This is a genomic window from Robiginitalea aurantiaca, assembly GCF_030380815.1.
GTDB lineage: Bacteria > Bacteroidota > Bacteroidia > Flavobacteriales > Flavobacteriaceae > Robiginitalea > Robiginitalea aurantiaca.
Genome location: NZ_JAUDUY010000003.1, coordinates 346,029 through 403,699 on the forward strand (window position 1 = coordinate 346,029; position 57,671 = coordinate 403,699).

At 48.3% G+C, this 57,671-nt stretch carries 40 protein-coding genes (2 of these 40 cut by a window edge); 13 read left to right on the forward strand and 27 right to left on the reverse strand.

What is annotated here, in order from left to right:
• A protein-coding gene (locus QU605_RS07990) for a metallophosphoesterase (RefSeq protein WP_289724761.1) crosses the window boundary here: on the forward strand, positions 1-3,009 show its 3' portion. The gene continues 756 nt to the left of window position 1, outside the view; only the last 3,009 of its 3,765 coding nucleotides appear in the window; its start codon lies beyond the left edge, outside the window; its stop codon occupies positions 3,007-3,009.
• Here QU605_RS07990 and QU605_RS07995 read toward each other — a convergent pair.
• The gene (locus QU605_RS07995) at positions 2,958-3,857 is read right to left on the reverse strand and encodes a hypothetical protein (protein WP_289724762.1); all 900 of its coding nucleotides are present in this window, start codon (positions 3,855-3,857) and stop codon (positions 2,958-2,960) included. The two genes, QU605_RS07990 and QU605_RS07995, sit on opposite strands and share 52 nt — an antisense overlap.
• Before the next feature lie 162 nt (positions 3,858-4,019).
• On the opposite strand from QU605_RS07995, the gene QU605_RS08000 reads away from it, so the two are divergent.
• Entirely contained in the window at positions 4,020-5,672 is a 1,653-nt protein-coding gene (locus QU605_RS08000; RefSeq protein ID WP_289724763.1) for a solute:sodium symporter family transporter, read from the forward strand.
• A 102-nt stretch (positions 5,673-5,774) separates the two neighbouring features.
• Here the strand turns inward: QU605_RS08000 and xylA are convergent, their stop codons facing one another.
• From xylA to QU605_RS08045, 9 genes are all read right to left on the reverse strand, one after another.
• Positions 5,775-7,100: a xylose isomerase gene (gene xylA / locus QU605_RS08005; protein WP_289724764.1), complete on the reverse strand. Its 1,326-nt coding sequence runs from the start codon at positions 7,098-7,100 to the stop codon at positions 5,775-5,777.
• A 2-nt stretch (positions 7,101-7,102) separates the two neighbouring features.
• Complete coding sequence (locus QU605_RS08010) at positions 7,103-8,584, reverse strand: xylulokinase (protein ID WP_289724765.1); 1,482 nt, start codon at positions 8,582-8,584, stop codon at positions 7,103-7,105.
• Between the two features lie 121 nt (positions 8,585-8,705).
• The gene (locus tag QU605_RS08015) at positions 8,706-9,611 is read right to left on the reverse strand and encodes a GyrI-like domain-containing protein (RefSeq protein ID WP_289724766.1); all 906 of its coding nucleotides are present in this window, start codon (positions 9,609-9,611) and stop codon (positions 8,706-8,708) included.
• Positions 9,612-9,648: 37 nt separating this feature from the next.
• Complete coding sequence (locus tag QU605_RS08020; protein ID WP_289724767.1) at positions 9,649-11,019, reverse strand: vanadium-dependent haloperoxidase; 1,371 nt, start codon at positions 11,017-11,019, stop codon at positions 9,649-9,651.
• A 5-nt stretch (positions 11,020-11,024) separates the two neighbouring features.
• Complete coding sequence (locus QU605_RS08025; protein ID WP_289724768.1) at positions 11,025-14,270, reverse strand: VCBS repeat-containing protein; 3,246 nt, start codon at positions 14,268-14,270, stop codon at positions 11,025-11,027.
• Entirely contained in the window at positions 14,263-17,622 is a 3,360-nt protein-coding gene (locus tag QU605_RS08030) for a VCBS repeat-containing protein (RefSeq protein ID WP_289724769.1), read from the reverse strand. Before QU605_RS08030 ends, QU605_RS08025 begins: the two co-directional genes overlap by 8 nt.
• Positions 17,615-20,836: a VCBS repeat-containing protein gene (locus QU605_RS08035; RefSeq protein ID WP_289724770.1), complete on the reverse strand. Its 3,222-nt coding sequence runs from the start codon at positions 20,834-20,836 to the stop codon at positions 17,615-17,617. Before QU605_RS08035 ends, QU605_RS08030 begins: the two co-directional genes overlap by 8 nt.
• A 256-nt stretch (positions 20,837-21,092) precedes the next feature.
• Positions 21,093-22,739: a RagB/SusD family nutrient uptake outer membrane protein gene (locus tag QU605_RS08040; protein WP_289724771.1), complete on the reverse strand. Its 1,647-nt coding sequence runs from the start codon at positions 22,737-22,739 to the stop codon at positions 21,093-21,095.
• Positions 22,740-22,758: 19 nt separating this feature from the next.
• Positions 22,759-25,884, reverse strand: coding sequence for a SusC/RagA family TonB-linked outer membrane protein (locus QU605_RS08045; protein WP_289724772.1), 3,126 nt, complete (start codon positions 25,882-25,884; stop codon positions 22,759-22,761).
• 352 nt (positions 25,885-26,236) lie between these two features.
• Between QU605_RS08045 and QU605_RS08050 the strand changes: the two genes are divergently transcribed.
• From QU605_RS08050 to QU605_RS08070, 5 genes are all read left to right on the forward strand, one after another.
• The gene (locus QU605_RS08050; protein WP_289724966.1) at positions 26,237-27,259 is read left to right on the forward strand and encodes a LacI family DNA-binding transcriptional regulator; all 1,023 of its coding nucleotides are present in this window, start codon (positions 26,237-26,239) and stop codon (positions 27,257-27,259) included.
• 164 nt (positions 27,260-27,423) lie between these two features.
• Complete coding sequence (gene pgmB / locus QU605_RS08055; RefSeq protein WP_289724773.1) at positions 27,424-28,092, forward strand: beta-phosphoglucomutase; 669 nt, start codon at positions 27,424-27,426, stop codon at positions 28,090-28,092.
• An 8-nt stretch (positions 28,093-28,100) separates the two neighbouring features.
• Entirely contained in the window at positions 28,101-30,419 is a 2,319-nt protein-coding gene (locus QU605_RS08060) for a glycoside hydrolase family 65 protein (RefSeq protein ID WP_289724774.1), read from the forward strand.
• Complete coding sequence (locus QU605_RS08065) at positions 30,400-32,313, forward strand: glycoside hydrolase family 13 protein (protein ID WP_289724775.1); 1,914 nt, start codon at positions 30,400-30,402, stop codon at positions 32,311-32,313. The genes QU605_RS08060 and QU605_RS08065 overlap by 20 nt, the downstream gene beginning before the upstream one ends.
• 9 nt (positions 32,314-32,322) lie before the next feature.
• A complete protein-coding gene (locus tag QU605_RS08070) occupies positions 32,323-34,197 on the forward strand; it encodes an alpha-amylase family protein (protein WP_289724776.1) in 1,875 nt (624 codons plus the stop codon).
• Between the two features lie 51 nt (positions 34,198-34,248).
• Here QU605_RS08070 and QU605_RS08075 read toward each other — a convergent pair whose 3' ends face one another.
• On the reverse strand, positions 34,249-34,680 hold the full coding sequence (locus tag QU605_RS08075; RefSeq protein WP_289724777.1) for a hypothetical protein: 432 nt from the start codon (positions 34,678-34,680) through the stop codon (positions 34,249-34,251).
• 130 nt (positions 34,681-34,810) lie between these two features.
• Between QU605_RS08075 and QU605_RS08080 the strand changes: the two genes are divergently transcribed.
• Complete coding sequence (locus tag QU605_RS08080; protein WP_289724778.1) at positions 34,811-35,557, forward strand: glycerophosphodiester phosphodiesterase; 747 nt, start codon at positions 34,811-34,813, stop codon at positions 35,555-35,557.
• 58 nt (positions 35,558-35,615) lie between these two features.
• Here QU605_RS08080 and QU605_RS08085 read toward each other — a convergent pair whose 3' ends face one another.
• Genes QU605_RS08085 through QU605_RS08095 form a run of 3 tightly spaced genes read right to left on the reverse strand, consistent with a single transcriptional unit; the run spans position 35,616 to position 38,339 of the window.
• Positions 35,616-36,344 (reverse strand): MIP/aquaporin family protein, encoded by a 729-nt coding sequence (locus QU605_RS08085; protein WP_289724779.1) that lies wholly within the window; start codon positions 36,342-36,344, stop codon positions 35,616-35,618.
• Complete coding sequence (glpK, locus tag QU605_RS08090) at positions 36,341-37,849, reverse strand: glycerol kinase GlpK (RefSeq protein ID WP_289724780.1); 1,509 nt, start codon at positions 37,847-37,849, stop codon at positions 36,341-36,343. The genes QU605_RS08085 and glpK overlap by 4 nt, the downstream gene beginning before the upstream one ends.
• A gap of 7 nt (positions 37,850-37,856) precedes the next feature.
• Entirely contained in the window at positions 37,857-38,339 is a 483-nt protein-coding gene (locus QU605_RS08095) for a TspO/MBR family protein (RefSeq protein ID WP_289724781.1), read from the reverse strand.
• 76 nt (positions 38,340-38,415) lie between these two features.
• Between QU605_RS08095 and QU605_RS08100 the strand changes: the two genes are divergently transcribed.
• The 5 genes from QU605_RS08100 to QU605_RS08120 all read left to right on the forward strand — a co-directional run bounded on the left by QU605_RS08100 (position 38,416) and on the right by QU605_RS08120 (position 43,594).
• On the forward strand, positions 38,416-39,498 hold the full coding sequence (locus tag QU605_RS08100; RefSeq protein WP_289724782.1) for a diphosphomevalonate decarboxylase: 1,083 nt from the start codon (positions 38,416-38,418) through the stop codon (positions 39,496-39,498).
• 63 nt (positions 39,499-39,561) lie between these two features.
• On the forward strand, positions 39,562-40,500 hold the full coding sequence (locus QU605_RS08105) for a mevalonate kinase family protein (protein WP_289724783.1): 939 nt from the start codon (positions 39,562-39,564) through the stop codon (positions 40,498-40,500).
• A gap of 11 nt (positions 40,501-40,511) precedes the next feature.
• A complete protein-coding gene (locus tag QU605_RS08110) occupies positions 40,512-41,417 on the forward strand; it encodes a geranylgeranylglycerol-phosphate geranylgeranyltransferase (RefSeq protein WP_289724784.1) in 906 nt (301 codons plus the stop codon).
• Entirely contained in the window at positions 41,414-42,376 is a 963-nt protein-coding gene (locus QU605_RS08115) for a carbon-nitrogen hydrolase family protein (RefSeq protein ID WP_289724785.1), read from the forward strand. The genes QU605_RS08110 and QU605_RS08115 overlap by 4 nt, the downstream gene beginning before the upstream one ends.
• 21 nt (positions 42,377-42,397) lie before the next feature.
• Positions 42,398-43,594 carry a pseudouridine synthase gene (locus tag QU605_RS08120; protein WP_289724786.1) on the forward strand — a complete coding sequence of 399 codons (1,197 nt, stop codon included), beginning with the start codon at positions 42,398-42,400 and terminating at the stop codon, positions 43,592-43,594.
• Between the two features lie 5 nt (positions 43,595-43,599).
• Here the strand turns inward: QU605_RS08120 and argH are convergent, their stop codons facing one another.
• From argH to QU605_RS08185, 13 genes are all read right to left on the reverse strand, one after another.
• Positions 43,600-44,886 (reverse strand): argininosuccinate lyase, encoded by a 1,287-nt coding sequence (argH, locus tag QU605_RS08125; RefSeq protein ID WP_289724787.1) that lies wholly within the window; start codon positions 44,884-44,886, stop codon positions 43,600-43,602.
• 226 nt (positions 44,887-45,112) lie between these two features.
• Entirely contained in the window at positions 45,113-46,195 is a 1,083-nt protein-coding gene (locus tag QU605_RS08130) for a M20 family metallo-hydrolase (RefSeq protein ID WP_289724788.1), read from the reverse strand.
• Positions 46,192-46,971, reverse strand: a complete 780-nt coding sequence (argB, locus tag QU605_RS08135) for an acetylglutamate kinase (protein ID WP_289724789.1) — start codon at positions 46,969-46,971, stop codon at positions 46,192-46,194. Before argB ends, QU605_RS08130 begins: the two co-directional genes overlap by 4 nt.
• 13 nt (positions 46,972-46,984) lie before the next feature.
• Positions 46,985-47,923, reverse strand: coding sequence for a Rossmann-fold NAD(P)-binding domain-containing protein (locus QU605_RS08140; RefSeq protein ID WP_289724790.1), 939 nt, complete (start codon positions 47,921-47,923; stop codon positions 46,985-46,987).
• Positions 47,920-49,047: an aspartate aminotransferase family protein gene (locus QU605_RS08145; RefSeq protein WP_289724791.1), complete on the reverse strand. Its 1,128-nt coding sequence runs from the start codon at positions 49,045-49,047 to the stop codon at positions 47,920-47,922. Before QU605_RS08145 ends, QU605_RS08140 begins: the two co-directional genes overlap by 4 nt.
• Positions 49,048-49,050: 3 nt before the next feature.
• Complete coding sequence (gene proC / locus QU605_RS08150) at positions 49,051-49,845, reverse strand: pyrroline-5-carboxylate reductase (protein ID WP_289724792.1); 795 nt, start codon at positions 49,843-49,845, stop codon at positions 49,051-49,053.
• A gap of 18 nt (positions 49,846-49,863) precedes the next feature.
• On the reverse strand, positions 49,864-50,838 hold the full coding sequence (gene argC, locus QU605_RS08155) for an N-acetyl-gamma-glutamyl-phosphate reductase (RefSeq protein WP_289724793.1): 975 nt from the start codon (positions 50,836-50,838) through the stop codon (positions 49,864-49,866).
• The gene (locus tag QU605_RS08160; protein ID WP_289724794.1) at positions 50,835-52,022 is read right to left on the reverse strand and encodes an argininosuccinate synthase; all 1,188 of its coding nucleotides are present in this window, start codon (positions 52,020-52,022) and stop codon (positions 50,835-50,837) included. Before QU605_RS08160 ends, argC begins: the two co-directional genes overlap by 4 nt.
• On the reverse strand, positions 52,019-52,636 hold the full coding sequence (locus QU605_RS08165) for a GNAT family N-acetyltransferase (RefSeq protein WP_289724795.1): 618 nt from the start codon (positions 52,634-52,636) through the stop codon (positions 52,019-52,021). The genes QU605_RS08160 and QU605_RS08165 overlap by 4 nt, the downstream gene beginning before the upstream one ends.
• A gap of 192 nt (positions 52,637-52,828) precedes the next feature.
• Positions 52,829-54,211 (reverse strand): MptA/MptB family glycosyltransferase, encoded by a 1,383-nt coding sequence (locus QU605_RS08170; protein WP_289724796.1) that lies wholly within the window; start codon positions 54,209-54,211, stop codon positions 52,829-52,831.
• 229 nt (positions 54,212-54,440) lie between these two features.
• On the reverse strand, positions 54,441-55,925 hold the full coding sequence (locus tag QU605_RS08175; RefSeq protein WP_289724797.1) for a cellulose synthase family protein: 1,485 nt from the start codon (positions 55,923-55,925) through the stop codon (positions 54,441-54,443).
• A gap of 3 nt (positions 55,926-55,928) precedes the next feature.
• Positions 55,929-56,618 carry a glycosyltransferase family 2 protein gene (locus tag QU605_RS08180; RefSeq protein WP_289724798.1) on the reverse strand — a complete coding sequence of 230 codons (690 nt, stop codon included), beginning with the start codon at positions 56,616-56,618 and terminating at the stop codon, positions 55,929-55,931.
• 35 nt (positions 56,619-56,653) lie between these two features.
• Positions 56,654-57,671, reverse strand: the 3' portion of a protein-coding gene (locus QU605_RS08185) for a 4Fe-4S binding protein (protein WP_289724799.1). Its footprint extends 578 nt past the window's final position; the window shows 1,018 of its 1,596 coding nt (coding positions 579-1,596); the start codon falls outside the window, past its right edge; its stop codon occupies positions 56,654-56,656.

Genomic DNA, 57,671 nt, shown 5'->3' on the forward strand with positions numbered 1-57,671 from the left:
GGGGGGTACTTCAGTGGGCGCCAGCAGTTTTATCCCACGGGTAATGTAGGGCCATTGCCAGGGCTGGGATCCTTACTAAACCTGTTCCGTAAAACGAGCGGTGCCTCTACAGAAGACCTCTACAACCCCAGGTACCAGGAGATGCGTAAACGCCTGGTCACCCTGGCCTCTTATGGGGAGCGGGTGCTGGTTGCCTCGGGCCACGAGCATACGCTGCAGTATAACGTAGAGCAGGACTTACCTCAGATTGTAAGTGGTGCGGGGGCAAAAACTGGCTCCACAAAGCTTTTGGGGGGAAGCCAGTTTTCAACCGGTATGGGAGGATATGCCATCCTGTCCATATACGGCGATGGCAGTTCGAGAGTCAGTTATTTCGGAGTGGATTCGGAAGGAGTGGAATCTCATCTTTTTACAAGTGGGGTGTTCGATAAACCGGATATGGAACGCAGGGGGGATTTTCCAGAAGTTCAGGACGAATTGGTGAAAGCATCCGTATATCGCCCTGATGAGGTTGAGAAAAGCAGGTTTTACAGAGGTCTTTGGGGAGAACGTTACAGGGCCTATTACGGGATGGAAATCGAGGCCAGAACGGTCGACCTCGACACGCTTTACGGCGGATTGGTGCCTGTTCGCAGGGGGGGAGGCCAGCAATCCAAATCCCTGAGGCTTAGACATCATAGCGGAAGGGAATACGTGATGCGGGCCATAAGGAAGCAGGCCGAGCAAAATCTTCAGGCAATAGCCTTCCAGGAGCAGTATATTATTGGGGATTTTGAAGGAACGGCCCCGGTAAGTTTTCTCCAGGACATGTATACGGGAAGCCATCCCTTTGCACCTTTTGCAATTGGGCTGCTTTCGGACTCCGTACAGGTGTATCATACAAATCCCAAGTTGTATTATGTGCCCAAACAAGAGGCTTTGGGAAAATACAATGAAGATTATGGGAATGAGCTTTACATGATTGAAGAACACGTCTCTAAAAAAGTATCGGAACTCGAGGTTTTTGGAGATCCCAGGAAGATCCTGAGTACCAGTGAGCTTTTGAGTCGTTTGAGAAAGGATGAAAAATTCCAAATCGATACTACCTGGTATATTCGATCCCGGCTTTTTGATATGCTAATTGGCGATTGGGATCGGCATCAGGATCAGTGGCGCTGGGGCGAATTTCGCGAACCGATAACCAGTCATATCATTTACAGGCCTATTCCAAGGGATCGGGATCAGGTTTTTTCCATTATGGGGGATGGATCCCTGGGGTGGTTGCTTACACGCACGGTCCCGGCCGTGAAGAAAATGGAGGGTTTCGGGCCGGAAATGCGAAACCCCGCGAACTTCAACACAAATGCTTTTACCCTAGACCGGACCTTGCTGGGCGAAACAGATCTGCGCACGTGGTTGGAGCAGGCGAGATACATACAGGATCGCATCTCTGTGGAGGTGATCGATCGATCGTTTGAGGGTTTCCCCAAAGAAGTTCGGGACGCAACCCTGGAGGGAATAAAGTCGGATTTGCTGGATAGGGGCAGGCGCCTCACGGAGTATGCAACCCAATATTACAACGAGCTACAGGAATATGCATTGGTTCAGGGTACGGACAAGGATGATCTTTTTGAGATCAACGGGCTCAAGGGGGGAGGCGTATCGCTCAAAGCATATCGAATCATAGACGGTCAGAAAACCCATAAGTTTTACGATAAGGTCTTCAGACCCGAAAGTACAAAGGAAATCTGGCTGTACGGCCTTGATGATGCGGACCAGTTCGAAATAAACCTCCCCCGGGAAAATCGGATTAAAACCCGGATCATTGGCGGACTTGGCAAGGACATCTACATTGTTTCATCTGGGAAAAAGGCGCGAATTTACGATCACAAATCCAAGAAATCAGAAATACGGGGATCCGGTAGCGCTCCCGTATTGCTGACCGATGACTACGAAATTAACTCCTATGAACCCCTTAAACCGGGGACTAAAACCAACCAGGTCCTGCCTGTTCTTGGCTTTAACCCTGACGATGGCATTAAAGTTGGATTGGGCTATACCTATACTCATTTTGGCTTCCTTCGCAATCCGTATACGACCCGTCATTCTATAAAGGGTGCCTATTTTTTTGCCACCAACGGTTTTGAACTGGGGTATTCCGGAGAATTTGCGAGGATTCTCGGGAAATGGAACCTGCTTCTCGATGCAGCCTATACAAGCCCGAATTTCACCTTTAACTTTTTTGGTTTTGGCAATGAAACCCCCAATCCGGATGATACATTGGGATTGGATTATAACAGGGTACGTATGCGGATATTGAATTTTAAACCGGGTCTGTTGTGGAGGGGACCCCTTGGGGGATCCATGAACGCAGGAGTGTCCTTTGAACGCGTGATCGTAGAGGAGACGGAAGGGCGGTTTATCGAAACCTATTATCAGGAGACCGACGCGGAGAGTGAATCACAGTTTTTTGGCCTTGGAGGGAAGTATCAGTATTCCAATCAGGACAATGCAGCCTATCCCACGCTGGGAATGGGCGTCTCCCTGGAGGCTGGTTACAAACGAGAGGTCTCGGGCAGGGAAGAGGATTTCGGGTATATAATCCCGACCCTCTCGCTTGATCATCGCATAACTACTTCGGGGAACCTGGTACTGGCCACCAAATGGAAAGCCCATTTTAATCTGGGGAATGGCTATACGTTTTTCCAGGGGGCCCAGATAGGGGCAAATGACGGCCCCCGGAGTTATCGAAACCAAAGGTTCACAGGGAAAACTTCCTATTATCAGGTCACAGATCTGCGGTATCAGTTCAGACAAATGCGGACTGCACTTTTTCCGATGTCCCTGGGGCTGTTTGCGGGCTTTGATTACGGAAGGGTGTGGCAGCCTGATGACCCTTCACGCAGGTGGTATACTTCCTACGGCGGTGGCCTCTTTCTGGTCGGCGCGAAACGTTTTAGTTTAAATACGTCGCTTTTTCACGGATCAGAAGGCTTCCGGTTTTCCTTTGGCTTTGGCTTTGATTTTTGAGGAAGCGGGAATTCGTATAAATATCCGCCTGAGTTCATCATGCGTTCGTCAGCGAGGTAAAGTAGCGTATTGTTGACAAAACACACAGCCTCCAATTGGGTGGAAGCGCCAACATCCAGCATCTGGGTGGGTCCGTTTCCAAATTTCTTTTCCCTGAAGTCTTCGAATACCCAAAGCGTGCCATAGCCCAGGAGCACGAGTCGGTTTCCATCAGGAGACAAGGCAGCGTCAGTAACCCTGCACTTCTTCCGTTTTTCACAGGTCGCAAACTGCAATTCCTTTTTTGCAGTATAGGTGCCAGCCGAGTCCGGGATACTATAAACATGGGCAATGCCATCAAAAGGATCGGATTGATTTTTTGTAATGATATAGAGCCGGTCCCCGAAATGAAAGAATCCTTCTGCATCAAATCTTCGGTTGGAGAAGGGGGGAGGGAACTCCTTCTGATCCGGGTATTTAAAGTGAATTTTCTCTGCGGGGATTTTATCCCCCTTTTCCAATAGCGGATTGGGTAATTTATAGATCAAAAGATCTGTCCGACTACTTTTATTATTTCCAAAATCGCCGATATAAACATTTCCAAGACTATCCTTTGTGAGGCCTTCCCAGTCTTTATTCTTAGCGTTGGAAACCTTAAACTCTTTTTGGAGCTTCCCATTGCGATCTACTCCGTAAAGCACATCTTTATTGCCGCCATCCTCTATTACCCAAAGAATTTGGCCGTCCAGAGTCGTCATCCCGGAGCATTCGTTAATCCACTTTGGCAATTTGGCATCTGGTTTAAGGGTGTCCTGGGACTGACATCCCACAAAAAATAAAACTCCTAAGAGCCCTGAAAGCAACTGCATTGACCTTACTTTTAAGTCATCGAAAATACGGTTCTCACCGGCCAAAATGAAATCTGTGGATAAAATCCCCTCTTTTATCCAGATATGTGCCCGAATACGGACAGGGATACGATACTTTGGGAATAATCCAATATATTTAAAGGCCAAACAAACCAAACCGTTATGATCGGAATCCTGTCTTTTGTCGGATTTACAGCCATGGTGGGAATTATTTCCTACTATGCCACAAGGTCCACAAATGAAAAAACTTCAGATGGATATTTTTTAGGAGGTCGAAGCCTGACAGCCGGGGTCATTGCCGGATCCCTCCTGCTTACCAACCTTTCCACAGAACAGATTGTCGGGCTCAATGGGAGCGCGTATCGGGATGGTTTATCCGTAATGGCATGGGAAACCCTGGCAGCTATTACCATGGTAATCACTGCACTATTCCTGTTGCCCAGGTATTTAAAAGGAGGCCTCACAACCGTACCCCAATTCCTGGAAAAACGCTTCGACGTCCCTACAAAAACGATTACTTCGGCCCTGTTTTTAACGGGCTATGTAGTCGTGTTACTGCCGGTAATCCTTTATTCGGGGTCAGTTGCGATTAGCGGCATGTTCGATTTCCCGACCTTGCTCGGAGTATCAGAATCCGCTGCCATCACCATTTGCATCTGGGGGATTGGGATTATTGGGTCTATTTACGCCGTATTCGGAGGCTTAAAAGCTGTAGCTGTTTCAGATAGCATCAATGCTGTAGGGCTTCTGATCGGGGGGTTTCTGATTCCCTTTTTCGGACTTATGGCCATTGGTGACGGAAGTGCATTAAATGGTTTGGAAACGCTAATGGCAACAAATCCTGAACGTTTTGATTCCACTGGGGAGTCCTGGCAGGAAGTTCCGTTTATTACAATTTTTACAGGGATGATGCTGGTTCAGTTATTCTATTGGGGGACGAACCAACAGATTATCCAACGCGCCCTTGGCGCAAAGAACCTTCAGGAAGGCCAGAAAGGGCTCCTCCTTGCAGCCTTTGTAAAAATCCTGGGGCCCATTATCCTTGTATTGCCAGGGATGATCGCCTATCACTATTTCGAGGGGGGGCTCTCCTCGAGTAACCTCGCATATCCCGAACTCGTCAGGGCTGTTTTGCCCAAATACCTCGTGGGCTTCTTTGCCGCCGTGCTCTTTGGGGCGATACTGAGTTCTTTTAACAGTGTTCTAAACAGTTCGGTAACCCTTTTTGGGATCGATATTTACAAACAGCATATCAACCCGGATGCTCCCGAGCGTACGGTGGTCAAATACGGTAAAATATTCGGGATTTTCCTGGCGCTTGCCGCGATGTTTGTGGCTCCCATTATTGAGAATGCAGGAAGTATTTTCCAGTACCTCCAGGAGGTAAATGGCATTTACAGCATCCCCATCCTGACCATTATTGTAGTGGGTTACCTCACCAGGCGCGTTCCTGCCATTGCTGCTAAAATCGCAATTTTTATGGGCTCCGGTCTCTACATTGTCAGCCAGTTCATCATCGGCCCGAACCGGGTAGAAGCGGCATTGGCCAAAGCCAGTGAAAGTGGGATAACCGGAGAAATTGCCCTCAGGCAAATAGAGGCAGACGCCTACCCGCATTACCTGCACATCATGGCACTATTATTTGTCCTGAATGTGATCCTGATGCTGGTCATTGGTAAAATATGGCCTAATAAGGAGCCTTTCAAACTCGAGTATACCAATCAGGTTGAAATCACCCCATATAAATATGTCAAGCAAGTGGGTATGGCCATTGTGGCCATCGTGGTGCTGATTTACATCTATTTTGCCCAATAAGGACCCTGCGTTACGGAACACCGGTTCTGTTAAAAACCTGAGATCCCGGTGGTTCGTACGGGTTGCCTGCCCACTAAGGAATAGGGCTTTCCTGTCGCCTTATCAAATATATCTGTTGATGAGGTTTTCCAGCATTTCCTGTTTCCCGCTGTAAAGGGGCAATTCACCTTGTGCAACGGCAATGTCGTACAGGTCTGTAAGACTGAGTTTTCCCATTTCGAAGGCTTTTCCATTTCCGGATTCGAAGGATTCATACCTTTTTTGCCTCAATTCACTGTAGTTGGATTCAGTGAGGATGCGCTCTGCGATAAGCAGCGCCCGGGCAAAGGTATCGGCGCCACCAATATGGGCCAGAAACAGGTCTTCAGGGTCGGTGGAGTTTCTCCTGAGTTTTGCATCAAAATTTATCCCTCCCCCCTGCAGGCCTCCGGCTTCCAAAAGGGTAAGCATCATTAAGGTTACCTCATTGAGGTTGTTTGGGAACTGGTCGGTATCCCAACCGTTCTGATAGTCTCCGCGGTTGGCATCAATACTACCTAACATCCCGTGGGCCGCTGCGATTTCCATTTCGTGCTGCATGCTATGCCCTGCCAGGGTAGCGTGATTCACCTCCAGATTCAGTTTAAAATCATCCTGAAGGCCGTAATGTCTGAGAAAGCCGATGACCGTAGCAGCGTCGTAGTCGTACTGGTGTTTCATGGGCTCCATCGGCTTGGGTTCAATAAAGAAAGTACCTGTGAATTCCTTGCTTCGCGCATAATCCCTGGCCATACCCAGGAATCGGCCCATATGATCCAGTTCTTTGTCGATTTTGGTGTTGAGCAGGGACATATAGCCTTCACGGCCACCCCAAAAAACATAATTTTCGCCTCCAAGTGCTATTGTGGCATCCAGAGCCCCTTTGATCTGAGCTCCGGCGCGTGCCAGCACCCTGAAGTCAGGATTTGTGGATGCCCCGTTCATATACCGGGGGTGGCTGAAGCAATTTGCGGTTCCCCAAAGGAGTTTTACCCCGGATGCTTCCATCTTCGCTTTGAGATAGGGCAGCGTATCCTGAATTCTTTTTTCAGATGCCTTCAGGGTCGGTGCTTCCTGAACCAGGTCAAAATCGTGAAAACAAAAGTATTCAAAACCGAGTTTTGTAATAAACTCAAAGGCGGCATCTGCTTTATTCCTTGCCGCTTCCAGAGGATCGCCAGCAGCATCCCAGGGGTGCTGTAGTGTCCCAGGCCCAAACGGATCTGCTCCGGTTCCACAGAAGCTGTGCCAGTAGGCTACAGCGAATTTAAAATGTTCTTTCATGGGCTTGCCGGCAACGCGGCGTGCAGGGTCGTAATATTTATAGGCAAGCGGGTTATCCGAGTCTTTTCCTTCAAAGGGAATATGTCCGATTCCCTTGAAATATTCCTTATCTCCGATCAATGGCATGTCTAGTTTTTTAGTTGGTTTTGAAGTTCACTTTTCCATCTGATGTATGCATTCTGGTAGCTTGTGACCGATTTCGGGGGAGCGATTGTTGCCAGATAATCCCGTCCGGCTGAAAGTCGCATCGTCTTTTCGAGGCCATGTTTGTGGACCATGCACGCTCGCGCGGCACCTACAGCCCCAGTTACCTGATAGAGCTCAATAGGGGTCTGACCCAGTGCCGCCAGCGTTTCTGTAAAAATGGTGGATTGAAATAGGTTGTCATTGCCGGCCCGAATCGTGTCAAAGGGAACCCCTTTTGTTTCCATGAGTTCCATCCCATAGCGAAAGGCAAAGGCAATTCCTTCAAGGGTCGCCCTGCATAAATGGCCTTTTTGATGTCGGTTAAATTCCAGACCCGTAAAACTTGCTTCCATTCTTTTGTTTTCGAGCATACGCTCTACCCCATTGCCGAATGGAAAGCACTTCAGACCCTCCGAGCCAATGGGGATTTTCAGGGCCAGTTCATTCATCTGATCGTATCCGGTAACCCCGAGTTGGTCTTTCAGCCAGCGGTAGGCACTACCCGCTCCGTTGATGCACAATAATTGCCCGATGCGGATGACTTCCCTCGAGTGGTTCACATGTGCAAAATGGTTGAAACGCCTGAGTTCCTCCACATCCGGGTCGTCGGTAATCCCATAGAGCACTCCGGAAGTACCCCCGGTCGCGGCTATTTTTCCCGGCTCGAGGACATTGAGGGTAAAGGCATTATTGGGTTGGTCTCCTGCCCTGTAAAGGATGGGGGTTCCCTCGGCCAGGCCTGTCGCTCGTGCGCCTTCTGCACTTACCGTGGCCTGTTCTGAGAAGGTGGAGACGATTTCAGGGACCAGGGAATTGGGAATTCCCCAGTGGTCGAATAACCAAAATGCCGGTTGTCCTTTTTGGAAATCCCAGAGAATTCCTTCGGAAAGGCCGCTGGCCGTGGTTTGTCGTTTGCCGGACAGGCGGTACGCCAGATAGTCCCCTGGGAGAAAAAAGGTCCTGGTCCGTTCAAAAGCCTCTGTCTCGTGTTGTTGCATCCACCTCAGTTTTGAAGCGGTAAAGTTCCCGGGTTCATTCAGTAACCTGGCCCGGCAGAGGTCGGCTCCCAAAGCTTCAAAGGTTTGGTCACCAATGGAAACAGCGCGGCTATCGCACCAGATAATGGAGGGTCTTACAACATCTCCCTCGGCATCTAAGGTTACCAAACCGTGCATTTGATAGGCAATGCCAATTCCGACAATGGTCTCCGGTGCAACTTTCGTTTGGGACAGGACTTCCCGGGTTCCCAGGCAGAAGCATTCCCACCATCGCTCGGGATCCTGCTCTGCCCAGCCTGTCTCTGGGGCGTCGATTTTAAGTTCTTCCGCCGGAGTCTTCACCAGGGACAGTACTTCACCTGTTTTAGAATCTACTAAGGCTGTTTTTAAAGAAGAGCTACCCAGATCGAAGCCGAGAAAGTACATAGGGTATTTACGGGTTTAAGCACTGGGCCGTTATTCCCCTAAGATAAAAAAACCCGCTTACTTTCGGGTGAAAGTACGCGATGTCTTTCCGGAACCCTTGCGGGAATAAGTGATGAGGTTATTATTCTTCCTCTGTCTCCTTCAACGGCAGAAAGATATCTGCCTTCCAGTTGACCACATCCATACCCATGTTTGGATTGTTAAAGAATACTTCTACCGGAGTTTCTTCCACATCCAGCCCTTCCTTTTCAGCATAATCCAAAAGCGCATACCAGGCTCTGTCTGAAGTGATGTAGTTCCCGTTATAGGTAGCCTTTAGGGCCCTTTTTGGAAAGATACGGTTGTATTTAATTTTCGGATGCCTGGGCAGGTTTTCGGATCGGATAATAGGAAAACAAAAACGAAACTCAAGGCTGTCGGTTGCTCGATCCCAATTATCGACTAAAATCATGGGCGGGCCATTCATGGTCACGCCATTGCCGACGAGCACATCGCTGAGCATCATATAAGTGTCCATCATGCCCCCAGCCTTGCCGTGCTGTGTTGTTTTAAGGTCGACATAGGCGTAAAAAGTGCTTGGGAGTTCCGACTCACCCTCTATTTGCACCTTAAAAAGGTCGATGTGATCATTGAGTTCATTGACAAATTTGGTCACATAGTTAACGCTTAGACGCTCAATTGCCGATTCCTTAAAGGGAACCAAAAGTTTGTTCTTCAGGCTGTGATCACGGTCTTTTATCCGCACGGTCACTTTGGATGTATTTTCGGTCAGCGGTGTGATCTCCCAGTTGTAAATATGGACAGAATCCCCAACCTGAACGCGCTGCTCGAGATGATAAAGGTCTTCCTGGACCACGGCACTTCCCGGAACACCCACGGTATTGTTCCAGAGTTTAATAGACTGGTTTATGGTGCCGGGAAAGGTCTTTGCTTCAAAGCGAATGATATAGTCGTAGGGATATATGAAAAAGTATCCCACCAATGCGATAAAAATTACAATCAGGATCCCAAAAACCGTTTTTCTCATTTGGTACAATTAAATAACAAAGTGTTGCTCAATCAGTTTATTTGTTCTGACTCTCGGATAAAGCGGCTACAGGTGCTGCTTTTTCCTCCATCCGGAGATTTGCAATAACGAAAGCGCCCAGATCGCGACCTTGTTTAACACCGACTTCCACAGCTTTACGGTAATGGATCCCCCCATACATCCGGCTGATGGCGGCTTCATCAGCTGCCTGACGGAATGAGGTGAAACTCCGTACGGGAAGCCCGTATTTGAGTTCGGTATCATCGTCGAAGGCGAAATCTTCACCAAAGATATCGGTAAGTGCCACGGCAGCAGCTCCCGATACTACGCTGTGCCCGCTGGTGTACTCCGGAAAGGGAGGGGTCTGCAGTACAGGCTTCCAGCTGTCATCTATGTATTCGTTTATGAGGGTTTCCGGCCGAATGAGGTTGCTTCGGTATTTTTCGTCCCAACAACTGATAAAGGCATCTGCCATGGCAATGGCGGCTTTGGCATACGCATACGTTGTTTTGTCGAAATCACTTCCGGTATCCCGGCAGGCTATTTTGGTAATACCCATCCAATGTGCACCCGGGCTGATTTTTTTTGTCGCAAACATCAGGTGGCCCCGGGTAACAGAAACATAGGGATTGCAATCCCAGAACTGGGCAATGGCCACTTCTTCAGAAGTATCCCCTCTTTCAGTAATGTCGTTACTGATGTCGTAGACTTCTTTAACCTCCTTATAAAAGTCAGATCCCTCTTTCATGTCAAAAGGGGGTGGTGGCGAAGGTTTGAACTGGGCTGCAGAGTCAATGACAAATGGCCTGATTTTATTCCAGTGGGGTTCAATCCCTTCCATGTATGAAGGTGGGGTTGGCTGCCAGCGGGACGGATCGTCCGTGTCCACAGTGAATTTAGACATGGTTCGCGTCTGATCGTAATTATCGCCTTTCATCCATGCGGCGATAAATTCAGCCACTTCCAAGCCATAGGTCCTGGAGGCTTCAAATTCTTTCGGATTGCGTTTTTCCCATACCCCGTAAAGGCTGTCCCGGAAATCCGTGACTTTCTCTTCGGAAAAAATCAGCCTTCTTCCAAGATCCATGTGAGCGATTACGGCGGCAAGGCGATAATTGACGGGAGATTCGGCACTGGGTTTTGGAATTCCTTCCAACCCGGATACCTGCCCCTGCAGGGAGCGATACGAATCATTGTGCAGTGCCATGATCTCATAGGCCGCTATACTGGGATAGGCGTACACCCTGCTTGCGACCGGCGGACTGAAGATATCGTGAACCATAACCTCGGTGAGCCTGTCCGTGGAGGCGTGCAGTTGCTCAGCCATTATTTCTATAGGTTCCGAGGGTTGGCTGCAGGCGGCCAGTAAAAGGACCAGGCCAGCTGTAAATACAAAAGGTGATTTCATGGGTTTCATTTATTCGGTATTAATTGGTAAACTTCGGCAGCTTCAGCATTATATACGACCAGCAGATGCGCCTGGTTGTTCATTTCTATCACTGACATATGCCTGACAGACTTATTCATAAAATCAAGGCCGATTTGATTCCCGGGAAGGATTTCGGTTTCCCCTGAAATCAATGCACCCGGAAACGCGTCAAACCTACCCTGATAGGGTTTAACGCCAAAATAATTTCCCCCTGCCAAAACCTCTGTTTTTCCATCCCCGTCGAAGTCATAGGAAAGGAATGACATTACCGGAGCTACTTGCATTACAGTTGGAAACGGGCTGAACTCAAACGTTCCGCCTTCATTCTTAAGATACCCGGAGCGCAACTCGGTTGCTTCGTATAATACGGCATCCTCCAATACTTTGGCTTCAAAAATCGCTTCAATGGGTTTGCCTGCAAAGTCCTTGTAATTTGGATATTTCTTGCGCAGGCTGACCATTTGGGATCCGAGTTCATCCAAACCAACCAGGGGGTAGTAAGCGCCGTTTTTGGCAGTAGCAATGACGGTTTCGGTACTTCCGTTGGAATCAAAATCTGTGTAATACATCCTTAGCGGCTCGTTTGTGGATGCCGTAAATTTGGAATTGGTCCCCCAGTTCCCCAACAGATAATCCAGATCCCCATCCTGATCAATGTCGTAAGGGATGATCGACTGCCAGAGTCCGGCTGCCCCCTGAAGGCTGATTTCTTCAAGGTTGCTTCCCGTATTTCGGAAGAAACGCGGATGCATCCATTCACCCACTACGATAAGATCGGCAATGCCATCTGAATCAAAATCGCTCCAGGTCGCATCAGTAACCATTCCGAGGGATTTGCCTTTAAATGTTTCTGCCACCTCAAAACGCCCTCCCTTGTTTTCGAGGAGATAACTGTCGGGGAGTTTCCCGAAACTCCCGGTAATGCTTTGGTTCCCCAGGAAAAGGTCCAGATCTCCATCCCCGTCGAAATCAAAGGGCCGGATCACCGAAGTGTTTGCATAGTTCTCAGGTAGCGAATGGGGTGTGTAACCCTCAGCCGTATTTTTGAAATACCGATCGAGCAGGGGTGGGGCTGTTCCAAAATAGTCGCCGCCACCAGAGCCCAGGATAAGGTCATTTGATCCCGTCCCATCCAGGTCGGTAATAAGGGCCGCAACATCTTCCTGAAGGCTGTCTATGGGAATCTCTCTTGCAGACTGCCTGATAAAACTACTGTCCGATGCGTAAAATACCACAGGGGCAATGCGTTTTGATCCACCGAAGAACAGATCCTCCCTGCCATCTCCATTGAGATCTCCGGTATCGAAGGCAGGACCTCTGTCGGCCAGGCTGTAAGGCAACAGTTTTTCCCGGTTAAAATCGGTGTAGTTATCCTCCCGGTGCACAAAGTCAATTCCGAGATTCTTTGCTGTTTTCTTAAAAAGGGGTGTCGTTTCCATAGGATCCGCCGGAGGCTCATATGGCTTCGTTTTGCCTACCCGGATCTCCAGTAGTTTACCTGTAGGAACCTCTTTCTCGACCTGATACTGTCCGTCCGGCCAGATAATTCGCAGGGAATCCACCTGGGAGGCCGAGCCGGTCCCGAAGTGTATTAACGGTTCCGAAGACGCCTGAAAACCGCGTACCGGAAATAACTCCCGCATCTGTACCTTTCCCTCTGAATAGGCAAATACTTTGGTGCCCACCCCGTAAGGATTTCCATCCCTGTATTTTAATTTCAGGGTCAGTGAAGTGTTGCCGTTTCCCTTATTCACAAGAATACTTGCGGATTCGTTGAGGTTATTGATGACCAGGTCCAGGTCTCCGTCCTGGTCCAGATCCCCCCAGGCCGTGGCGCCGGAAAGCAGGGTATCCTGCCGAATCCAGGTATCGGAACGGTCCTGGAATTGAAGGTTTTCGCCCCCCTGAAAGACATAGTTCCGCATATTTCCTGTAGGCATCAGATTCAACGCCTTCTGGTCTACCAGTTTGGTATTGCTGATCGTACCGCTGATCTGTTCATTGGAAACAAACTTTACAAAATCAAGATCGTTGGGCCTTTTAGGGATGCCGTTAGAGACAAACAGGTCCTGAAACCCGTCCTGGTCAAAATCTGCAAATAAGGCACTCCAGCTCCAGTCAGTGGCTGCAACGCCACTCATCAGCGCGGTTTCCATAAAGCGGTTATCCGCCTGGTTGACGTATAACATATTGCGCGTAAACTGGTAGTAATATCCGTACTCCCCAATTCGCATTCGCTGGGTTTGAATATCATCATCGCCTTCTGATGACTTCAAAGGCACTTCATCCTGCGGAAGCATATCGAGGGAAATCAGGTCTGGTCGTCCATCGTTGTTAATATCGGCGGCATCACTTCCCATAGAGAATCGGCTTGTATGTCCGAAATGGGCCCGGAGTTGTTCAGAAAAAGTCCCGTCTCCGTTATTGAGGTAGTAATAATCGTCTTCGTGGAAGTCATTCCCAATGTACATATCCGGATAGCCATCCATGTTGAAGTCGGAAACCGCTATCCCCAGACCATAGCCGTTGATCCCGCCATAAATTCCGGCCTCCTCGCTTACATCTGTAAATTTATCCCCGTCGTTTCTCAGGAGTTTATCCCCTGTATCGTAGTTGCGCTGGTAGCGGAGGGAGGCTTTTCCATAAGAGTCCTGGGAATGCACGGCATGATTGAGCAAGTAAATATCGAGATCGCCGTCAAGGTCGTAGTCCATGAAGGCTGCATTTGAACTGAAGGTGTCAAAATCCAGTCCGTAAGCCCCGGCCTGTTCAGAGAAGGTCCCGTCCCCGTTATTGATAAACAATTCGTTATGCCCTGTAAAACCGTTGATTCCCACTACGGCACAGACATAGATATCCAGAAGGCCGTCCCCATTGACATCCCCCATTACCGAGCCTGTATTCCAGCTGCTCCTGCCTGCAACTCCTGCTTTTTCGGTTATGTCTTCGAATTTCATACCTCCGAGGTTACGGAATAATTTGTTCTTCACCTGGTTACCCGAAAGGTAGATATCCGGCAGCCCGTCCCCGTCTATATCCCCTACGGCGACACCTCCCCCATTGTAGAAATAGAGGTAGTCCAGAATATTCAAGGCATCTGTCTCGGTAATTTCATTGGTAAAACGAACCCCGGTGGCTTCCGGGCTGGGTTCCTCGAAAACATCTCCTCCTTTCCGGCAACCGGATAGGAAGAGAAACAAGGCCCCTGCTGTGACAATGACTCTATTCATTGAGTTTAAAGATTCTGGGTTTATCTTCGTTCATGGCGGCCACAAGGTACGTACCGCCATTTTTGTCGCGGAGCTGTTTGAGGAATTTGACCTCACCCTTCAGGAAAAATCCACTACGGTTGTATTCCTGCCACTCGAAATCCAGATTTTCATCCCCGAGCAGCACGTTGCCGTAGCCGGCATCCAGTCGTGAAAACTGCGGTTTGAATTCGTATTTGTTACCTCCCATGACCAGATCCAGTATGCCATCATTGTTGACGTCCATACATGCAATTCCGCAAATACATGAAAGTTGAACGCGTTCAGGCAGCTTTTGAACCCTGAAGTTCATCCCGCCTTCATTGATCAGGATCACAGACTCTGAAAAATTCACTTGCTTTACGATGGAGTTCGCCACTACCTCCTGGGGCAAAAGCTCCTGTATGGTTCGTTTGGCATATACGGAAGCCCTCAGGTTTTCTTTTTTCAGGGAAACCAGTTGCCCGGTCAGTTCTTTTTTCATGTGGATGGGGTAATCCCGGCCTTTTTCCTGGACCGTGACGATTTGTTCCAGCGTGCCATTGTTATCAAAATCATTGATCCACATTTTCATCGGACTTCCTTTCTTAGGCTTGTAATGCATATTGGCGCCATCATTACCGAGTATAAGGTCCTGATCCCCGTCCCCATCCAGATCGGCAGCGCTTACCGTATTCCACCAGCCTTGAAGGCTGTCCAGGCCGGTATTCCATTTGGTGAGCTTTCGACCGTTATTGCGATAGATTTTGGGGCTGCCCCAATCCGTGGTTACAAAAAGGTCATTTTTGCCATCCCCATCCAGGTCAGTCCAAACAGCATCGGTTACCATCCCCGTATCTTTTAAATCATTGGCCAGTCGTTCTGTTTCATTTCGAAAGGTGCCATCACCCTGATTTTCAAGGAAGAGGTGGTTCGGGTTTACCCCGTATATCCCCACAACGGATCTCGATCCAATAAAGACATCCATATCGCCATCCCCATCAAAGTCTTCAGGGCTTACGGTCGACATGTTCTTAAAGGACGTAGGTAATTCAGAATCCGATTTCTGGAAGTTCCCCTTTCCGTCGTTGAGGTACAACCTCGGACGGTATGTTCGGTTTTTACCTGCCTGATTCCCTCCGGAGGCTACCATTAGATCCAGATCCTGATCCCCGTCGGCATCAAAGAATGCGGCAGCGGTATCTTCAAACATGGCGTCCGCACTGAATGCCGGAGTTTTAAGCTCCCTGAGTTTTCCTTCCCCCAGGTGGAGGTACAGAATGCCAGGTTGGTCTGTTCCCCCTCCAAAATAGATATCCTCGTTGCCGTCCCCGTCGATATCTCCGGTCGCCAGGGCCGGCCCTTCCTGGGATAACTTACTGTAAATTAAGCCCTCATGGTCAAAATCATTATAATTGTCTTCGGCGTGGGGACGGACGTTTTTCAGGGGAATTTCACTCAGATAGGGAAGGGGAGCATTCTCCTGCAGGGGACTGTATGTGCCGGTTGCCTTGCCGTGTTCAAAAACCAGGTCCTGATTGGCGGTCACATTTCTCAAAACCTCGGTACGGTCATCCGGCCAGATCACACGTAGGGAATCCACTTGTTGCACCTTCCCCAAACCGTATACCAGGGTATAGTCCATAGAGGACTGGAATCCCCGTGAGGGAACCAGGTCCTGAACGATAACCTCTTTCCCCAAATATGCCTTTACCGTAGTTCCGATGGCAAAGGGATTGACCTCCGACCCACGGAAGCTCATTCGCAAATAATTGTTTTCGCGCATGGCATCGGTATTATTGCGATACACGTAAGCCTCCATGTTTACATTGTTGATCACCAGGTCCAGGTCCCCGTCATTATCCAGATCCCCGTAAGCCGCCCCATTGGATCGGGTAGGAATATCAAACCCCCAGGCCTCGTTTTCCTTGGCGAAAGTCAGGTCACCTTTATTTCTGTAGGCGTAATTCGGCTGTGGCTTGATCGGCATTTTCTTTATGATGGAATCAATCGATTCCTTTTTACCGGTAAGGGCCATTTTCTGGATGATCTCATCGGCAAAGAAATCGACAAAATCCAGATCGGTGAGGTCGTGGTTTATTCCGTTGGTGATAAAAATATCCCTGAGGCCGTCATTGTCCATATCGAACATCAGCCCTGCCCAGCTCCAATCCGTGGCATCCACGCCACTGTAGTACGCTATCTCGGAAAAGGACCCATTGCCATTGTTCAACTGCAGTGTGTTTTGAATATATTGTTGGTAGAAGTCCTTACCCCGTTTCAGGTCGAAGACTTTGTACCCTTCGAATTCCATCACAGATTTGACCCGTTCTTCCGGTTCGGGCAACATGTCCGTAATAAAGACATCCTGGTGACCATCATTGTTAATATCAGCAATATCGATACCCATTGCGGAAAGGCTCAGGTGATTCGTCCATTCCTTTATCTGCTCTGAAAATGTCCCGTCCTGGTTGTTTATGTAGAGGTAATCCCTTTCATAAAAATCATTGGAAACGTAGATGTCCGGGTAACGGTCTTCATTTAAATCCGTAATCATGACGCCCAGGCCAAACCCGATGAGGCTACCGTAAATACCGGCCTGTTCGCTGACGTCTACAAAAACACCACCGTCGTTTCGCAAAAGCATATCACCCACCCCCCGAAAGATATGAGGCACGCCTTCCCAATCCTGAGCCCGGACTTCGCGCTGTTCAGCATATCCAAGGCTGCTGACAGGGATGTTGCTGTTATTGAGAATATAGGCATCCAGATCCCCATCTTTATCATAGTCAAAAAAGGTGGCATGTGTTGTGAAGCCGGTTTTGGCCAGGTTGAATTCCTCGGCCCGTTCGGTGAAGGTAAGGTCTCCATTGTTGATGTAGAGATCGTTGTCATGATTATTGCCCTCCAGGTTCCCCGCATTACTCACATAGATGTCCAGTAAGCCATCTGCATTTACATCTGCCATAACAACCCCGGTAGACCAGGGCTTACTGCCTAAGACCCCTGCTGTTTCAGAGATGTCCTCAAACCGGAAATCCCCTTTATTGAGGTACAAACGGTTTGGCACCATATTCCCTGTCAGGAAGAGATCTGGGAGCCCATCATTGTTAATGTCTCCAATGGCAACACCTCCTCCGTTATAAAAGTTCCGGTATTTGAAAATATTGAAATTCTTCTGGTTTTCCACCGTATTCACGAAATCTACACCTGTACTGTCCGGGGGCAGGAGGGTGAAAAGGGCAGGTTCCGATATTTCCACAGATTTCTGGGTTTCACCTTCATCGGCGCATGAAACCAGAAAAAGCAGGCTTAGGATACCTGAGATGCCGATAAACTTAAAGGAATTATTCATGTTTTGTAAGAAATAGGGGAGAAGCGTTGTTCCTCCCGATGATATATTGTTCGTTATCTCCAATTCTGATCCTGCTAATGACGCGTCCTGCACCTGAGATCGGGGGTGACAGTTCCGGGGCCCATGTAAATGTCCCATCTTTTTCATTCCTGAGCACCACGCCCTGAAAGGCATCAAGACGCCCGAGTTGTGTGCTCAATTCGTGCAGATTTCCGATCAGCATCAGGTCTTTATAACCGTCGCCATCCAGGTCCTCACAAAGGAAATCATAAATAATGGATGCCTGTCCAATAACCGGCAAGGGTACTTTGGTGAAATTCCCTTTCCCATCGTTGAGAAAAACGCAGCTTCTGAGCTCGAACACCTCTTTTTTTACTGCTGCCTTAAGGGCATCCGCACCGAAGAGTTCCTCAAGGGAAGCATTGGCAAATGAGCGATAGGTTCGGTGTTTTTTATTCAGAAACGGCATTTGTTTTACGAGCTCGTCCTTTGAGGCGAACGGGGTTTCTACGCCATTGTGGTAATAGGTCACCAGGGGTTCCACGGATCCATTCTGATCAAAATCACTCCGGTACAGGGTCAGGGGAGTTTCTCTGGTAGCCCTGAACTTGCTGTTTAAACCCCAGTTTCCGGCTATCAGGTCTGAATCTCCATCGTTGTCAATATCGGCAACCTCTATACAGTTCCACCACCCGTTGGAAAGGTCCAGCCCATTATCCGCACTGTATTTCCACCCTGAGCCAGTGTTTTCAAATACGGCAATGGGTCCCCAGTGACCGGCCACTACCAAATCCGCAAGTCCATCGGCGTTTATATCGGCCCAGCTAAAGTCATCAATGCCGCCAAACGTTTGTAATTCAGGTATTCGTTCCGTAGTTACGTCCGTGAAATGGCCGGTACCATCATTTTGAAAAAGGCCATGTTGCGGGGTTTTCCCGAAAGCACCGGAAACGGCGTCTGAACTGATAAAGATATCCAGATCCCCATCCAGATCCATATCGATACTATCCACGGCTGAGGCATTGAGGCTGAAACCTGTAAAAGCCGTAGTGTCTTTTCGCAAGACCCCTTTGTTGTTTCTATAAAGCCTTGGTCTCAAAGCAGGGCCATCGGTAAATTCATTCCCTCCGCTAATTACCAGTAATTCGTTCCACCCATCTGAGTCGGCATCGAAAAAAAGGTGGCCCGTATCCTCATTGATGGCGTCATTAGCGAACAGATCACTTTCTGCCGCTGAAAAAGCACCTGCCGGTCCCTGTAAGAACAAGCCGGCGCTTTGTCTTTTTGCTCCGCTGACAAAGATATCCTGGGCCCCATCGTTGTTGATATCCCCTATTGAAATGTCAGGCCCTTCGTTGGATTTGGCATAGGCAATGAGCGGTTCCCGGTCAAAATCAAGACTCGTATTCTCCCGGTGCACAAATGGGAGCAGGGTATCGGTTGCCCGCCAGTAATTTTGGGCGGCAGGCCTGGAATAGTAATCCCCTCTGGCCTGTTTCTGCTCTAGCGTAAGGGTTTGGCCTGCAGGAATCCCCTGGTGTTTTTCAAAGGAGCCTCCGGGCCAGATAACCAGAAGAGAATCCAGCGACACTTCCTGGTCCAGACCTATTAGCATACTTCCGGGGACTCCGGAAAGGTAGCCGCGGGCCGTAAAATTTTCATATACCTGAACACCCTGGGCAGTATAAGCGATTACCCGGGCACCAATACCTTTGGTATTCGGTGCAATTCCGGAAAAAGTAAGCCTTATCCAATTCCCGGTTTCCAGATTATTCTGGTACAGGCTGGCCACTTGATCCAGGTTGTTTACTAAAAGGTCCAGATCACCATCCTGATCGAGGTCGGCATAGGCGCTTCCATTGCTGAAAGAAGGCTCCTGACCAATCCAGGTCGAAGTCCTGTCTGTAAATGTGAGATCCCCGTTATTCTGAAAAACGTAATTGGGGACCTTTTTGGGAGGAATTTCGCGGGTCAGGGGTAAGTCTGCATCCTGCATGCCTTTGTCTATACGCCTTTGTATATCCTCATTGGCAATGAAGTTCATATAATCCATGTCGTTGGTGGCCCCTTTGATTCCGTTGGTCACAAACAAGTCCTTAAAACCGTCATTGTCCAGGTCCGCCAGGAGCCCTCCCCAGGACCATTCTGTAGCGGCAATTCCGCTGAGATAAGCGATTTCAGAAAAGCTACCCCGCCCTGTATTCAATTGGAGGGTGTTCTGCATGTACTGGGGTGCAAAACCATTATTGAGATACTGTCGGTAAATGGGATAGGCGTATTCCAGTCCTGACGTTTTATACGTAATCAGGTCTTCCGGAAGCATGTCCAGGGAAAGAATATCTACATGGCCATCGTTGTTGATGTCGGCCAGATCGTTACCCATGCTAAAATGGGTTGAATGTCCTATTTCCTGACTTCCTGAAGAGATGAGTTCCCGAAAGGTACCGTCGCCATTGTTGATGTAGAGGTAGTCATTCTCAAAGAAATCATTTCCGATATACATGTCGGGGTATCCGTCCGAGTTCAGATCGCTGATGCCAACCCCCAGGCCGTACCCTGCTTTACCCTGAAATATACCCGCTTCCCTGCTGACATCTGTAAAGAATCCATCATCATTCCGGTAGAAGCGATCTCCGGAAAGGGGGTCGGGAATTGTACGTTGTGTACCTTTACCGTAGTTTCGGTTCGGATGTACCGAATGATTCAGAAGGAAAAGGTCAAGATCCCCGTCAAGGTCGTAATCAAAAAAAGCTGCTTGTGTGGCCAGGCCTGAAAAGTCAAGGCCATAATCGGCTGCGCGCTCTTCAAACCTCGGAATGCCATCCGGATCTGCCCCGATATTTACGTAGAGTAAATTCCTGCCCTTTAAGCCCCGATATCCTGAGGCTTTACAGATGTATATATCCTGCAGGCCATCCCCATTGATATCCACATGCGAAATACCTGTGGTCCATCCGTCTGGATTTGAAATTCCGGATTGGGCGGTCACTTCCTGGAATTTCATATTGCCCTGATTGATATAAAGGGCATCGGCTACCTGATTGCCCCCGAGATAAATGTCGGGAAGGGAATCCTGATTAAAATCTTCAATAATAACCCCCCCGCCGTTGTAGTAATAGAGGTAGGTGAGAATGTTTAATTCCGGACGCTCATTGAGCTCATTCTTGAATTGGATTCCGGTCTCAGAAGGAGCGAGACGCGTGAAGGAAAGCATGACTTCTTTTTTGCAGCCAGACGCAAATACCAGGATACAATAAACAGCACAAATCTTTTTCATCACCGGTTTTCCAATGGAGGCAAAAGTAAAGAAATAGGCCGTAAACACGCGGTTTTAAGAAATGTTTTGGAGGCGGTTTTAGTAAATCTTAATACTCATTAATCTTTTGTTTATGTTTTTTTGTCGGTAGGGGTTATTCACAAAAAAAAAGCTACCCGAAGGTAGCTTTTCTATATCTATACTAGCGTGAGTATTAGTAACCTGGGTTCTGTACCAGATTAGGATTCGCAAGTAATTGAGGAAGTGGAATAGGGAAGAGCTTACGGGCATCATTGCCAGTTTCAGCTGCACTCTTGAATTCCCAACCGCGAGTGTAGGCTCCGAAACGGATCATGTCGTTTCTTCTCCAACCTTCACAGTACAGTTCACGACCTCTTTCATCGAGAAGTGCTGATTCATCAACAGACCCAAGTGGAGTAGCTCCTCTAAGGGTTCTTAATTCATTAACCAGAGCCGTAGCATCACCACCGCTAGCTCCCCTGAGTATTGCTTCTGCTTTCATCAGGTGTGCATCAGAATAACGCATCACCATCACGTGGTTTGCAAAGCCTCCTCCATTACGAGGATTGTACTTCATAACCCGGATTCCTGTACGCTCACTATTGTTGATCAAGCTGTTTTGACCAGCTCCGTCAACGAATTCGCGAGAGAATTCCAGCGGATTTCCCTGACGATCTTGTAAGGCAGTGCCGTCCAGGGCGTATTGCTGTCCAACTAGGAAGCCATTACCTACGTTAGATCCGTCTTCAAAACCTCCATTGTCGGAAGTTCCAGGGCGATCTGTAAATCTCACACCGATTTGCGGTACACCACCCCGACGTTCTTCCTGACCATCGATTTGCGCGCTGTTCAGGTCGGACTCATAGCGGTTCTGATTTGCATCTCCTTCAAAGAGATCGTAGAATTCGGCAAGGGTGCTAAATCCATTCCATCCACCTCCACCGAGTCCGGTAGAGTTATAGTGAAGACCGTTGAAAATACGGTTCCCCGTGTTTCCGGAATCGATAAACCAAATGGTTTCGTTATCCGGGGCATCTGTAAAGATGTCAAAGTAACCTGCCTCCAAAGCGTAACCATCAGCAGCAATAGCGTCTACCAGATTAACAACCTCCTGCATATCTGCAGGCTGAGGAGCTGGACTTGTACCAGCTTCTCCAAGTTGTCCAAGGTAAATATGCTTGTTCAGAAGTAATTTAGCTTTTAAGAAACGTGCAGCAGCTTTAGTCGCCCTGTTCTGGTTTCCAGTACCGGCGGCCTCAGCAGGCAAACCTGAAATGGCATCATCTAGGTCAGCGGCGATAAAATCTACCGCAGCAGTTCCTGTGAGTACTTCTGGAACTGTTGATGAGGGCAATTGCGTATCCCTGTATGGTACCTGGCCGTATAGGTCAAGTATCAAAAACATGGAGTAAGCACGCAAGAAGCTTGCAGCTGCTCCTACCTGAGTTGGTGCTGCACTTCGCTCATCGAGAATCTGAGAAGCCAGAAGCTGATTTGCATTCCATTGGTCAAAAGGCGTAAGGATGTCAGTTTCCTCAAAGCCCCACTCATGCTGGTGTAGTTTTCTCCAGCGACCGTTATCACCCCAGTCAGCTCCCCTTGTAGGAATTAACTGCTCATCTGTGGTAACAGTGGTAAGGGCATATGTGTTGGCCTGATCACCAAGTTGTCCACCAACCTGGTTGTACAACTGATCTAGTGCAGATTGGGGATCTGCAAGTCCCTGGAAACCTTCAGTGATGAAGGAATCCGTTTCCTCGATCTCCAGATTGGTACAGGAGTACAGTCCAAATACCGCCAGGAGCGCAAGGGTTAAAAGTTTCAATTCAAATCTTTTCATGATCTACAATTTTTTTTAATTAAAATGTCGCGTTAATTCCAAAAGTAACGGTCAGGGGGTTTGGAAAGGCTGCCCAGTCAATACCTCTTACAGGGATTCCGGAACCAAGTGTTCCTGTCGGAACTGTCACTTCAGGATCGATTCCGCTGTAATCGGTCCAAAGTGCCAGGTTTTGACCTGTCAAAGAAAGACGTAGCGCTTTGAATGCCCCATCACCTGATAGAGGAACATTGTAGCCAATGGTTGCGTTTTGGAACCGAACAAAATCACCTTTTTCAAGGAAACGAGTTGAAACTGCTGTTGAAGCACCACCATTTTCTCCACTTGAAGCAGCTTCCTGCGTTACGTTACGTGCAGTAACTAACTGTCCAGCGTTGAAGAAAGAGTTTGCGGTGTTATTGTAAACGGAGAATCCGAATTGTCCATTAAAGAAAGCAGAGGCATCCCAATTCTTGTGACGGAAGTTCAGGGATAAACCTGAAGTTACATCAGGTAAGCCGTCTTCACCAACAAAGAATTTATCGACATCAGGATCTCCTACACCGTTTCCATCAATGTCCCTGTAGGTTGGGTTTCCATCTCCGTCAAAGCCGGTAAATTCGGCCATGTAATAGGAGAAGAGGGAGTTCCCGGCTTCGAAACGTTGTGCGAATGCACCAGAGAGACCTGGACCATTGATCTCACCTGTATTGATGGATCCTGCAAAGTCTTTGATTTCGTTGTCGTTATACGCAATGTTGAAAGCCATTCCAAAGTTTGTATCCTCTGTCTGCACAAAGTCGTATGCGATGGAGAATTCAATACCCTGGTTGATGACAGAGGCATCCACATTACCAAACTGGAATGGAATGGTAGAAGGCGCAGCAGGAGGAGTCTGCAATAACAGGTCATTGGTTTCCCTGCGATAAACATCAATACTACCGCTTAAGCGATTCATATTGAATCCCCAGTCGAGACCGACGTTAAAATCTAATGTGGTTTCCCATTTCAGATCGGGCACATCCGTTGCAACAATAGAAAGTCCGTTCTGATTCACTGTGTTATCGTTGTTGATTCCCAATCCGGCAAAACGCTGGCGGGCAACGAAGTTACCGTAACCAAGACCTTCCTGGTTACCCACAAGACCCGCACTCAGTCTGAGTTTAAGGGTAGATACATTCTCACCGATAAAATCTTCCTCTCCGATCTGCCATGCGAAGGCTCCGGAAGGGAAATAACCGTACTGGTTTTCAGGACCAAATCTTGAGGATCCATCCGCCCGCATGGTAGCAGTGAAGAGGTATTTGTCTGCGATGGAGTAATTAATCCGTCCAAAGAAAGACTGTAATTCATCCGTGTTGTCGAAATAATCTGCCGTTGCAGCAAGTACTCTTCGGCTGAACTGGAATGCAGCTGTCTCCCCGGCAACAGGCTCAGGGAATAAGCGGTTGATCACCAACGTCGGCGTATTCACGCCATAGTAAAATTGCTGGTAAGACCCACTTACAGAACGCTCAGCGTCGATTATTGTATTTCGGAAGTCTTCGCCCATCTTGTTTAGGTCATCTGTACCAAACCCTCTTGCCGAGGCATTTCGTCCTGAAGTCCTGAAATCCTGATAGGCATATCCGAGAAGGGCGTCCAACCTTGAATTATCAAAGTCATGCTTATAAGAAAGCGTGGCTTCCAAAGTCTTGTTCAAACGATCCAGCGTATTAAAGGTACCAAAACCATTTCCTTCAATTCCCGTGAAGTTCTGGATGTTCGTACTGATCACGGAGGTATTCTGACTATTGGACTGGTCATATCCCAAATTAACCCGTGCAGAGAAATCCGACGTGATCAGATATTCCGCTGATCCATTGAATAGAACCCTGTCTGTGTTTGTTTTATTCTGAGTCTCCGCCAGGTAGTTAGCAGGCTGAACCTGTCCACCGCCGTCGTCAAAGTTAGGATTGCTCGGCCATGTTGGATTGGCAGAATAAGCAGATCCAAGGATGTCCCCACGGAACCCTGCAGATGCAGATGTTGGTGGTTGCTGTCTGTTAACACGCGCGATTGTCGCATTTACATTTAAAAGCAGTCGATCCTGAAAGAATTTATGGGCTGCGTTAATACGTCCGCTGATCCGTTCAAAATCTGATTTCTCCACAACACCAAATTGCTTTTGGTATCCGAAGGTTGCCCGGACATTACCGTTATTATAACGATGAGAATACGCCAGGTTGTGGTTTGTTGAGGCAGCTGTACGTGTTACGACATCCTGCCAGTTTGTATTCGCTCCGAAGTTGACATCATTCCTGTTGCCGCCGTAGTCCTCTACGGCATCCAGAAATTGCTCGTTATTCAAAAGGTCATACTGGCGAACGGGTGTTGAAATGCTCAGGTTGGAAGACCACTCGAGTTGACCTCCGGTAGAACCCTTACCTGATTTCGTCGTAATGATGATTACCCCATTTGCACCCCGCGAACCGTAAATCGCTGTAGCAGAGGCGTCTTTCAGGACACTCATACTCTCGATATCGTTCGGGTTAAGGAAGTTAAGCGGGTTACCAGCTTCCGTGGCACCATCTCCCGAATCACCGGTTGCATCTGTATTCTGTCCGAAAAGCGGCACACCGTCAACAACAAAGAGTGGGTTGTTACTGGCACGTACAGAGTTTGCACCCCGGATATTGACGTTGATTCCAGCTCCAGGTTCCCCACTGGTCTGCTGAATGTTCACACCTGCTGTTTTACCCTGAATCAATTGTTCAGGCGAGGCGATCACACCACCGTTGAATTCATCAGAGGATACAGAGGCAACTGCTCCAGTTGCATCTTTCACTGTTGTGGATCCGTAGCCGATAATCACTACCTCGTCCAGGGCCTCAGCGTCTTCCTCTAAAGTAACATTAATAGTGGAACGTCCACTTACTGGAACTTCCTGGGTGGAATAGCCGATGTAACTGAATACGAGAACGGCGTTTCCATCAACCCCATCCAGGGTGTAATTTCCATCAAAATCTGTTTGGGTACCAATGGTAGTTCCCTTTACCACGACGCTGGCTCCCGGAAGGGGGCCGGTTGCATCAGAGACATTACCAGATACTTCCTGCGCTTGTGCCCATCCAAAGCATAGAAAAGCTCCGACAAGCAGTAAGCTCCTGAGTAGCGTAATCTTCATAAATCGTTAGTTTTAAGTTTAGTTAATTCAATTTCAGAGGTCAAAGTATGCAAAAAAATTGTTAATATCCTACTTTTAAAAGGATTTAAAAGTACGAAAACGGTTTCGCGGCAAAAATTTCGATTTAATAATAATACCTGAAAATTTGTTCGGTAAATTTACGTATCTAATAATTGTGGGAGTGTTTTATTACGTAAATCTGATGCAAATATATCATTTTTTTATTTTGACGCCAATTTCAAATCCGCGCATCTTAACAAATACTTAAGTATTTCCACGGATTTCTGGTTACCCCTGTCAGGTCCGGGATTATTGATTAACTTCACGTTTCCTTTAAGCAAGCAGGAGGATGATTCGCAGAAAAGTTACCCTCAAGGATATTGCCCGTGAACTGGATGTCTCCATCTCAACAGTTTCCAAGGCATTAAAGAATAGCAATGAGATCGGTCGGGACACGAGGAATAGGATCCAGGCTTTCGCCCGGTCGCACAATTACCGGCCGAACAATATTGCCGTGAGCCTTAAGAATAAAAAGACCCGGAATATTGGCGTGATCATCCCTGATATCGTACATCACTTTTTTACAACTGTTTTCAGAGGTATAGAGAAGCATGCAAATAGTCTTGGCTACAACGTGATCGTATGTGTTTCGGACGAATCTTTCGACAAAGAAGTGATCAATACAGAGCTGCTTGCCAATGGGAGTATTGACGGGTTTATAATAGGCCTGTCTGCCGAAACTCAGGAAAAAAGGGATTATTCGCATTTAAAGGAGGTAACCGACCAGGGGATCCCTGTGGTGCTTTTTGACCGTGTGACAGATGAATTTCCATGTGACAAAGTAATTATAGACGACGAGGTTGCCGCCAGACAGGCCGTGGAATACCTTATAAGTAAGGGTAAAAAACGAATAGCGCTTTTTACCACTGCGCATGATCTTGGGGTTACCAAGAACAGGAGTTTAGGCTATAAAAAAGCACTTGAAAACCACAGAATCCCCTTTGATAAAAACTTGGTGCTTCAGCTGCCCTTTCAATTCGAGGAGGAGGAGCTGAGCCGTTCATTTTTTAAGGAGCAGACATTTGATGCCGTGCTAAGTGTCAATGAGATTTTTGCAGTCAGGGGAATGCGTCTGGCCGGGGAATTCGGATACCGGATTCCCGAAGACGTTTCCTTTATCGGTTTCACCGATGGAATTCTTTCAAAATACGCTGTCCCCAGCCTGACCTCCATTGCCCAGCATGGTGAACAGATGGGCGAAACCGCTGCCCGGATGCTCATCGATAAGATTGAAAATGAATACGATGAAACGGATGCTTCCAACTACCGAACGGAAATTATCGAGGCCAGCCTGATAAAAAGGGAATCAACCTGATCCGGGCTTTTGTTTTCTTTTTTGTGAAAAGCGTTTATATTGATATTCAACCATGCTATCCGATACAACCCTTCACTTTGCAAGACCGAATTCCTTTCTATATTTGAAACTTGTAAATTCCCGGATACTTAAAACGGAAACCTACCTCGAAACTTGGAATATCTATGAAAGGCTTCATTTTTGATCTGGACGGGGTCATCGTCGACACGGCCAAATACCATTACCTGGCCTGGAAGAACCTGGCCGATCATCTGGGTATCGACTTTACCTCTGAGGATAATGAAAAGTTTAAAGGGGTCAGCCGAAAACGTTGCCTGGAACTTTTATTAGAAATGGGTAACCTCGAGGTCTCCGATGAGCAATTTAATGCCTGGCTGGAAGAGAAAAATGAGGATTACCTGAAATATATCGGTGGTATGGACGCCTCTGAGATACTTCCGGAAGTCCCAAGAGTTTTAAATTACCTGAGAGAAAAGGACGTTCCTATGGCTCTTGGATCGGCCAGCAAGAATGCCGTTCGCATCCTTGAAAAGGTCGGGCTGACAGAGTACTTTGAAACGGTGGTGGACGGAACACAGGTAGTGAAAGCGAAACCAGATCCGGAAGTATTCCTGATCGCCGCTTCACGTTTGGGACTATCCCCGGAAGCATGCGTTGTCGTTGAGGATGCGCAGGCCGGGATAGCTGCTGCCAATAGCGCCGGGATGTACAGTCTGGGGATTGGGGAGACCGAAGTGCTCTCCGAGGCAGATACCGTCTTTAGAGATTTTACCGAAATGCAGGCTTCATTTTTGGATGAGGTATTGCAATTGGAAAGAAAACCGCATAAATAATAAGTAGTATGAATCAGGATTACATCAAGCCAGATCCATGGTCAATAATCGAAGAGGGATATTCACCTTCAAATGTTAAGGCCTCTGAAAGCCTTTTCAGCATGGGTAACGGGGCTATGGGACAGCGTGCAAATTTTGAAGAGGATTACAGTGGTCCAACATTTCAGGGGAGTTATATCGGAGGCGTTTATTATCCGGATAAGACCCGGGTGGGTTGGTGGAAAAACGGGTACCCCGAATATTTTGCCAAGGTGCTGAACGCTCCAAACTGGATCGGTATTCGAATTGTAATCAATGGGGAAACCCTTGATCTGAACCGCTGCAGCAAAGTTGCAAAGTTCAGAAGAGAGTTCAATATGAAAGAGGGTTGGTACCGGCGCTCCTTTGAAGCGGTTTTGGAAAATGGAGTGAGTGTTGAAGTTCAGGCAACCCGATTTATGAGCCTGGAACACTATGAACTGGGTGCAATTCACTATCAGTTGCGCTTTCCCAAGGATGATGTAAAAGTGGAGGCAACACCGTATTTGGATAGCGGAATCACAAACGAGGACACCAATTGGGACGATCCCTTCTGGAAAACGACCAAGGTATGGTCCGCTGGTTCCCGGGCATTTATTGAAGCGCATACCCTGAAGACCCGATTCCATACCTGTACTTTTATGGATGCGCGTCTGTTTTTAGAGGGCAAACCACTTGAGGCATCACCCCAATGCGAAGAGCGGGAAACGTATGTAGGCCACACATACAATATTTCGGTCCCCAGGGGCGAAACACTTAGTATCTGCAAGTACGGGGGGTATACTGTAGATCTTAACCATCCTGCGGATGGCTTAAGCAAAGCGGCGGATACGGTAATGGATACGGCTGTGAAGCAGGGATTTGATAATCTGTTAGAGGCACAGCGTTTGGCTTGGGATGCGATTTGGGAGATGAGTGACATCACGATCGAGGGAGACGTGCGAGCACAACAGGGCATTCGGTTTAATATCCTGCATCTCAATCAGACCTATACAGGAAGAGATTCCCGATTGAATATCGGACCCAAAGGATTTACAGGAGAAAAATACGGGGGGAGTACCTACTGGGATACAGAGGCCTATTGCATCCCGTTTTACATGGCGACCAAAGACCAACATGTGGCCCGTAATCTATTGGAGTACAGGTTTAGCCACCTGGAGAAGGCGATTGAAAATGCCGCAAAATTAGGGTTTTCCAATGGGGCGGCCCTGTATCCAATGGTCACCATGAATGGGGAGGAATGCCATAACGAGTGGGAAATCACCTTTGAAGAAATTCATCGTAATGGCGCTATCGCCTTTGCGATATACAACTATTTCCGATACACAGGGGACTATACCTATATCCCTGAAATGGGCCTTGAAGTGCTTATCGGGATTGCCAGGTTCTGGCATCAGCGGGCTACATTTTCCGAGCAAAAACAGAAATATGTCATTCTTGGGGTTACGGGGCCGAATGAATATGAGAACAATGTGAACAACAACTGGTATACCAATTATATGGCGCGCTGGTGTATCCGGTACTGCCTGGAACAACTCGGCAAGGTCAAGGATGGGTATCCCGATGATTACACCCGTATTATTGGGCATACCCGACTTAGTGATCGCGAGACCCAACAATGGAAGAAAGTGGCTGACGGCATGTATTTCCCATACTCAGAGACCCATCAGGTATATCTCCAGCAAGATGGATTCCTGGATAAGGAGTTGATCCCGGCCGCCGAACTGGATCGCGCAATACGCCCCCTGAATCAGAAATGGAGCTGGGATCGGATCCTCAGGTCTCCTTACATCAAACAGGCAGACACGCTGCAGGGATTCTACTTTTTCGAGGATGATTTCACCGAAGAAGAACTCGAACGCCATTTTGATTTTTACGAGCCTTTCACAGTTCATGAATCTTCGCTGTCCCCATGTGTCCACAGTATTCAGGCTTCCAAGCTTAATCGGATGGAACAGGCCTATTCATTTTATCTGAGGACTTCCCGATTAGACCTGGACGACTACAATAAAGAGGTAGAAGAAGGATTGCACATAACTTCTATGGCAGGTACCTGGATGAGTATCGTTGAAGGTTTCGGAGGTATGCGGATACGCGATGATAAGCTCTCATTCTTTCCAAGAATTCCCAGCCAATGGAAATCGTATTCCTTTAAAATCAACTTCAGGAATCGGATTCTCAAGGTAGAGGTGTCTTCGGAAGGCAGCCATTTTTATTTGGATTCCAAGGAGGAAATGTCGATTCGGGTCAATGGGCAGCGCGTGGTCTTAAAACCGGAAAACACGGTTCATGTCCCGGGAATCCTCTAAACACAAGTCTAATGTCACATTCGGGCTACTCCTCCTTATCGCGGGAATTACAGCCTTGGGCGGTGTACGGCATATGAACGCCCAGGAAACAGCAATCCGGGTAGAACCCCCAAACTGGTGGGCTGGAATGCGAAATCCCAGGCTACAACTCATGCTCTACGGGAAGGAAATCGCAAACTACACCCCCGAAATAAAAGAGGAAGGGGTGGCCCTGGATTCCTGGCATCCCGGTGCTTCTGCCAATTATCTTTTTCTCGATCTTTCCCTCGACCCCGGCCTAGAACCGGGTGAGGTGGAAATTAACCTCGCGCGCAGGGGATTTCCTGACCAGGAGGTATCCTATGAGATCCGGACCCGTCAGAGGGCAGGAGAAGATTTGGTTGGCTTCGATGCTTCAGACGTGATTTACCTGATCACTCCGGACCGTTTTGCAAATGGCATACCCGAAAACGACAGTGTTTCCGGCATGCGGGAACAGGGCACAGATCGGTCCGATGATTATGCCCGCCATGGGGGAGATTTGGAGGGAATCCGACAGCATTTGGAATATATCGCCGGAATGGGTTTTACCGCGATTTGGCCTACGCCCCTGCTTACCAATGACATGCCCAGGACTTCCTATCACGGATACGCCATCACCGACTTTTACCAGGTCGACCCGAGATTCGGAACACTCCAGGCGTATATTGAATTGAGTAAAGAGGCCCGAAGAAAAGGCCTTAAGCTAATCATGGATCAGGTAGTGAACCACTGCGGCCTTTCGCACTGGTGGATGGAGGATTTGCCTTTTAGTGACTGGATTAATTACCAGGAAAACCATGAAAAAGGCCAGCCTATAACGGTTACCAACCACCGGAGGACGGTCAATCAGGATCCGTACGCCGCCGAGGCAGACCGCATCCTGATGGAAAAGGGTTGGTTTGTGCCGTCCATGCCCGATTTGAATCAGGATAATCCGTTCCTGGCTACCTATCTGATACAAAACAGCATTTGGTGGGTGGAAACCTTACAACTCGGTGGGATTCGCCAGGATACCTATCCCTATCCGGATAAAGATTTCCTGGCCCGATGGGCCCGCGAAATTATGGAGGAGTATCCCAATTTTAATATTGTTGGAGAGGAATGGAGTACGAATCCGCTTCTTGTGGCTTACTGGCAGGATGGGGCGCCAAAACGGGACAGTTATCGTTCCTATTTGCGGACGACCATGGATTTCCCCCTTCAAAAGGCCCTGGTTGATGGCTTGACAGCCCAGGAGACCTGGGGAACCGGACTTATCGGAATCTATGAAGCCCTGGCCAATGACTTTCACTACGCCAGCCCCAGGAATTTACTATTCTTTGGGGATAACCACGACATGGACCGGCTTTACACCCAGCTTGGGGAGTCGGTTGCCCTAACCCAGATGGCCCTTGCCTTTATCCTCACCACACCACGCATTCCACAGGTATATTACGGTACGGAACTCCTGATGGAAAACAGTGCAAAACCAGGAGATCACGGTTTGATTCGCTCAGATTTTCCCGGAGGCTGGGAAGGGGATTTGAGAAATGGTTTTACAGGGGCTGGGCTGACTTCCCAGGAGAAGGAGATGCAGCTTTTCCTTCGGAAAATACTGAAGTTCCGCCAGCGTAGTCCGGCCATTCATAAAGGGGAAACACTGCATTTTGTCCCCGAAGACGGGGTTTATATTCTGGCCCGGTCCCTTAAAAATGAAACAGTAGTCCTTGTACTCAATAAAAATGAAGGCCCTGTGACAGTTCCCCTGTCCCGCTATGCAGAATTGGGGCTATCCGGGAAACCCATGAATGAGATCCTGAGCGGGAAAACGGTGATTTGGTCAGGGAGTTTGACCCTGAAAGAACCGGGGGCGTATATTTACACCACAGAGTAAACACATCCAATGAAGATTGTAAGCGGAATTCTGGCCTCCTTATTTCTGATCTCCTGTGGTCAGGATAGCAAGCGGAATCCGGCTGAAATACGCGAAACTCCAATGAAAGAATCAAGAAAGAAGGTCGTTTATCAGGTTTTCACACGTCTGTTTGGGAATACGACTGAAACCAATACCCCATGGGGAACCCTCGAAGAAAACGGGGTAGGCAAGTTTGAAGATTTTACGCCCGAGGCCCTGGGCGAAATCCGGCATCTGGGCGTCACACATATTTGGTACACAGGCGTGCCTCACCATGCCCTGGTCACAGACTATTCGGACTACGGCATCTCCCAGGACGATCCCGATGTGGTAAAGGGTCGCGCCGGATCTCCCTATGCTGTTAAGGACTATTACAATGTAAATCCCGACCTCGCGGTGGATCCTGCGAACCGGTTGGAGGAATTCCGGCTTTTGGTCGACCGGACACATGAGGCGGGAATGAAAGTACTCATTGATATAGTCCCGAACCACGTGGCCCGAAACTACGTGGGGGCAAGTACTCCTGAGGGTAAGACTCCCTTCGGAGCGGCCGATGACACCTCGGTAGAGTATTCAAGAGACAATGACTTCTATTATATCCCGGGAGAGGCATTCCGCGTGCCTGTGTGGAATGATGGATACAAGCCCCTGGGAGGTAGTCCCCATCCGATGTCGGATAATCGGTTCGAAGAAAACCCGGCAAAATGGACGGGAAATGGTTCGCGCCTGGCCAGACCCGACGCGAATGACTGGTATGAAACGGTTAAATTGAACTATGGCGTACGGCCTGATGGCACATCTGATTTTGATGCCCTGCCACCTGAATATTCCGGGTTCGATTATTCCCGGCATTTCGAATTCTGGGCAGATAAGGACGTGCCGGGAACCTGGAAAAAATTCAGGGATATCGCACTTTTCTGGCTCGACCTGGGGGTGGATGGATTCCGGTATGATATGGCTGAAATGGTTCCTGTAGAATTCTGGAGTTATCTGAATTCACATATAAAAAAGAGTAATCCAGAGGCCTTTTTACTGGCAGAAGTTTATAATCCGGAGCGCTACCGTGATTATATCCACAGGGGAAAGATGGATTACCTCTACGACAAGGTAGAACTGTACGATAGCCTGAAACACATTATGAAGGGCTACGGTTGGACAGACCACATCCCCGTGGTTCAGAATGGATTAATGGATATCGAGCACCACATGCTCCATTTTCTTGAAAACCACGATGAGCAGCGTATCCCATCTCCTGAGTTTGCAGGGGATGCATTGAAGGGAAAACCGGCAATGGTGGTTTCAGCTACCCTGAGTACTTCCCCGACGATGATTTATTTCGGACAGGAGCTCGGCGAACCAGGGGCAGAGGATGCCGGGTTTGGGAAGCCATCCCGAACATCTATTTTTGATTATATCGGGGTGCCTCATCTGCAGCGATGGGTGAATGACAAAAACTTCGACGGGGGGCAATCCACAACCTCGGAAAAAGAACTCAGAGATTTTTACAGCCGTCTGCTGAATTTTACGATTCGAAGTGAGGCCCTGATGGGTGCCTATGAAGACATACACTATTTTAACAAAGAGCACACTCCGACCTACGATCACAGGGTTTATTCCTTTGTGCGATGGTCCGATACGGAACAACTGGTGATTCTGAGCAATTTTGATTCCGAAAAAGCATATCAGTTTGACCTTAAAATCCCGCCCCATATCATTGAAGCCTGGGGGTTGCAGGAGGGAAAACACCCCCTGGAAGAAATGCTGTACGGACAGTTGAATGCCGATCTCCAGGTAACAAAGGGTACCGGCTCAATTTCGCTTAAACTCGCCCCTTTGGAATCGTTTATCTTCAGGCTAAAATAAGAAAGCCCGCCTCAGGAGGGCGGGCTTGACTTTCATTATGAAGTGCGATTTTCAGGCCGCATCTTTCTTTGCAGTTGCTTTGTAGACCAGGGAAATGACCACACCGGCAATACCGTAGTACACGATATCCGTAATGGCCTCTACAAGATGTCCTGTAGTATCCATGAAATTGGAGGTGCCCAACCATACAAAGCCCATTCCCAGGCCAATAATCATGCCTATAAGGGCCCCGAAAGTAAAACCTTCCGATACCCCGTGATATCCACGGGCCCACTTGCCATAGAGGGTCGCCATAGCGAGAGCGGCGAACAAATTGCCCAGAAAGATGAAGCCCATATTCATTTCTTCATCCGGTTTCATCACGTCAGTAATGGTGTGCGACTTCATAATGGAGTCGAGGGCGATTCCCCAGAGCAGATACCCCAGCAGGAACATGACAACAGCAGCTGCCGCCGTTGCCAACAGGTTTTGTTTTGTAAACATAATTGTCGAATTAACTGGTTGTTAGTATTTTAAATATAGGAAAAGTTTCTTTAATCCGTTTTTGGGAACTGGACTATCCCGACTGTGAATGTTTTGGAGGAATCCTTATTTTTGGGTCAAAGAAATAAAAATGAAGCGCAGCCTGATTTTAATTTTATTCTGTACGTTGATGAGTTGTGAATCCAAATCGGAAGGCCCATTGATCATCGGCCATAGGGGAGCAATGGGGTATGAAACCGAAAATACACTGGCCTCCGTCGAGAAGGCCTTGTCGCTCGGCGTGGATATGATTGAGATCGATGTCTTTCAGATAAGTTCCGGGGAGATCGTGGTTTTTCACGATGAACGCGTAGATCGCCTTTCCAATAGCGCAGGCCTTATAAAAGAGTACAATATTTTTGATTTAAAGAAATTGATTCTCGATGGGGGGCATCAAATCCCTATGTTGCAGGACGTACTAAAACTTATGAAAGGGAGGGCAGCTCTGAATATCGAGCTGAAGGATACTCAGATTGCCGATAATATTCACCAGATCGTTTCCGGGTATTCTCAAAAACCAGAATGGTCAGAGGAACAGTTCATCGTCTCGAGTTTTGATTGGGAAGAGTTGCGCGCGTATCGGGGATACAGTCCTCAGGGACGGATTGCCGTGCTTACGGAAGGAGATCCCCTGGAAGCCATACCTGTTGCGAAGGAATTGGGAGCGGAGGCCATCAACCCGCATTTTACCCAGCTCAATGCGGGTAATGTAGCCAAGCTGCATGAAGCGGGTTTTAAAGTTTATACCTGGACAGTAAATGATCCTGCGGACTATCAGAAATTGAAGGAAATGGGAGTAGATGGGGTCTTTTCAGACTACCCGGACCGCATGAAATAACCTTCCGCTTACCACATCCGGCCTTGCCTGTTCAAGTTTGGTTTTCGTTACGTTCGCCTCAGGAAAGCCCCAGGAATAAGAGTGCCGCCAGAACAGCTCCTATTACAGGCCCCACAACCGGGATCCAGCTATAGCCCCAATCTCCGTCCCCTTTATGTTTTATGGGTGCCAGGGAATGTAAAATCCGGGGTCCGAGGTCCCTTGCCGGATTGATTGCGTAGCCTGTCGTCCCACCCAGACTTAACCCAATTGCCCATACCAGAAAAGCTACCGGAAGAGCTCCCAGAGAGCCAAGGCCGATTACTGTCCCCTCATTGCCAAGGGTCGCATCTGTAAAATACAGTACTGTGAAAACCAATACGAAGGTGCCCAAAACCTCACTAAGCAGATTGCGCATGGTATTTCGAATGGCTGGGGCAGTACTGAAAACAGCCAACTGCATTCCGGGATCTTCGGTCCGGTCAAAATGATCTTTATAAATCCCCCAAACGGCAAATGCCCCTAAGAAGGCCCCGATAAACTGAGCGAGGACATATAGTCCGGTATCTGCCCAGGGAAATGCTCCGGCAGCGGCCAATCCTAAAGTAACAGCCGGATTTATATGGGCTCCGCTATAGGGCCCGGCCACAACAACTGCCACGTAGACGGCCATACCCCACCCGGTTGTAATTACAATCCATCCACTGTTATGCCCCTTTGTATCTTTCAATACGACGTTGGCGGTTACCCCGCACCCCAACAGGATCAGAAGAAAGGTTCCGATGACTTCAGCTGTAAATGCACTCATAGTTCTTTTTCTGTATCTGCCGCCCAGTATTCAACAGCTCTGATTGCCCGATGCCATTGGGCTATTCCTTTCTTTGTCTTCTCCGGATCTCCTTTTGGGGTAAATCGCTGTTCCACCTTCCAGAGCTTATCGATCTCATCCAAATCTTCCCAGTACCCCACAGCCAGTCCGGCGAGAAATGCAGCACCCATTACCGTGGTTTCCACAATTTCGGGTCGGATAGCCGCTATATTTAAAACATCAGCCTGGAATTGCATCAGATGGCTGTTGACGGAGGCTCCTCCGTCCACCCTGAGCTCGCTGATGGAAATTCCCGAGTCTGCCTCCATTGCCCTGAGAACATCCATGGTTTGGTAGGCGATGGACTCCACCGCAGCCCGCGCTAAATGGGCATCGGTACTGCCGCGGGTGAGTCCAAAAACAGCCCCCTTTGCCTGTTGGTTCCAATACGGCGCCCCCATTCCTGCAAAAGCAGGCACGAAATACACCCCGTCTGAATCCGGAACCCCGGAAATCAGGTTTTCTATGTCCGCAGAATTCTCGAAGAATTTAAGGCCATCTCTCAGCCATTGTACCACTGCACCGGCAATAAAAATACTGCCCTCCAGAACGTAGGTGGTTTTGCCATCGATTTTCCATCCCACTGAAGTGAGTAAGTTATTCTTAGAAACGATCGGTTTGTCCCCGATGTTCATCAGCATAAAACAGCCGGTTCCATAGGTGTTTTTGACCATCCCTGCCCGCGTGCACATCTGACCGAAAAGCGCGGCTTGCTGATCCCCGGCGATCCCGGCTATCGGAATGCCTTCAGAGAGAAATGCTCCCCCGGTATGTCCGTAGACTTCGCTCGATTCCTTTACTTCGGGTAACATAGAGGGGGGGATATCTAGGAGGGAAAGCATTTCTTCATCCCATTCCAGGGTGTGCAGGTTTAAAAAAAGTGTGCGGCAGGCATTGGTCACATCTGTAATATGAAGCAATCCCGAGGACATTTTCCAAATCAGCCAGGTATCAATGGTACCCATCAGCAGCTCCCCTGCTTCCGCCCGATTCCGGGCACCCGGGACATTTTCCAGGATCCACTTAACCTTGGTTCCTGAAAAATAGGCATCGATGACCAAACCGGTTTTTTCCCTGACCATGGGCTGTTTCCCTTCTTTCTTGAGGGATTCGCAAAACGCCGCCGTTCGTTTATCCTGCCAGACAATGGCATTGTAAATCGGCTTTCCTGTGTTCTTATCCCACACCACAACGGTTTCACGCTGATTCGTTATTCCGATGGCTTTGATATCCCTGGAATCGAGATTTGCCTCTTCCAGGGCTTTGCCCGCCATTTCTTTCTGGACTTCCCAGATTTCAAGAGGGTCGTGTTCTACCCAACCCGGTTTGGGAAAGTGCTGTTCAAACTCTTTTTGAGCCGTCGAAATGATTTCACCAGCCCGGTCAAAAACGAGTGCCCGGCAGCTGGTTGTACCCTGGTCCAGGGCTAAAATATATCCTTGCATAAAGTTGCTAATTGAGCTGAACGATTTTAAAATTTAGAATCCCGGCAAAAAGCACCCAAAGCAGATATGGGACCATAAGATATGCCGCGGTCCTGCTGACGATCTTAAACCGGCGAATGGTTAGGAGGATCAATCCCAAAAGGATTATCAGGATGAGAAGGGCTGGCAAAGGGCTCTGTAAACCAAAGAAGATGATACTCCAGGAGGCATTAAATAGTAATTGAAAACCAAAGAAGTAAAGTGCAGTTTTCACCCATTTATGATAGTAGCCATGCCCCCAAACGATTCCCGCCGCAATCCCCATAAGAATATAGAGCGTGGTCCAGACGGGAGCAAAAATCCAATTGGGGGGGTTAAAGGAGGGTTTGTTCAGCGTGGTGTACCAGGTATCGACAGAAGATTGGGTTGCAAAACCTGACAGAGCACCAACAAGCAGGCATACAATGACAGCTAACGCGATACGCAAATACGTTTTTTTCTCCCTTCTCATGGATTTAAAAATAGGAAATTTTTAAGTAGTAAAGTGGTGAAGGTGCAAAGGCATATCTTTGCAAAAAAACCTGTGGATGATCGAAAAGGATTTTATTCCCGGACCTTCAGGGGACTTGCCTGATGCAGGCACGTTCAGTTGGAAGGCCCCCAGCAACATCGCCCTTGTCAAATACTGGGGTAAGCTGGCAGGCCAGATTCCCACGAATCCCTCTGTCAGTTTTACGCTGGATACCTCAGCTACCCGCACCACCCTTATTTGCGAAAAAACAATGGATCCCGGGGAGTTTCCCCATTTTAGCATATACCTGGATGGAGCCCCTGCACCCCATTTTTCGGAGAAGATTCGCACTTTTTTTGAACGCATTTTGCCCTATCAACCGTTTCTCTCTGAGTATGCTTTTGAGATTCGAACGGAAAACACCTTTCCCCATAGCAGCGGGATTGCTTCCTCGGCCAGCGGTATGGCGGCCCTCTCGCTTTGTCTGATGGATCTGGAGCTTAAAATCTATCCGGATATGTCAACAGAATTCTTCCATCATAAGGCTTCTTTTCTGGCGCGGTTGGGTTCAGGTTCTGCCGCCAGAAGTATTAAAGGCGGGGTTGTGCAATGGGGTGAGCACGACGCTGTACCGGGGAGTTCCAATCTGTACGGCATTTCCTATCCCTTCGAAGTGCATCCTGTTTTTGAATCATTTCAGGATACGATTCTCCTGGTGGATAAGGGAAAGAAAGAGGTGAGCAGTACCGTAGGTCACGCGCTGATGCAGGGACATCCCTTTGCCAAATCCCGGTTTGACCAGGCTCGCAAACACATAGATCAATTACGGCCTGTATTCCGTGAAGGAGATCTCAATGCCTTTATGGCTCTGGTGGAATCCGAAGCCCTCAGTTTGCATGCCATGATGATGAGCAGCAACCCTTATTTTATACTCATGAAACCCGGAACCCTTGAAATTATTGAACGTATATGGGAATACCGGAGGCGCACAGGGCATGCCGTTTGCTTTACCCTGGATGCCGGGGCAAATGTCCATTTGCTCTATCCCGGAGAGAATAAAGAAACAATACAGGCGTTTTTAAAGGAGGAACTTGTTTCCTTTTGTCAGGATGGACATTATTTACTCGACCGCGTAGGACCCGGTGCATCAAGGCTTTAAGGTTTAACACTACCTTTAGAATAAAGTTTGCTACTTTTGTTCTTAACGTTTATAGACACTTCAATGAAAGGACCGTTGTTTTATTCCAAAATCCTGCTCTTCGGAGAATACGGAATCATAAAAGATTCCCGTGGACTGTCCATTCCCTATAATTTCTTTAAGGGAGCCCTAAAGAAATCGGATCATCTGGAAGGCAAAGCCCTGGAATCGAATAAAAACCTGAACCAATTTGCCGTGTACCTGCAAGAAGTTCAGACGGAATCGCCGGATCTGGTCTCCTTTGATCTGGACTCCCTGAAGAAAGATATACGCGAGGGGATGTTTTTCGACAGTTCAATCCCACAGGGCTATGGCGTTGGAAGCAGCGGAGCGCTCGTAGCAGCCATCTATGATCGATACGGGAAGGATAAGATTACGGTCTTAGAGAATCTTACGCGGGAAAAGTTACTTCGGCTTAAGGCTATTTTCGGGAAAATGGAATCGTTTTTCCACGGAAAATCCTCCGGTTTGGATCCCCTCAACAGTTATTTGAGTTTGCCCATACTGATCAATTCACAGGACAATATCGAATCCACCAGTATTCCCACTCAAAACCCGGATGGGAAAGGTGCTGTGTTTCTATTGGATAGCGGTACGGTGGGGGAGACAGCTCCAATGGTACAGATCTTTATGGAGCAGATGAAACATGAAGGGTTTCGGAAAGTCCTTAAGGATCAGTTTATCCGATACACGGATGCTTGTGTGGAGGATTTCATAAGCGGCAATGTCAAATCCCTTTTTGGGAATATCAAGAAATTGTCCAATGTGGTGCTAAACCACTTCAGCCCAATGATCCCCAAAGAATTTCACCAGTTATGGAAGCAGGGAATCGAGTCCAATTCGTATTACCTCAAATTATGCGGATCCGGAGGCGGCGGCTATATCCTTGGATTTACTGAAGATCTGGATCAGGCCCGTGAGGCCCTCAAGGGACATCGTTTGGAGGTGGTTTACAACTTCTAAACACAAACTTCATGTTTTCCCGTAAGACCAGGTTGTTTCTGCTGAAGTCACTGAGTCTTATTTCCATTGTCAGGGGTTACAACATTCTGGTTATCGCATTGGCCCAATACCTGGCGGCTATTTTTATCATGTCACCCGATCTACCGTGGGGAGAGGTGGCCTTCGATCCAAATCTCTTTGTACTGGTATTGTCTTCTGCCCTGGTCATTGCGGGAGGCTACATCATCAATAGTTTTTACGACTCTGAAAAGGACCTGATCAATAAACCCCAGAAGATGATGCTCGACAGACTCGTGAGTCAACGGGTTAAGATCTACGCCTATTTTGTGTTGAATTTTCTGGGCGTTTTGCTGGCCAGCTCTGTTTCTTTCCGGGCCGCGCTATTTTTTGCAGCCTATGTTTTTGCCATTTGGCTCTATTCACACCGGTTAAAGAAATTACCGTTTTTGGGAAATATCGTTTCTGCCCTTTTGGCGATCACCCCGTTCTTTGCCATTTTTGTATACTACCGAAACTTCGACACGGTAATTTTCGTACATGCCCTCTTCCTTTTCCTGATCATACTCAGCAGGGAACTCATAAAAGATATGGAAAACCTGGCCGGGGATATCGCCCAGAATTACCAAACGATTGCAGTGCGCTATGGCACGCGTTTTTCCAAACAATGTGTAACACTGCTTGTCCTGCTTGCCCTGGTCCCTGCAGGATTGCTGATAGCCTACTTCGATGTTGGGTATATGTATCTCTATTTTAGTGCAACCAGCCTTCTGTTGATCTTGTTTTTGGTGTTGCTATGGAAATCAAACTCAAAGAAACAGTTTGTATGGCTTCACAATATTCTTAAGTTTATTATTGTTTCGGGGGTCATCGGTATTCTCCTGATAGACATAGACCTTTTGATAAACAGATTGTTATGAATTCCAATACACTGAGGGTTGCCATTGCCCAGTTCGCCCCTAAATGGCTGGATAAGCGAGGCACCCTTAAAGTAATTGAGGAAGCCATTAAGAGTGCCGCTGAAAAGAATGCGGAACTCCTTGTATTTGGGGAGGCCTTCTGGCCAGGGTATCCTTATTGGCTTGCCTATATGGATGGGGCAGCCTGGGAAGTGCCTGGCAATAAAGCACTGCATGCTCATTATCTCGAAAACGCTGTCATACCTGAACACGGAGATCTTAACCCGATAATTTCCCTGGCCTCGGAATTCGGCATATCCATATACCTGGGTATTGTGGAACGCGCCCAGGACCGGGGAGGACATAGCCTTTACTGTTCACTTGCCTATATCGATGCTTCCAGGGGTTTGTGTTCCATTCACAGGAAATTGCAACCCACATACGATGAAAGACTTACCTGGGCTCCCGGCGATGGGCATGGAATTCAGGTTCACCCCTTGAAGGAATTTAGAGTAGGTGGTTTGAACTGCTGGGAAAATTGGATGCCACTTGCGAGAACTGCTCTCTATGGACAGGGCGAAAATGTACATATTGCGGTTTGGCCCGGCAGCGATTACAATACGCGGGATATTACCCGTTTTATAGCAAGGGAATCCCGTAGTTACGTTATTTCGGCCTCTGCCCTTATGCGGCGGGAAGATTTTCCTGAAAGTACGCCCCACCTCAGTGAGTTTTTAGAAAAAACACCAAAAATTCTGAGCAATGGCGGCTCATGTGTTGCAGGTCCGGACGGAAACTGGGTTCTGGAGCCCCAAACAGGTGAGGAGGGCCTATTTCTTGCAGATCTCTCTCTTCAAAGAATATATCAGGAGCGACAAAACTTTGACCCTTCGGGTCATTACAGTCGCCCCGATGTTACCCGTTTGATCCTGAATCGGTCAAGACAATCGATTTTAGGGTTTGATCAAGCGGACATTTAATACCTTTGCGGAAACCTCGATATGAGCAACTCCGATTCTGGTAAAGGCAGAAAGCCCACCCAAAAACCCACAGGAACCAATTCCGGCAAGAAGGCAGGCCCGAGAAAGGCAGCTTCCAAAGCCTCGAAATCCGGGTCTGGAAGGTCTTCCAGAACTGAGGCAACCGGTCAGGATTCATCAACTCCGCGATCGTCCCGATCCACCGCTTCCGGCCCATCGAAAAGAACACCTGCCCGATCTTCAGGCAGGACAACACCCAGCAGGGATTCCTCTGGCTCCCGACCTGCACGGTCATCCGGAGGGAGCGCTGAACGGTCCTTCAGGAGGGATTCTTCTGATCGTGACGCAACCGGGCAACGGTCATCGCGATCGTCCTCGACCTCAAAATCCGGACCCTATAAAAAGCGGACTCCGGGATCGGCAAAATCCGGTTCATGGGACGCCTCTAAACGCCCTGCCCCGCGTCCGCGTCCATCGGCCAGTGCGAAGACATCAAATGCGGACTCTGGAAAAATCCGTCTCAATAAGTATATCGCAAATGCCGGGGTTTGTTCCAGGAGGGAAGCCGATGTCCTGATTGCAGCCGGGAATGTTACCGTAAATGGAAAGATCATCTCCGAAATGGGGTATAAGGTTGATCCCACAGATGAAGTACGCTTCGACGGGCGCTTGCTGCAGCGCGAAAAGAAAGAGTACGTGCTATTGAATAAACCCAAAAACTTTATAACTACCACAAAGGATGAAAAGGGGAGAAGGACGGTTATGGAACTCATAACCCGGGCCAGTTCTTCAAGACTTCCCCCGGTAGGCCGATTGGATCGCATGACTACCGGATTGCTCCTCTTCACCAACGATGGGGAACTCACTAAAAAGCTGACACATCCCAAACACGGGGTACGCAAGATCTATCACGTAGAGCTGGATTCAAACCTGAAAGCGGGAGATATGGCGAGTATCCGGAAGGGACTGGAACTGGAAGATGGTCTGATTGAAGTAGATGAGGTGAGCTATATCGATGGTGTTTCCAAGCGGGAAGTTGGGATTGAGATACACAGTGGACGGAACCGAATTGTGCGACGGATTTTTGAACATTTGGGATACCAGGTCGTCAAACTCGATCGGGTAGTGCTGGCCGGACTTACCAAAAAAGACCTGCCAAGGGGACACTGGAGGCATTTAACGCCTCAGGAGGTGATAAACCTTCGGATGATTTCGTAACGCGCTTACCCATTCCAGGCCGATTCCATTTTGGATCGGATTTCATCCAGGCATAGATTCCCCAGACTCCCCTGATGACTGTGATTTAGGCTTTTATCGGGCTCATAAGTGCCCTCTTCAATCTGCGCTGCCATTTTGCGATAGGCCTCCCTGAAGGAAATGCCCTGTTGAACCATCGCATCCATGGTATCTACGCTGAACAAATAATCGTATTTGGGGTCAGAAAGAATATTTGAATTCACCTGGATTCTCCCCAAACTGCTTATAGTGATTTCAAGACAGGATTTTAAATCTTCAACAGCGGGAAGGATCAGGGGTTTGGTCATTTGGAGGTCCCTATGATATCCACTGGGAAGATTAGTCGTCAGCAAACTCAATTGATTTGGCAGGCCCTGAATGATATTGCATTTTGCCCTTACGAGTTCAAAGAGGTCCGGGTTCTTTTTATGCGGCATAATACTACTTCCGGTAGTGAGCTCCTGCGGAAAGGAAACAAACCCGAAATTCTGATTCATGTACAGGCAAATGTCCATAGCTAGTTTCCCTAGAGTACCCGCTATGGAAGCCATAGCCATGGCTGAAAGCCTTTCTACTTTCCCCCGGCCCATCTGGGCGGCTACCACGTTATACTTCTGAGTTGCGAACCCCATTTGCGCAGTTGTAAAATCCCGATCGATGGGAAAAGAGCTTCCGTATCCGGCAGCGCTTCCCAGGGGATTCTGATCTGCGACCCTGTAGGCTGCCCGGAGCATGTAGACATCGTCGATAAGGCTTTCGGCATAGGCGGAGAACCAAAGGCCAAAAGAGGAAGGCATGGCGACCTGCAGATGGGTATATCCGGGAAGCAGGACGTCTTTATGTTGGTCAGCAAGTCGCAGGAGCAGGTCGAAAAGCGCCTTTACTTGCCCGTGAAAACCCGAAAGAGCATCTTTGAGGTATAGCTGAAGCGCCACGAGGACCTGATCGTTTCTGGAGCGTGCGGTATGTATTTTCTTTCCCGCTTCTCCCAGGCGCTCCGTGAGTTCGAATTCTATTTTGGAGTGCATGTCCTCAAAGGGTGGATCAATGGAAAACTCCCCGTTCCGCACTTCCTCCAGCATAAGGTCCAGAGCTGAGGTTAGGGATTCGGTTTCTGCCTTAGAAAGGATTCCGATCCGGCCCAGCATATTGGCATGGGCTCTTGAAGCCTTCAAGTCATAAGTTACAAGCACCTGATCGAGTTCCCTGTCGTTACCGACCGTGAAGTGATCCATTTGCTCGTCCGGAGTACCGCCTTTATCCCAAAGTTTCATAAGCTTTTTTTTTAGTGACTATTTTTTTCCTTTTGAACCCTAACGACTGAAGCCATAATTTCGTGAACCCGGGCTGCTTTTGAGAACTTTATTTTAAGGGGGAAAAAGCCCCCTGTATCCCCCAGGTTTAATATCGTCTTCATCCCTGCAAAACCCTATCACCTTCCCAAAGTAATACGCCTGGATTCCAGGGAGGTACTGCCAGGTACTCCCCACACCCGCGAAGTTACCCAAATCTTTCAGGTTGCAGGAATCCCTTTAGCATTGCGACGTATATGGCAATGCCTTCCTCAACCTCTTGAACCATGATGAACTCATCCGCTGAATGGGAACGCTGGCTCTTCCCAGGCCCCATTTTCAGGGAAGGACAACTGAGCGCAGCCTGGTCCGAAAGCGTAGGGGACCCATAGGTTTTTCGGCCCAAACCAATCCCGCTGATCACCAGGGGATGTTCCGGATCTATGGAAGAGGAATTCAGGCGCAGCGACCGCGCACGGAGCTTACAAGGAGCCTCCTTTTCCAGGATTTCGGCAATTTCACCATTGCTGTAGCGATCATTTACGCGTACATCCAATACGATTTCCACCTGTGCGGGAACCGCATTGTGCTGTTTTCCTCCTTTAATTTGGGTGACGGTCAATTTGACTTCTCCAAGTGTTTCTGAGACCCTTGGGAACCGGTAATTTCGGAACCAATCGAGTACGGGAATGGCATTGTAAATGGCATTATCTGGATTGGGATGGGCGGCATGAGAAGGTGTACCTGTGATTGTGCCGTCAAATACGACAAGCCCTTTTTCGGCAATTGCCAGATTCATTTCTGTGGGCTCCCCAACGATCGCCACATCGATCGCAGGCAACGAATCCAGGATTCCCCTTAAGCTGTTTGGTCCTGAATTTTCTTCTTCCGCCGAGGCAACCATGAGAAGATTATGGGATAGGTCCTTTGCCTGATGCCAATAGACAAAAGAGGCCAGAAGGGATACCAGACACCCACCGGCATCATTGCTGCCCAGGCCGTAAAGTTTTCCATCCTCGAGGGTGGCCTTAAACGGATCGCGGGTGTATCCCTTGTTTGGACGCACCGTATCGTGGTGGGAGTTCAGCAGTAGTGTGGGTTTATCTTCTGAAAACCAGGCATTCCTCGCAATGATGTTATTTCCAATTTGTTCACACCCAATATCATGGGATTCCAGCCATTGGCGTATTAAATTGGCCGTTGCAGATTCCTCACCGGAAAAGGAGGGGGTTTCTATCAATTGCTGCAGAAGCGCAAGCGCCTCACGGGTAAGCTTTTCGAGAGAATTCATAATATGATTTGAGTGAATTTAGGGGCATTTCCGCTCAGAAGACCCACCGAACCGATACATACCTGGCCGACCCCTTCCTCCAAAGCTTTAAAGCTATTAAACAATTTAGGAATCATTCCTGTGGCAATATCCCCGGATTTCCGCAGGGCTTCGAAAGCATACCTGTCGATTTCAGAAATCACACTTTCGGGGTCATTTACGTCTCGTAAAACACCTTCCTTCTCAAAACAGTAAATCAATTTTGTGCTGTAGGATGCACTCAGTGCAATGGCGAGTGAAGCGGCAATGGAGTCCGCATTCGTATTGAGCAGTTGCCCGTTCCCATCATGCGTCAGGGCGCAAAAAACAGGAGTGAATCCGGCATCCAATAATCGGATTAACGCCGTTGTCTGAACGCGCTCCACATCCCCTACAAACCCAAAATCGATCTCAGATACCGGTCTTTTCCGGGCCCGTATCAGATCGGCATCCGCGCCGCTTAGGCCGAGGGCGTTGCAGCCCTGACCCTGCAGCCCGGATACCAACTTTTTGTTCGCCCAACCGGCATACACCATGGTGACCACTTCGAGACTCCGGACATCTGTTATTCTTCGCCCATCCACCATTTTGGGGGTTATGCCCAATTCCCTGCTGAGTTTACTTGCGCGTTGTCCCCCGCCGTGAATCAGGATCTTACGCCCTTTCAATTCAGAAAAAGAGGTATAAAACGATTCCAGAAGAATTTGATCCTCCAGAAAGGCTCCTCCGATTTTTACAATAGTTATTTCCTGATTCACGAGTTTATGTTTCTTATGATTTTCCCAATACGTGCATCATCGCAAGCTGGGCAGCGACCGTACGGTTAGCTGCCTGTCTGAGAACAAGGGACTGATGTCCGTCCAGAACCTCATCGGCCACGACGACATTCCGCCTGACCGGCAGGCAATGCATGAATTGCGCTTTACCGAGTTTTTCGGATGTCATCATCCAGGTGGAATCCCGGAGAAGTACTTCGCCGTAGCGGGTGACACTGCTCCAGTTTTTTACATAGACAAAGTCAGCCTCTTCGAGTGCCTGGCGCTGGTCGTAGACAGGAGTGTAGGCTCCTGTAATATCGACATCGAGTTCATATCCGGGCGGGTGCGTGACTACCAAATCCACGGGCATTCGCCTCATTATCTTAACAAAGGAATTCGGTACCGCCTGGGGTAGTGCTTTTGGATGTGGAGCCCAGGACAAGACTACTTTTGGTCTGTTCTTTTTTGTCGCGCCGGAGATTGTCAGGGCGTCGGCCAACGCCTGTAATGGATGCCCCGTAGCACTCTCCATATTGATTACCGGAATCCCTGAATGGGCGGCAAATCCGTTTAGAATACCTTCTGCCTTATCAGTTTCCCGATCCTTGAGACCGGCAAAAGCCCGTACTCCTATCAGGTCTGCATACACGCCCACAACGGCGGCAGCCTCCCTGATGTGCTCTGCAGCCCCATGCTCCATTACCGTTCCATCTGTCAATTCCAGATTCCAGCCTTCTGAACCAAAATTCATCACAATAACCTCGAGCCCCAGAAGATGGGCAGCTTTTTGTGTGCTGAGCCTGGTCCGCAGACTGTTGTTAAAAAAAAGCAGACAGAGGGTTTTGCCATTCCCGAGGGATCTGAGGTCTTTGGGGTTTTCTGTGAGTTCCTTCCCTTTTGCAATCCATTCCGGGAGGGACCCGATGTCCTCGGTGCTTAAGAAATGCTTCATTGGAGTTCAGTTTTGAGGGCTTTGAAAAACAGGTCTAATTCATCGGCGCCAATATTGAGGGCCGGAAGGATGCGAAGCAAATTCTTGTTTTTAGAACTGCCGGTTAAAATGCGATGTTCGTACAGCAACTTTTTTCGAAGGTCAGCGACCTCGAATTCCATTTCAAAACCAAGCATCAGCCCTTTACCCTTAATTTGGCGTATGTATGGAACGGCTGAAAGTTCCATGCGGAAGTATCGTTCCAGTTCCGGTATTTTGGAGATGAGTTTCTCATTTTCCAAAACGTCCAGAACCGTTAGCGCGGCGACACATGCCAGGTGGTTGCCTCCAAAAGTAGTCCCCAACATACCGCTCTGGGCTGAGATATCAGGGTGAATGAGGATACCTCCAACCGGAAATCCGTTCCCCATCCCTTTTGCCATACTGATGATACCAGGGGTAGCTGTACTGTGCTGAAAAGCAAAGAATTTCCCTGTCCTTCCGAATCCGCTCTGTACTTCATCTGCAATGAACACGGCCCCATAACGCTTGCAGAGCATCGCCACGGACTCCATAAAGGCATTATCAGCCATCCCGAGACCACCCACGCCCTGAATGGGCTCCAGGATGACTGCGCAAACGTCTTCTTCGGACAATGCATTTTCAAGGGCTGTAAGGTCATTCAGCGGGACAAACGCAACCTCGTGACCCGCATTGAGTTTTGAAATAATCGATGGGTTATCCGTAGCGGCTACGGCAGCTGAAGTACGACCGTGAAAACTATTCTTAAAGGCTATAACCTTTGATTTCCCCGTGTGAAAGGATGCTAATTTTAAGGCGTTTTCATTTGCTTCAGCGCCTGAATTACATAGAAACAACTGGTAGGTGTCCAATCCGGAGGCCGCTCCTAGGGCAGCGCATAGCTTCTCCTGCAGGGGGATTTGGACGGAATTGCTGTAATAGGCAATCCGATGGAGCTGTTCGGAAAGGTTTTTTACAAATTCAGGGTGAGAATGGCCAATGGAAATGACCGCGTGGCCGCCATATAAATCCAGGAATCGCTCTCCGTTCTGGTCCGTAATCCAGCAACCCCGGGCAGAGACCGGCGTGATATCAAATCTGGGATATACGTCAAAGAGTTCCATGCGCTATCCTTTTCGGATTTCTGAAATTTTTTCAAAAGAGGTTATGATCCCCCGAATCAGGGAAGCACTCAAGCCCTGATGCTCCATTTCATTCAGCCCTTCAATAGTGCAGCCCATGGGCGTAGTCACCCGGTCGATTTCGGCTTCCGGGTGCCTGCCGGATTGTATCAGGAGTTCGGCCGCACCCCTGGAAGTATGCATGGCCAGCTCCTGAGCCTCTTCCGCATCGAATCCCAGCTGAATAGCCCCTTGGGTGGTTGCCCGGATCAGGCGCATCCAAAAGGCAATTCCACTGGCACATATTACGGTGGCGGCCTGCATTCTGTCCTCTGGGATAATCATGGAATGCCCCATGCGGTTAAAAATCGCCTCGGCGAGTTCCAAACGCGTTTTACCGTGTTCGTTGCTGCACAAACAGGTCATGGAATGTGCTACCGAGATAGCTGTATTGGGCATCGCCCGAATAATGAACCGCTCCGGACCCGTAATGGCTTCAATTTCGCCGATTGAAAAGCCGGTAATTGTCGAGATAATGACGTGATTATCGCTGAAAAGATCTGCGACAGACTGAAGTACATCCGGGAAATCCCCGGGTTGTACCGCAAAGATGATAATGTCTGATTTGCTCACGGCCATGCGGTTGTCCGAACTGGTCACCACATTGCCATATGCCTCAAATTCCCGAAGGGCTTCCGGGTATCGCCGGGTCAGATACATTGTCGTAGCCGCCCCGCTGTTGAGAATGCCGGTTGCAATGGAGAGGCCAAGATTGCCGGCACCGATAATTGCTATTTTCATCAGGATGTTTTTTTAGATTTAGAAGCCTATAGCTTTTAGTTTTAGTCCGGTATCCCTGGGAATACCAAACATCAGATTCATGTTTTCAACTGCCTGTCCCGAAGCCCCTTTCAGGAGGTTATCCAGGATTGAAGTGATCAGCAGCACCCCATTGTGTTTATGAAGGTGCAGGTGTGCTGAATTTGTATTGACCACCTGTTTGAGGTTTGGGACGGCCTCAGTGAGAAGGGTAAAGGGAGCTTCCCTGTAATAGGAGGCATACAGATCCCGGGCCTCTTGAATTGTGCCTTCATAGGCCACGTATGCCGTAGCAAAAATACCCCTGGGGAAATCGCCCCTGTGCGGAAGAAAGAAGAGCTCGGGAACGGGGGGTCCAAAACCATCCAGAGTTTCGCGGATTTCCGCAAGGTGTTGATGGATAAAGGGTTTATAGAGGGAAAAATTGTTATTCCGCCAGCTAAAATGGGAGGTCTCCGAAAGCCCGGCTCCGGCCCCGGTACTGCCCGTTACGGCGTTTATATGTACTGCCTGCGTAAGAAGTTGTTCCTGCGCCAGCGGAAGCAGCGCCAACTCAATGGCTGTTGCAAAACAACCCGGATTAGCAATATTCCGAGCCCTGGAGATGCGATCTGCATTGCGTTCCGGAAGACCGTACACAAAAGCCTTTCCTTTAAAATCAGAAGTTTCAGACAACCGGAATTCATTGCTCAAATCAATGATCCGGGTTTCCGGATTAAATGACCATTCTTCCATGAATCGCCCTGAATTTCCATGTCCAAGGCAGAGGAATACGACATCCACATCGGGTTCAGGCCGATTGGTGTAGACCAGTGTGGTCTGTCCGGTGAGATCCGGGAAGGTGGTGTGCAGGGATTCCCCGTTGCGGGTTCTGCTGAACACAAAATCCAGACGGACCTCCGTGTGGTTGAGCAACAGGCGAATGAGTTCACCTCCTGTATATCCTGAACCACCTATAATTCCAGCCCGTATCATTCCCCTGATTTTATTTGTGAAGCAATTTTCCCGGGGTTTGAAAGGATTTTGATAAATCCTTTGGCATCCCTGGCGGACCACCCCAGATTGAGCTCGCCGTAACTCCCGAAGGAAGCGTCCATCAGATCGTATTCAGATTCGATTCCTTCGAGTTCGAACCGATAGGGATGCAGTTTGACAAATACACGTCCGCTGACGTGTCTCTGGGCATCCTCGAGGAAGCACTCAATATTGCGCATGACTTCGTCCAGATACTGCCCTTCGTGAAGGAGCATCCCGTAAAAACTGCCCAGCTGTTCTTTCTGAAATTGCTGCCATTTGCTTAGGGTATGTTTTTCAAGCAAATGGTGAGATTTCAGGATAATTAAAGGGGCCGCAGCCTCAAAGCCGACGCGTCCCTTGATACCTATAATCGTATCCCCCACGTGGATGTCCCTTCCAATGGCAAAGGCTGAAGCCAGTTTATCCAGTTTCAGGATGTTGTTTACCGGAGTGTCTTTTTCTCCGTTAAGGGCAGTTAATTCTCCTTTGGTAAATTCCAGGGCCACGGATTCTGATTCGCGTTGTTCCAGGGGACTCGGATACGCCTGATCCGGCAGGGGTTTGCGGGATCCCAGGGTTTCCTCCCCTCCCACAGAAGTCCCCCACAAACCTTTGTTGACGCTGTATTTGGCTTTTTCCCAGCTGTACGCGATACCTGCCTCCTGGAGGTATGCGATTTCCGCCTCCCGGGAGAGTTTGTTATCCCGGATGGGTGTAATGATTTCAACCTCCGGGGCCATTATCTGGAAAATGAGGTCGAAGCGGACCTGGTCATTCCCTGCACCTGTGCTTCCATGCGCGATATGGGTTGCACCAATAGTCCTTGCGTATTGGGCAATTTCCATGGCCTGCACAATCCGTTCGGCGCTAACGGATAGGGGGTAGGTATTGTTTCTCAGGACATTTCCGTAGATCAGGTATTTCACCACCCGATCGTAAAAGGATTGGACTGCATTTCTGGCGAGATAGGAGTGAGCGCCCAGTTCCAGGGCCTTTGCTTCGATATCTTCCAGTTCTTTTTTGTCAAAACCGCCTGTATTTACAGTTACGGCATGGACTTCATATCCTTCTTTGTGGGTGAGGTAATGCGCACAGTAGGAAGTGTCGAGGCCCCCGCTGTAGGCCAGTACGAGTTTTTTCATGGATTTTTCTTTTTTGAAAGGAGGCTCCGCCTGATCTGCTTCAGGCGTTCCATGGATTTTTTATCAAATCTCGATGGCGCTTCCTCCGGCGTTTGTTTTGGGTCGTATAACATCCCCGTGCAAAGGCACATATTGCGATTGGTTCGGGTTAGGATATCAAAATTTTTACACGTTTGGCATCCTTTCCAGAACTGGGGATCATCGGTGAGTTCGGAATAGGTAACCGGGCGATACCCGAGGTCCGAATTGATTTTCATCACCGCCAGACCTGTGGTAATACCGAAAAGCTTGGCCTCAGGGAATTTCCTGCGGGAAAGCTCAAAAACGGCTTTTTTGATTTTCTTGGCCAGCCCCTGTTTCCGGTAATCGGGATGTACGATAAGTCCTGAATTCGCAACGTATTTCTGGTGACTCCAGACCTCTATATAACAGAAGCCTGCAAACCGGTCCCCGTCGATGGCGATTACAGCATTTCCATTTTTAAGGCGTTGGATGATATACTCTGGCGTCCGTTTTGCGATACCGGTTCCGCGAACCTTAGCCGATTCAGTGATGGTTTCTGAAATGACCGTTGCAAATTTTATATGTGATGCATCAGCAACTACGATTTTCATTGCCAATAAATTGATAAAAAGTGGGAAAAGAATTTAAAATACGATGCGGAACTGGACTCACCTAATTCCAAGGAAGAAGTGCACCCTTACGGGCGGAGGCGGAAACGCCTGAGCGATGCCGGATAACCTGGCATGGAATAGAAGGAAAGAAGTTGTTCTGTCTTCATCGTATTCCAAATGTACAAATATTATTTAATCAGTCGGGATTCTCACCTGGTTTTTGACAATCACGGACAGATTTCTTTTATTTCTGATGATCTCATAAATGAGAAAACCATAGACGGTGGCGTATTCAATAAACAGAATCCACGGCCTTTCCTGCACTTCGGACCCGGCGTAGGCCACATAACTAAGGATCACGGTGGCAGACCACAGGTACACAAATCTGAAGTTGGTAAAAGTGCTTAACAGCAGAGGAAAAATAACGTACCATGGATGCACGGTGGTCGATAGAAAGTAATATGAACAGAGTGCCAGCAAAGCCCCGCCAAACCAGTATTTAGGCAGCTTGATTATGGGGTGTGCGCAGACCCCAAGTGTGATCAGTGCAGTTAGACCCGGTACAATGGCCCCGTACTGCTTGATGAATTCCCAGGGTTTTGCGCCCTGATTAACAGCAATCCATTCCGCCAGATTATAAAGACTGGCATTAAATTCAAAGTTTGAAAACCACAGGCGCAGGGTTTGGCCGTAATGGGATCCGAATTCAGGAAAATAGAGTGGATACAGAAGGGTTGCGATTAATAGGCCAATACCCAGATAAAAACCTGTCGCTTTTTTCCAACCGAGGAGGGGAAGTAAAAGGGGAAGGAAAAGCAGGGGTATGAGTTTAATGCCAATTGAAAAAGCATACGGGAAAAGGGCCAGATACCATTTGTTGGTAATAACCAGGAACATGGCCAGAACAAAGAAAAACAACATGACACCTTCAGAATGAAGGTTCCCTGTGAGTTCTATAATGACCAGCGGATTGAGGAAATACCAGAAAATCAGGTTGGGGGCCCGGTTGATTTTTTTCAGGATCCGCCTTCCAAAATACAGAATGCCGAGATCTGCCAGAATGATCATGACGCGCATACTGATAATGGTACCCATGATGGTTTTGCCACCCAGATAGGCTGAGAGCGCAAAGAAATACTGGTTAGCAGGTGGATAGTTACTGTAATTTTCCCTGCTCAGACTTCCCATCCCTTTATGGAGTTCTGCCGCCGTATCAAAGGATAATCCCCCCTGTGCCATCCATTGGTCCGGCGTGAGCAAATATGGGTTAAGGCCCTCCAGGATGAGGTTTCCATCCCATATAAACCGATAAAAATCCTGGGACAGGTTGGGCAGGGCAAACAATAAAACAGCTCGGAAAAGCAGACCGCTTGTCACCATAAACCTCAGATTCCATTTCTCAAACTGTATCAATTTGAAAGAAAAAAAGAAGAGGGCAGCAAAGAGTGTGATCAGTTTTACAGAATCTTCACGCCCGAGGTCGTACCCGAACACCCAGTAGAAAACAAGACTCAGCCCTACCAGTAAAATGGAAATACGGTGCAGATTCCAGAAGGTTTGCAGGGCGCGGATCATGAAGTTTGGTTTCGCCCCTGCAAGAAAAAGAAAAATAACGGGTTTTTAAAGCGTGTGTTCTACCCAATGACTGATTCCGCTCCGAAGGCTTATCCTCACCCAGAATATATAACTACTGCGTCACAAACATTCTTTGAGTACAGGAATACAGGAAAAAGGACTCCCCTGTCTTTGGTTTTGCCGTGAATTCTTGAAGGGTAAGGACTGTTTCGACCTGATTTACGAATTGTTACGCCTTGGCAGAGACAGATTTCATAAAGACGAAACCAAAGCCTAAAAAGAGCATGAAGTGGAAGGGAAAGAGTCCAAAATCATTCAGGGGAATGGCGCTGTACATCCCAAAGAGGAAGTATAACATCAGCGCAAACTCGAGAATGGTATTCGGAGAAATCTTTTCAACCAGATATTTGTTGCCCTTCCAGGTATCTTTCAAACTGTTGATGTTGAACTTAGGCGTACGGACAAATTCTGAGCGTTTGCCCATATGCCCCTCCAGGACTGCCACGGTATTGTGCAGGGAAAACCCTAAGGCTACCGAAAAGAAGGTGAAAAACAGTTTGATGTACGAAACAAAATTATCGAGTCCGCTTCCCTGAATACTCTTATAGGTAAACCAGTAACAAACAAAGAGGATGATCGTACTGACGATGAAAAAACTGGTCATTTCAAATATCCATCCCAGGTGCCCAAACGAATTTTTGATATACAGCATGGGAATACTGAGGATGGCAACCAGGAATACAAAGAGGAACATAGAGCTGTTCAACAGGTGCATCACCCCGTGAAATTTTGTCTTAAATGGAATATTGTTTGCCCGTAAAACACTCAAAACGGTCTTGCGGAAGTTTTCGGCTCCCCCTTTATTCCATCGGAATTGCTGGGACCGCGCTGCACTGATGACTACGGGCAGTTCTGCGGGAGTTTCAACATTTTCCAGATACTTGAATTTCCAGTTCTTAAGCTGAGCCCGGTAACTCAGGTCCAGGTCTTCTGTTAAGGTGTCGCCTTCCCAGTTCCCAGCATCAAGGATGCACTCTTTCCTCCAAATACCGGCAGTACCGTTGAAATTAATAAAGTGACCTTTGGCATTTCGACCTGCCTGCTCAAGGGTAAAATGCGCATCCAGGGCAAAAGCCTGAATACGGGTAAGCGTAGAATAATCGCGGTTAATATGCCCCCAACGTGTTTGAACAACACCGATCTCTGAATCTTTAAAGTAGGGAACGGTTTTCTTAAGCCAGTCGGAATCGGGCAGGAAGTCAGCATCGAATATTGCGATATACTCTCCTTTTGCGATTTTCAGACCTTCCTTAAGGGCACCGGCTTTAAAACCTTCCCTGTTGGTCCTGCAGATATGCTGAATGTCCAGTCCCGTTTTTTGCAAATCCCTGATCTTCTCTGCTGTCTGCAGGACGGAATCGTCTGTTGAATCGTCAAGGACCTGAATCTCCAGTTTGCTTTTGGGATATTCCAGCAGGGCTATATTAGCCAACAAGCGGTCTATCACATATTGTTCATTATAAATCGGTAACTGAACGGTTACGTGAGGGATTTCCCGGGGATCCATCAAATTAAATTTTGGCGCCTCCTTCTGATTGCGCCGCTGCCCGAGGTAGTTGACCAGAAGATTTAGCTGGGCGAGGCTGTACATAAAAATCAGAATAAGCGAAAGGGTGTAAATCCCAATAATGATGTAAGCAATGGTTAGTCCCATGATTTATTTAAAACTATATTTAAATATCCAGCCTAAAATTTTTATGCCGGCAAATATACTACCTTTTACGGTGCCGGAGACCTTTGAGATCCCAATTCTTTTTCTGTAACGAACAGGCACTTCGGTATATGCCAGATTCTTCTTTATGGCCTTAAGCTGCATCTCGACAGTCCAGCCGTATGTTTTGTCTTCCATCTCCAGAGTTTCCAGTGCGCTAAACGTTATCGCTCTGAAGGGACCCAGATCCGTATAATTGGCCCCGAATAACACCTTCATCAGGAAGGTTGCCAATGCATTGCCAAAAACTTGTTGAGGCGTCATTGAACCCTCCTCACGAAGGGATTTTACCCGGGCCCCGATCACCATATCCATCCCCTGTTCCAATATTGGAGCGACCACTTTAGGAAGCTCTTCAGGGTAATCGGAATAATCTCCATCCATAAATACGATAATATCAGGCCTTCTGGATGTTTTACTCAAATAATCAATGCCTTTCAGACACGCATACCCATATCCTTTTTGAGGTTCATAGAGTACCGTTGCCCCGCCATTTCTGGCCACATCAGCCGTGCCATCGCTGGAATTATTGTCCACCACTACGGTTTCAGCTACAACAGACGGGATATCCGCCAGGACATTTCCTATGGATTTTTCTTCATTAAATGCTGGAATAATCAGGGCAATACGTTGCATTGTAGTTTTGAAAGGGGTTCCGGAATAGATAATGGTCAGGCTACTGAATCACTGTTTTGATTGGCGAGTTCCATCAGGTTGACATCGTTGCCCAGCAAGACTTCATGTGGGTTAATCCGTCCCTTCAGGGGTCCGTTTTCAAGTTTGAGTACGCCTCTGGGGCAGACCGCAGAACAGATCCCGCAGCCCACGCAACTCGCCCTTACGATATTCGCGCCCTTCTGGGCATAGGCCCGTACATCGATCCCCATCTCGCAATACGTAGAGCAATTCCCGCAGGAGATGCACTGCCCGCCGTTAGTCGTTATCCTGAAGCGCGAAAAGAGTCGCTGTTGGAGCCCGAGGATGGCTGCCATAGGACAGCCGAACCGGCACCAGACCCGATTGCCGAAAATCGGATAAAAGCCCGTTCCGATGACTCCTGAAAAAACACTTCCAATAAGGAAGCTATAGGTTTTCCTCAGACCCTCAGAGGAGAAAACAAAGACATGCCTGGAATCACTGAAAAAATGAATGGCCAGCAACCCGAGAATGATAAGAAGGTATCCGCATGCCCCGTATATCGCATCTTTTTTAAGTGCACTTCGCCTGTAGACCATCACCCAGGCAAAAACACCCGTAAGCAGCACGCCTACCCCGATAAGAAACTGGGATTTACTCAGCCAGTATTTTGAAGTGTCCGGACCCAGATAGGAGTAAATAACCGCTGTGGTCATAAGTACCACAAAAACCAGCACGCTATGCACAACCCAGCGCTCCACCTTCCAGGCAAAAGTGCTTTTATCGCTCAGTTGTCTGAAAGCGTCCCCCGCAGTTTCGGCCAGGCCGCCACAACCACAAACCCAGGAACAATACCAGCGTTTACCGTAGAAATACGTAAGCAGAGGAGTGATGACAAGTATGGAAACTATCCCGAAGATGAGCATCCCCAGACCGATATCCCCGGAATCGATAAAGGCATTCACCCGATACCGTTCAAAATTGTAATAATTCAGCGGCCATATGTTTTTCAGGTCGTAGTAGGGAAGGTCTCCGTTTAACCGCGCCATGATT

Bases quoted from the DNA above. Each gene is read 5' to 3' on its own strand.
- QU605_RS07995 (WP_289724762.1), bottom strand. From the start codon at position 3,857: ATGCAGTTGCTTTCAGGGCTCTTAGGAGTTTTATTTTTTGTGGGATGT.
- QU605_RS08000 (WP_289724763.1), top strand. From the start codon at position 4,020: ATGATCGGAATCCTGTCTTTTGTCGGATTTACAGCCATGGTGGGAATT.
- xylA (WP_289724764.1), bottom strand. From the start codon at position 7,100: ATGCCATTGATCGGAGATAAGGAATATTTCAAGGGAATCGGACATATT.
- QU605_RS08010 (WP_289724765.1), bottom strand. From the start codon at position 8,584: ATGTACTTTCTCGGCTTCGATCTGGGTAGCTCTTCTTTAAAAACAGCC.
- QU605_RS08015 (WP_289724766.1), bottom strand. From the start codon at position 9,611: ATGAGAAAAACGGTTTTTGGGATCCTGATTGTAATTTTTATCGCATTG.
- QU605_RS08020 (WP_289724767.1), bottom strand. From the start codon at position 11,019: ATGAAATCACCTTTTGTATTTACAGCTGGCCTGGTCCTTTTACTGGCC.
- QU605_RS08025 (WP_289724768.1), bottom strand. From the start codon at position 14,270: ATGAATAGAGTCATTGTCACAGCAGGGGCCTTGTTTCTCTTCCTATCC.
- QU605_RS08030 (WP_289724769.1), bottom strand. From the start codon at position 17,622: ATGAATAATTCCTTTAAGTTTATCGGCATCTCAGGTATCCTAAGCCTG.
- QU605_RS08035 (WP_289724770.1), bottom strand. From the start codon at position 20,836: ATGCTTTCCTTCACGCGTCTCGCTCCTTCTGAGACCGGAATCCAATTC.
- QU605_RS08040 (WP_289724771.1), bottom strand. From the start codon at position 22,739: ATGAAAAGATTTGAATTGAAACTTTTAACCCTTGCGCTCCTGGCGGTA.
- QU605_RS08045 (WP_289724772.1), bottom strand. From the start codon at position 25,884: ATGAAGATTACGCTACTCAGGAGCTTACTGCTTGTCGGAGCTTTTCTA.
- pgmB (WP_289724773.1), top strand. From the start codon at position 27,424: ATGAAAGGCTTCATTTTTGATCTGGACGGGGTCATCGTCGACACGGCC.
- QU605_RS08060 (WP_289724774.1), top strand. From the start codon at position 28,101: ATGAATCAGGATTACATCAAGCCAGATCCATGGTCAATAATCGAAGAG.
- QU605_RS08065 (WP_289724775.1), top strand. From the start codon at position 30,400: ATGTCCCGGGAATCCTCTAAACACAAGTCTAATGTCACATTCGGGCTA.
- QU605_RS08070 (WP_289724776.1), top strand. From the start codon at position 32,323: ATGAAGATTGTAAGCGGAATTCTGGCCTCCTTATTTCTGATCTCCTGT.
- QU605_RS08075 (WP_289724777.1), bottom strand. From the start codon at position 34,680: ATGTTTACAAAACAAAACCTGTTGGCAACGGCGGCAGCTGCTGTTGTC.
- QU605_RS08080 (WP_289724778.1), top strand. From the start codon at position 34,811: ATGAAGCGCAGCCTGATTTTAATTTTATTCTGTACGTTGATGAGTTGT.
- QU605_RS08085 (WP_289724779.1), bottom strand. From the start codon at position 36,344: ATGAGTGCATTTACAGCTGAAGTCATCGGAACCTTTCTTCTGATCCTG.
- glpK (WP_289724780.1), bottom strand. From the start codon at position 37,849: ATGCAAGGATATATTTTAGCCCTGGACCAGGGTACAACCAGCTGCCGG.
- QU605_RS08095 (WP_289724781.1), bottom strand. From the start codon at position 38,339: ATGAGAAGGGAGAAAAAAACGTATTTGCGTATCGCGTTAGCTGTCATT.
- QU605_RS08100 (WP_289724782.1), top strand. From the start codon at position 38,416: ATGATCGAAAAGGATTTTATTCCCGGACCTTCAGGGGACTTGCCTGAT.
- QU605_RS08105 (WP_289724783.1), top strand. From the start codon at position 39,562: ATGAAAGGACCGTTGTTTTATTCCAAAATCCTGCTCTTCGGAGAATAC.
- QU605_RS08110 (WP_289724784.1), top strand. From the start codon at position 40,512: ATGTTTTCCCGTAAGACCAGGTTGTTTCTGCTGAAGTCACTGAGTCTT.
- QU605_RS08115 (WP_289724785.1), top strand. From the start codon at position 41,414: ATGAATTCCAATACACTGAGGGTTGCCATTGCCCAGTTCGCCCCTAAA.
- QU605_RS08120 (WP_289724786.1), top strand. From the start codon at position 42,398: ATGAGCAACTCCGATTCTGGTAAAGGCAGAAAGCCCACCCAAAAACCC.
- argH (WP_289724787.1), bottom strand. From the start codon at position 44,886: ATGAAACTTTGGGATAAAGGCGGTACTCCGGACGAGCAAATGGATCAC.
- QU605_RS08130 (WP_289724788.1), bottom strand. From the start codon at position 46,195: ATGAATTCTCTCGAAAAGCTTACCCGTGAGGCGCTTGCGCTTCTGCAG.
- QU605_RS08140 (WP_289724790.1), bottom strand. From the start codon at position 47,923: ATGAAGCATTTCTTAAGCACCGAGGACATCGGGTCCCTCCCGGAATGG.
- QU605_RS08145 (WP_289724791.1), bottom strand. From the start codon at position 49,047: ATGGAACTCTTTGACGTATATCCCAGATTTGATATCACGCCGGTCTCT.
- proC (WP_289724792.1), bottom strand. From the start codon at position 49,845: ATGAAAATAGCAATTATCGGTGCCGGCAATCTTGGCCTCTCCATTGCA.
- argC (WP_289724793.1), bottom strand. From the start codon at position 50,838: ATGATACGGGCTGGAATTATAGGTGGTTCAGGATATACAGGAGGTGAA.
- QU605_RS08160 (WP_289724794.1), bottom strand. From the start codon at position 52,022: ATGAAAAAACTCGTACTGGCCTACAGCGGGGGCCTCGACACTTCCTAC.
- QU605_RS08165 (WP_289724795.1), bottom strand. From the start codon at position 52,636: ATGAAAATCGTAGTTGCTGATGCATCACATATAAAATTTGCAACGGTC.
- QU605_RS08170 (WP_289724796.1), bottom strand. From the start codon at position 54,211: ATGATCCGCGCCCTGCAAACCTTCTGGAATCTGCACCGTATTTCCATT.
- QU605_RS08175 (WP_289724797.1), bottom strand. From the start codon at position 55,925: ATGGGACTAACCATTGCTTACATCATTATTGGGATTTACACCCTTTCG.
- QU605_RS08180 (WP_289724798.1), bottom strand. From the start codon at position 56,618: ATGCAACGTATTGCCCTGATTATTCCAGCATTTAATGAAGAAAAATCC.